This window comes from Vannielia litorea (assembly GCF_018424695.1).
GTDB lineage: Bacteria > Pseudomonadota > Alphaproteobacteria > Rhodobacterales > Rhodobacteraceae > Vannielia > Vannielia litorea_A.
On record NZ_QTNQ01000028.1, the window covers coordinates 1 to 44,491 of the forward strand.

58 protein-coding genes and 2 pseudogenes are annotated in these 44,491 nt (G+C 64.2%); 50 read left to right on the plus strand and 10 right to left on the minus strand.

The features are described 5' to 3' along the window. The first annotated feature begins 275 nt into the window (after window positions 1-275). From rpsL to DYI42_RS11420, 8 genes are all read left to right on the plus strand, one after another. Window positions 276-647: a 30S ribosomal protein S12 gene (rpsL, locus tag DYI42_RS11385; protein ID WP_213546064.1), complete on the plus strand. Its 372-nt coding sequence runs from the start codon at window positions 276-278 to the stop codon at window positions 645-647. Between the two features lie 12 nt (window positions 648-659). Beyond that, window positions 660-1,130 (plus strand): 30S ribosomal protein S7, encoded by a 471-nt coding sequence (rpsG, locus tag DYI42_RS11390; RefSeq protein WP_213546065.1) that lies wholly within the window; start codon window positions 660-662, stop codon window positions 1,128-1,130. Between the two features lie 29 nt (window positions 1,131-1,159). Next, window positions 1,160-3,283, plus strand: coding sequence for an elongation factor G (gene fusA / locus DYI42_RS11395; RefSeq protein WP_213546066.1), 2,124 nt, complete (start codon window positions 1,160-1,162; stop codon window positions 3,281-3,283). Between the two features lie 77 nt (window positions 3,284-3,360). After that, window positions 3,361-4,536, plus strand: coding sequence for an elongation factor Tu (tuf, locus tag DYI42_RS11400; RefSeq protein WP_213546067.1), 1,176 nt, complete (start codon window positions 3,361-3,363; stop codon window positions 4,534-4,536). 116 nt (window positions 4,537-4,652) lie between these two features. Beyond that, entirely contained in the window at window positions 4,653-4,961 is a 309-nt protein-coding gene (rpsJ, locus tag DYI42_RS11405) for a 30S ribosomal protein S10 (RefSeq protein ID WP_140015970.1), read from the plus strand. A gap of 14 nt (window positions 4,962-4,975) precedes the next feature. Further along, a complete protein-coding gene (gene rplC, locus DYI42_RS11410) occupies window positions 4,976-5,845 on the plus strand; it encodes a 50S ribosomal protein L3 (protein ID WP_213546068.1) in 870 nt (289 codons plus the stop codon). Continuing rightward, a complete protein-coding gene (rplD, locus tag DYI42_RS11415) occupies window positions 5,842-6,462 on the plus strand; it encodes a 50S ribosomal protein L4 (protein ID WP_213546069.1) in 621 nt (206 codons plus the stop codon). Before rplC ends, rplD begins: the two co-directional genes overlap by 4 nt. Next, a complete protein-coding gene (locus DYI42_RS11420) occupies window positions 6,459-6,755 on the plus strand; it encodes a 50S ribosomal protein L23 (RefSeq protein ID WP_140012667.1) in 297 nt (98 codons plus the stop codon). Before rplD ends, DYI42_RS11420 begins: the two co-directional genes overlap by 4 nt. Before the next feature lie 50 nt (window positions 6,756-6,805). Here DYI42_RS11420 and DYI42_RS11425 read toward each other — a convergent pair whose 3' ends face one another. Continuing rightward, a complete protein-coding gene (locus DYI42_RS11425) occupies window positions 6,806-7,453 on the minus strand; it encodes a hypothetical protein (RefSeq protein WP_213546070.1) in 648 nt (215 codons plus the stop codon). A gap of 41 nt (window positions 7,454-7,494) precedes the next feature. Continuing rightward, window positions 7,495-8,220, minus strand: coding sequence for a hypothetical protein (locus DYI42_RS11430; RefSeq protein WP_213546071.1), 726 nt, complete (start codon window positions 8,218-8,220; stop codon window positions 7,495-7,497). Window positions 8,221-8,554: 334 nt separating this feature from the next. Between DYI42_RS11430 and rplB the strand changes: the two genes are divergently transcribed. From rplB to DYI42_RS11460, 6 genes are all read left to right on the plus strand, one after another. Then, window positions 8,555-9,397 (plus strand): 50S ribosomal protein L2, encoded by an 843-nt coding sequence (rplB, locus tag DYI42_RS11435; RefSeq protein ID WP_213546072.1) that lies wholly within the window; start codon window positions 8,555-8,557, stop codon window positions 9,395-9,397. 3 nt (window positions 9,398-9,400) lie between these two features. Next, a complete protein-coding gene (gene rpsS / locus DYI42_RS11440; RefSeq protein ID WP_140012671.1) occupies window positions 9,401-9,679 on the plus strand; it encodes a 30S ribosomal protein S19 in 279 nt (92 codons plus the stop codon). A 2-nt stretch (window positions 9,680-9,681) separates the two neighbouring features. Then, complete coding sequence (gene rplV, locus DYI42_RS11445; RefSeq protein ID WP_140012672.1) at window positions 9,682-10,062, plus strand: 50S ribosomal protein L22; 381 nt, start codon at window positions 9,682-9,684, stop codon at window positions 10,060-10,062. After that, window positions 10,062-10,766: a 30S ribosomal protein S3 gene (gene rpsC, locus DYI42_RS11450; RefSeq protein ID WP_213546073.1), complete on the plus strand. Its 705-nt coding sequence runs from the start codon at window positions 10,062-10,064 to the stop codon at window positions 10,764-10,766. The genes rplV and rpsC overlap by 1 nt, the downstream gene beginning before the upstream one ends. Window positions 10,767-10,778: 12 nt before the next feature. Beyond that, window positions 10,779-11,192: a 50S ribosomal protein L16 gene (gene rplP / locus DYI42_RS11455; RefSeq protein WP_213546074.1), complete on the plus strand. Its 414-nt coding sequence runs from the start codon at window positions 10,779-10,781 to the stop codon at window positions 11,190-11,192. Between the two features lie 173 nt (window positions 11,193-11,365). Further along, a complete protein-coding gene (locus tag DYI42_RS11460; protein ID WP_213546075.1) occupies window positions 11,366-11,623 on the plus strand; it encodes a hypothetical protein in 258 nt (85 codons plus the stop codon). 42 nt (window positions 11,624-11,665) lie between these two features. On the opposite strand, the gene DYI42_RS11465 is transcribed toward DYI42_RS11460, so the two are convergent. Then, on the minus strand, window positions 11,666-12,286 hold the full coding sequence (locus tag DYI42_RS11465) for a 2OG-Fe(II) oxygenase family protein (RefSeq protein WP_213546076.1): 621 nt from the start codon (window positions 12,284-12,286) through the stop codon (window positions 11,666-11,668). 130 nt (window positions 12,287-12,416) lie between these two features. Here DYI42_RS11465 and DYI42_RS11470 point away from each other — a divergent pair, with 130 nt between their 5' ends. The 14 genes from DYI42_RS11470 to DYI42_RS11535 all read left to right on the plus strand — a co-directional run bounded on the left by DYI42_RS11470 (window position 12,417) and on the right by DYI42_RS11535 (window position 18,748). Then, entirely contained in the window at window positions 12,417-12,791 is a 375-nt protein-coding gene (locus DYI42_RS11470; protein ID WP_342344645.1) for a DoxX family protein, read from the plus strand. A gap of 127 nt (window positions 12,792-12,918) precedes the next feature. Next, a complete protein-coding gene (rpmC, locus tag DYI42_RS11475) occupies window positions 12,919-13,116 on the plus strand; it encodes a 50S ribosomal protein L29 (RefSeq protein WP_213546077.1) in 198 nt (65 codons plus the stop codon). A gap of 4 nt (window positions 13,117-13,120) precedes the next feature. Next, entirely contained in the window at window positions 13,121-13,351 is a 231-nt protein-coding gene (rpsQ, locus tag DYI42_RS11480; RefSeq protein ID WP_213546078.1) for a 30S ribosomal protein S17, read from the plus strand. A gap of 159 nt (window positions 13,352-13,510) precedes the next feature. Next, window positions 13,511-13,879, plus strand: a complete 369-nt coding sequence (gene rplN, locus DYI42_RS11485) for a 50S ribosomal protein L14 (RefSeq protein ID WP_074257809.1) — start codon at window positions 13,511-13,513, stop codon at window positions 13,877-13,879. A 1-nt stretch (window position 13,880) separates the two neighbouring features. Then, window positions 13,881-14,192 (plus strand): 50S ribosomal protein L24, encoded by a 312-nt coding sequence (gene rplX, locus DYI42_RS11490; protein WP_213546079.1) that lies wholly within the window; start codon window positions 13,881-13,883, stop codon window positions 14,190-14,192. Beyond that, the gene (gene rplE, locus DYI42_RS11495; RefSeq protein ID WP_213546080.1) at window positions 14,185-14,748 is read left to right on the plus strand and encodes a 50S ribosomal protein L5; all 564 of its coding nucleotides are present in this window, start codon (window positions 14,185-14,187) and stop codon (window positions 14,746-14,748) included. The genes rplX and rplE overlap by 8 nt, the downstream gene beginning before the upstream one ends. Window positions 14,749-14,759: 11 nt before the next feature. After that, window positions 14,760-15,065 (plus strand): 30S ribosomal protein S14, encoded by a 306-nt coding sequence (gene rpsN, locus DYI42_RS11500; protein WP_140012683.1) that lies wholly within the window; start codon window positions 14,760-14,762, stop codon window positions 15,063-15,065. Window positions 15,066-15,074: 9 nt separating this feature from the next. Beyond that, window positions 15,075-15,470: a 30S ribosomal protein S8 gene (gene rpsH / locus DYI42_RS11505; RefSeq protein ID WP_213546113.1), complete on the plus strand. Its 396-nt coding sequence runs from the start codon at window positions 15,075-15,077 to the stop codon at window positions 15,468-15,470. A gap of 10 nt (window positions 15,471-15,480) precedes the next feature. Next, the gene (gene rplF / locus DYI42_RS11510; protein WP_213546081.1) at window positions 15,481-16,011 is read left to right on the plus strand and encodes a 50S ribosomal protein L6; all 531 of its coding nucleotides are present in this window, start codon (window positions 15,481-15,483) and stop codon (window positions 16,009-16,011) included. 11 nt (window positions 16,012-16,022) lie between these two features. Then, window positions 16,023-16,382 carry a 50S ribosomal protein L18 gene (gene rplR / locus DYI42_RS11515; RefSeq protein WP_213546082.1) on the plus strand — a complete coding sequence of 120 codons (360 nt, stop codon included), beginning with the start codon at window positions 16,023-16,025 and terminating at the stop codon, window positions 16,380-16,382. Between the two features lie 142 nt (window positions 16,383-16,524). Continuing rightward, window positions 16,525-17,106 (plus strand): 30S ribosomal protein S5, encoded by a 582-nt coding sequence (gene rpsE / locus DYI42_RS11520; RefSeq protein ID WP_213546083.1) that lies wholly within the window; start codon window positions 16,525-16,527, stop codon window positions 17,104-17,106. Window positions 17,107-17,117: 11 nt separating this feature from the next. Continuing rightward, window positions 17,118-17,306: a 50S ribosomal protein L30 gene (gene rpmD, locus DYI42_RS11525; protein ID WP_074257817.1), complete on the plus strand. Its 189-nt coding sequence runs from the start codon at window positions 17,118-17,120 to the stop codon at window positions 17,304-17,306. Between the two features lie 121 nt (window positions 17,307-17,427). After that, complete coding sequence (locus DYI42_RS11530; protein WP_213546084.1) at window positions 17,428-17,652, plus strand: hypothetical protein; 225 nt, start codon at window positions 17,428-17,430, stop codon at window positions 17,650-17,652. Between the two features lie 319 nt (window positions 17,653-17,971). Next, on the plus strand, window positions 17,972-18,748 hold the full coding sequence (locus DYI42_RS11535; protein ID WP_213546085.1) for an MBL fold metallo-hydrolase: 777 nt from the start codon (window positions 17,972-17,974) through the stop codon (window positions 18,746-18,748). A 75-nt stretch (window positions 18,749-18,823) separates the two neighbouring features. Here the strand turns inward: DYI42_RS11535 and DYI42_RS11540 are convergent, their stop codons facing one another. Both DYI42_RS11540 and DYI42_RS11545 read right to left on the minus strand, forming a co-directional pair. Beyond that, the gene (locus DYI42_RS11540) at window positions 18,824-20,134 is read right to left on the minus strand and encodes a DEAD/DEAH box helicase (RefSeq protein ID WP_244867856.1); all 1,311 of its coding nucleotides are present in this window, start codon (window positions 20,132-20,134) and stop codon (window positions 18,824-18,826) included. A gap of 336 nt (window positions 20,135-20,470) precedes the next feature. Further along, on the minus strand, window positions 20,471-21,649 hold the full coding sequence (locus tag DYI42_RS11545) for an ammonium transporter (protein WP_213546086.1): 1,179 nt from the start codon (window positions 21,647-21,649) through the stop codon (window positions 20,471-20,473). Between the two features lie 258 nt (window positions 21,650-21,907). On the opposite strand from DYI42_RS11545, the gene DYI42_RS11550 reads away from it, so the two are divergent. From DYI42_RS11550 to DYI42_RS11565, 4 genes are all read left to right on the plus strand, one after another. Beyond that, window positions 21,908-22,288: a COG4315 family predicted lipoprotein gene (locus tag DYI42_RS11550; RefSeq protein WP_213546087.1), complete on the plus strand. Its 381-nt coding sequence runs from the start codon at window positions 21,908-21,910 to the stop codon at window positions 22,286-22,288. Window positions 22,289-22,459: 171 nt separating this feature from the next. Next, window positions 22,460-22,930 (plus strand): 50S ribosomal protein L15, encoded by a 471-nt coding sequence (gene rplO / locus DYI42_RS11555; protein ID WP_213546088.1) that lies wholly within the window; start codon window positions 22,460-22,462, stop codon window positions 22,928-22,930. A 107-nt stretch (window positions 22,931-23,037) separates the two neighbouring features. Further along, a complete protein-coding gene (secY, locus tag DYI42_RS11560; protein WP_213546089.1) occupies window positions 23,038-24,417 on the plus strand; it encodes a preprotein translocase subunit SecY in 1,380 nt (459 codons plus the stop codon). Next, on the plus strand, window positions 24,414-24,995 hold the full coding sequence (locus tag DYI42_RS11565; RefSeq protein ID WP_213546090.1) for an adenylate kinase: 582 nt from the start codon (window positions 24,414-24,416) through the stop codon (window positions 24,993-24,995). Before secY ends, DYI42_RS11565 begins: the two co-directional genes overlap by 4 nt. 57 nt (window positions 24,996-25,052) lie before the next feature. On the opposite strand, the gene DYI42_RS11570 is transcribed toward DYI42_RS11565, so the two are convergent. Next, window positions 25,053-26,159 (minus strand): flavin-containing monooxygenase, encoded by a 1,107-nt coding sequence (locus DYI42_RS11570; RefSeq protein ID WP_213546091.1) that lies wholly within the window; start codon window positions 26,157-26,159, stop codon window positions 25,053-25,055. Window positions 26,160-26,442: 283 nt separating this feature from the next. Here DYI42_RS11570 and rpsM point away from each other — a divergent pair, with 283 nt between their 5' ends. The 4 genes from rpsM (at window position 26,443) to rplQ (ending at window position 28,897) form a co-directional block, all read left to right on the plus strand. Beyond that, window positions 26,443-26,811, plus strand: coding sequence for a 30S ribosomal protein S13 (rpsM, locus tag DYI42_RS11575; protein WP_213546092.1), 369 nt, complete (start codon window positions 26,443-26,445; stop codon window positions 26,809-26,811). Window positions 26,812-26,826: 15 nt separating this feature from the next. Next, window positions 26,827-27,219, plus strand: coding sequence for a 30S ribosomal protein S11 (gene rpsK, locus DYI42_RS11580; protein ID WP_213546093.1), 393 nt, complete (start codon window positions 26,827-26,829; stop codon window positions 27,217-27,219). A gap of 109 nt (window positions 27,220-27,328) precedes the next feature. Beyond that, window positions 27,329-28,345: a DNA-directed RNA polymerase subunit alpha gene (locus DYI42_RS11585; protein ID WP_213546094.1), complete on the plus strand. Its 1,017-nt coding sequence runs from the start codon at window positions 27,329-27,331 to the stop codon at window positions 28,343-28,345. A gap of 132 nt (window positions 28,346-28,477) precedes the next feature. Continuing rightward, a complete protein-coding gene (gene rplQ, locus DYI42_RS11590) occupies window positions 28,478-28,897 on the plus strand; it encodes a 50S ribosomal protein L17 (RefSeq protein ID WP_213546095.1) in 420 nt (139 codons plus the stop codon). Between the two features lie 115 nt (window positions 28,898-29,012). On the opposite strand, the gene DYI42_RS11595 is transcribed toward rplQ, so the two are convergent. After that, window positions 29,013-29,183: a hypothetical protein gene (locus tag DYI42_RS11595; RefSeq protein ID WP_213546096.1), complete on the minus strand. Its 171-nt coding sequence runs from the start codon at window positions 29,181-29,183 to the stop codon at window positions 29,013-29,015. Between the two features lie 79 nt (window positions 29,184-29,262). Here DYI42_RS11595 and DYI42_RS11600 point away from each other — a divergent pair, with 79 nt between their 5' ends. The 4 genes from DYI42_RS11600 (at window position 29,263) to DYI42_RS11615 (ending at window position 32,271) form a co-directional block, all read left to right on the plus strand. Beyond that, a complete protein-coding gene (locus tag DYI42_RS11600; RefSeq protein WP_213546097.1) occupies window positions 29,263-29,874 on the plus strand; it encodes an autoinducer binding domain-containing protein in 612 nt (203 codons plus the stop codon). Window positions 29,875-29,942: 68 nt separating this feature from the next. After that, the gene (locus DYI42_RS11605; RefSeq protein ID WP_213546098.1) at window positions 29,943-30,530 is read left to right on the plus strand and encodes an acyl-homoserine-lactone synthase; all 588 of its coding nucleotides are present in this window, start codon (window positions 29,943-29,945) and stop codon (window positions 30,528-30,530) included. An 82-nt stretch (window positions 30,531-30,612) separates the two neighbouring features. Further along, window positions 30,613-31,929 carry a replication-associated recombination protein A gene (locus DYI42_RS11610; protein WP_213546099.1) on the plus strand — a complete coding sequence of 439 codons (1,317 nt, stop codon included), beginning with the start codon at window positions 30,613-30,615 and terminating at the stop codon, window positions 31,927-31,929. A gap of 186 nt (window positions 31,930-32,115) precedes the next feature. Next, window positions 32,116-32,271, plus strand: coding sequence for a hypothetical protein (locus DYI42_RS11615; RefSeq protein ID WP_213546100.1), 156 nt, complete (start codon window positions 32,116-32,118; stop codon window positions 32,269-32,271). Between the two features lie 143 nt (window positions 32,272-32,414). On the opposite strand, the gene DYI42_RS11620 is transcribed toward DYI42_RS11615, so the two are convergent. Continuing rightward, window positions 32,415-32,771, minus strand: a complete 357-nt coding sequence (locus DYI42_RS11620; RefSeq protein WP_213546101.1) for a roadblock/LC7 domain-containing protein — start codon at window positions 32,769-32,771, stop codon at window positions 32,415-32,417. Between the two features lie 332 nt (window positions 32,772-33,103). On the opposite strand from DYI42_RS11620, the gene crcB reads away from it, so the two are divergent. The 10 genes and pseudogenes from crcB to DYI42_RS11670 all read left to right on the plus strand — a co-directional run bounded on the left by crcB (window position 33,104) and on the right by DYI42_RS11670 (window position 43,614). Next, window positions 33,104-33,481, plus strand: coding sequence for a fluoride efflux transporter CrcB (gene crcB, locus DYI42_RS11625; RefSeq protein WP_213546102.1), 378 nt, complete (start codon window positions 33,104-33,106; stop codon window positions 33,479-33,481). Beyond that, complete coding sequence (locus DYI42_RS11630) at window positions 33,478-34,515, plus strand: RluA family pseudouridine synthase (protein ID WP_213546103.1); 1,038 nt, start codon at window positions 33,478-33,480, stop codon at window positions 34,513-34,515. The genes crcB and DYI42_RS11630 overlap by 4 nt, the downstream gene beginning before the upstream one ends. Next, the gene (locus DYI42_RS11635; protein ID WP_213546104.1) at window positions 34,512-35,183 is read left to right on the plus strand and encodes an HAD-IA family hydrolase; all 672 of its coding nucleotides are present in this window, start codon (window positions 34,512-34,514) and stop codon (window positions 35,181-35,183) included. Before DYI42_RS11630 ends, DYI42_RS11635 begins: the two co-directional genes overlap by 4 nt. Before the next feature lie 3 nt (window positions 35,184-35,186). Then, entirely contained in the window at window positions 35,187-35,903 is a 717-nt protein-coding gene (locus DYI42_RS11640; protein ID WP_213546105.1) for an ATP12 family chaperone protein, read from the plus strand. Window positions 35,904-36,152: 249 nt separating this feature from the next. Further along, window positions 36,153-37,172, plus strand: a complete 1,020-nt coding sequence (locus tag DYI42_RS11645) for an amino acid ABC transporter substrate-binding protein (protein WP_213546106.1) — start codon at window positions 36,153-36,155, stop codon at window positions 37,170-37,172. 144 nt (window positions 37,173-37,316) lie between these two features. Next, on the plus strand, window positions 37,317-38,585 hold the full coding sequence (locus tag DYI42_RS11650; RefSeq protein ID WP_213546107.1) for an amino acid ABC transporter permease: 1,269 nt from the start codon (window positions 37,317-37,319) through the stop codon (window positions 38,583-38,585). A 1,201-nt stretch (window positions 38,586-39,786) separates the two neighbouring features. Beyond that, a pseudogene (locus DYI42_RS24265) lies at window positions 39,787-40,446 on the plus strand (amino acid ABC transporter permease); the annotation flags it as partial. Between the two features lie 12 nt (window positions 40,447-40,458). Beyond that, entirely contained in the window at window positions 40,459-41,250 is a 792-nt protein-coding gene (locus tag DYI42_RS11660) for an amino acid ABC transporter ATP-binding protein (protein ID WP_274608812.1), read from the plus strand. A 150-nt stretch (window positions 41,251-41,400) separates the two neighbouring features. Further along, window positions 41,401-42,546, plus strand: coding sequence for a sialidase family protein (locus DYI42_RS11665; protein ID WP_213546109.1), 1,146 nt, complete (start codon window positions 41,401-41,403; stop codon window positions 42,544-42,546). Window positions 42,547-42,585: 39 nt separating this feature from the next. After that, window positions 42,586-43,614, plus strand: a complete 1,029-nt coding sequence (locus DYI42_RS11670; protein ID WP_213546110.1) for a trans-3-hydroxy-L-proline dehydratase — start codon at window positions 42,586-42,588, stop codon at window positions 43,612-43,614. A 162-nt stretch (window positions 43,615-43,776) separates the two neighbouring features. Here the strand turns inward: DYI42_RS11670 and DYI42_RS11675 are convergent, their stop codons facing one another. Together DYI42_RS11675 and DYI42_RS11680 are read right to left on the minus strand one after the other, a co-directional pair. Then, window positions 43,777-44,271: a SixA phosphatase family protein gene (locus tag DYI42_RS11675; protein ID WP_244867857.1), complete on the minus strand. Its 495-nt coding sequence runs from the start codon at window positions 44,269-44,271 to the stop codon at window positions 43,777-43,779. An 11-nt stretch (window positions 44,272-44,282) separates the two neighbouring features. Continuing rightward, window positions 44,283-44,491: pseudogene (locus DYI42_RS11680) on the minus strand (ferredoxin); the annotation flags it as partial.

The window sequence follows — 44,491 nt, forward strand, 5'->3', positions numbered from 1 at the left end:
GGTGTTGACAGCCCCCCCGACTCCCCCTATACGCCGCGCTCACGGGACACGTGCGGGCAAACCCCTGCGCGACAACCCGTATCAAAATCGAAGTGGCCACGATCCAGGCAGCGAGTGCCTCGATCCTCTGAGATTCCACCGCGTCGTTTCCGGCAGAGGAAACGGGAGCGGTATTTGCGTTTGGCATTCCGCCACTCGCGCAAGACCTGAACCGGCGCCGGGCGGTGCACAGCCCGCGCCTTAGATGAACGAACGAGCGAGACGGGGAAACCGGAATGCCCACGATCCAACAGCTGATCCGCAAGCCGCGGCAGCCCAAAGTAAAACGATCCAAGTCGATGCACCTTGAAGGGTGCCCGCAGAAGCGTGGTGTCTGCACCCGCGTCTACACCACCACGCCGAAGAAGCCGAACTCGGCCATGCGGAAGGTTGCCAAGGTGCGCCTGACCAACGGCTACGAGGTCATCAGCTACATCCCCGGTGAAAGCCACAACCTTCAGGAGCACTCTGTTGTCCTGATCCGTGGCGGCCGTGTGAAAGACCTTCCCGGCGTTCGTTACCACATCCTGCGCGGGGTGCTCGACACCCAGGGCGTCAAAGACCGCAAGCAGCGCCGCTCGAAGTACGGCGCCAAGCGTCCGAAGTAAGAGGAATACGAAATGTCCCGTCGTCACGCTGCCGAGAAGCGCGAAGTCCTGCCCGACGCCAAGTATGGCGATAAGGTTCTGACGAAATTCATGAACAACCTGATGGTTGACGGCAAGAAATCCGTCGCCGAGCGCATCGTCTACAACGCGCTGGATCGGGTTGAGACCAAGCTGAAGCGCGCGCCCATCGAGGTGTTCGAAGAGGCCCTCGACAACATCAAGCCGTCGGTTGAGGTTCGTTCCCGCCGGGTTGGTGGCGCCACCTACCAGGTGCCCGTCGAAGTGCGCCCCGAGCGCCGCGAAGCGCTTGCGATCCGCTGGCTCATCGTCGCCGCGCGCAACCGCAACGAGAACACCATGGAAGAGCGTCTGGCCGGTGAGCTGATCGACGCTGTCCAGTCTCGTGGCACCGCCGTGAAGAAGCGCGAAGACACCCACAAGATGGCCGACGCCAACAAGGCGTTCAGCCACTACCGCTGGTAACCCAAGCCTACACCTGAGGACTCATTCCAATGGCCCGCGACTATCCCCTTCAGCGCTACCGCAACTTCGGTATCATGGCGCACATCGATGCCGGCAAGACCACTTGCTCCGAGCGCATCCTGTTTTACACCGGCAAATCCCACAACATCGGTGAGGTGCACGACGGTGCGGCCACCATGGACTGGATGGAGCAGGAGCAGGAGCGGGGCATCACGATCACCTCGGCTGCCACCACCACCTTCTGGCAGCGCCAGGAAGAGCCGACCGCCGATGGCACCTCCGACACCAAGTACCGGATGAACATCATCGACACCCCCGGCCACGTTGACTTCACCATCGAAGTCGAGCGTTCGCTGGCCGTGCTCGACGGTGCCGTCTGCGTGCTCGACGCCAACGCCGGTGTGGAGCCCCAGACCGAGACCGTGTGGCGCCAGGCCGACCGCTACAAGGTGCCGCGCATCGTGTTCGTCAACAAGATGGACAAGATCGGCGCCGACTTCTTCAACTGCGTTCACATGATCGAAGACCGCACCGGCGCCCGCGCCGTGCCCGTCGCCCTGCCGATCGGTGCCGAGAACGAGCTGGAAGGCCTTGTCGACCTCGTGACCATGGAAGAGTGGGTCTGGAAGGGTGAAGACCTCGGCGCGTCCTGGGAAAAGGGCCCGATCCGCGACAGCCTCAAGGACGTGGCTGACGAGTGGCGCGGCAAGATGATCGAAGCGGCCGTCGAAGAAGACGACGACGCGATGATGGAATACCTCGAGGGCAACGAGCCCGACGTGGACACCCTGCGCAAGCTGCTCCGCAAGGGCACCCTCGCGCTGCACTTCGTGCCCGTGCTTGGCGGCTCCGCCTTCAAGAACAAGGGTGTTCAGCCGCTGCTCAACGCCGTGATCGACTACCTGCCGAGCCCGCTCGACGTGGTTGATTACATGGGCTTCAAGCCCGGCGACGAGAACGAAGAGCGCAACATCGCCCGCCGCGCGGACGATGACATGCCCTTCGCCGGCCTTGCGTTCAAAATCATGAACGACCCCTTCGTCGGTTCGCTGACCTTCACCCGGATCTACTCCGGCGTGATGAACAAGGGTGACAACATCCTGAACTCGACCAAGGGCAAGAAAGAGCGCATCGGTCGGATGATGATGATGCACTCCAACAACCGCGAAGAGATCGAAGAGGCATTTGCCGGTGACATCATCGCACTGGCCGGTCTGAAAGACACCACCACGGGTGACACGCTCTGTGCCGCCAACGACCCGGTGGTTCTGGAAACCATGACCTTCCCCGATCCGGTGATCGAGATCGCCGTCGAGCCGAAGACCAAGGCCGACCAGGAGAAAATGTCTCAGGGTCTGGCGCGGCTTGCTGCCGAAGATCCCTCCTTCCGCGTGGAAACTGACCTCGAAAGCGGCCAGACCATCATGAAGGGCATGGGCGAACTTCACCTCGACATCCTCGTTGACCGCCTCAAGCGCGAGTTCAAGGTGGAAGCCAACATCGGTGCCCCGCAGGTGGCCTACCGCGAGACCATCGGTCACGAGGTCGAGCACACCTACACCCACAAGAAGCAGTCGGGTGGGTCCGGTCAGTTCGCCGAAGTCAAAATGGTCATCTCCCCGACCGAGCCGGGCGAAGGCTACTCCTTCGAGTCCAAGATCGTTGGCGGTGCTGTTCCGAAGGAATACATCCCCGGCGTCGAAAAGGGTATCAAGTCGGTCATGGACTCCGGTCCGCTGGCAGGTTTCCCGGTGATCGACTTCAAGGTGGCGCTGATCGACGGCAAGTTCCACGACGTTGACTCCAGCGTTCTGGCCTTCGAAATCGCCGCCCGCATGGGCATGCGCGAAGGCATGAAGAAGGCTGGCGCCAAGCTGCTCGAGCCGATCATGAAGGTGGAGGTGATCACCCCGGAAGAATACACCGGCGGTATCATCGGCGACCTCACCAGCCGTCGCGGCCAGGTGCAGGGTCAGGACACCCGCGGCAACGCGATCGCCATCGACGCCTTCGTGCCGCTGGCCAATATGTTCGGCTACATCAACAACCTGCGCTCCATGTCTTCGGGCCGGGCGAACTTCACCATGCAGTTCGACCACTACGAGCCGGTGCCGCAGAACATCAGCGAAGAAATCCAGTCGAAATACGCATAACGGCGGTGGGCAGATTGCCCACCCTACACACCCCGTAGGGTGGGTGCGAACCCACCACCAGAGACAAGGAGGCCATCATGGCTAAGGAAAAGTTTGAACGTAACAAGCCGCACGTGAACATCGGCACGATTGGTCACGTTGACCACGGCAAGACGACGTTGACGGCTGCGATCACGAAGTATTTCGGCGACTTCAAGGCCTACGACCAGATCGACGGCGCGCCGGAAGAGAAGGCCCGCGGGATCACGATCTCGACGGCGCACGTGGAGTACGAGACCGACGCGCGTCACTACGCCCACGTCGACTGCCCCGGCCACGCCGACTACGTGAAGAACATGATCACCGGTGCCGCCCAAATGGACGGCGCGATCCTGGTGGTGAACGCCGCCGACGGCCCCATGCCCCAGACCCGCGAGCACATCCTGCTCGGCCGTCAGGTGGGCATCCCGGCGATGGTCGTGTTCATGAACAAGGTCGACCAGGTGGACGACGAGGAGCTCCTCGAGCTGGTCGAGATGGAAGTGCGCGAGCTGCTCTCCTCCTACGACTTCCCGGGCGACGATATCCCGATCATCGCGGGCTCGGCTCTGGCGGCGATGGAGGGCAACAAGCCCGAGATCGGCGAAGAGAAGATCAAGGAGCTGATGGCGGCTGTCGACGAGTACATCCCGACGCCCGAGCGCGCCGTGGACCAGCCGTTCCTGATGCCGGTCGAGGACGTGTTCTCGATCTCCGGCCGCGGCACGGTTGTGACCGGTCGCGTCGAGCGCGGCGTGATCAACGTGGGCGATGAAATCGAGATCGTCGGCATCAAGGACACCCAGAAGACGACCTGCACGGGCGTGGAAATGTTCCGCAAGCTGCTGGATCGTGGTGAAGCCGGCGACAACATCGGCGCGCTGCTGCGCGGCATCGACCGTGACGCGGTGGAGCGGGGCCAGGTGCTCTGCAAGCCCGGCTCGGTGACGCCGCACACGAAGTTCGAGGCCGAGGCCTACATCCTGACCAAGGAAGAGGGCGGCCGCCACACCCCGTTCTTCGCCAACTACCGCCCGCAGTTCTACTTCCGCACCACGGACGTGACCGGGACGGTGACCCTGAAAGAGGGCACCGAGATGGTGATGCCGGGCGACAACGTGTCGTTCACCGTTGAGCTGATCGCCCCGATCGCCATGGAAGACGGCCTCCGCTTCGCCATCCGCGAAGGCGGCCGCACCGTCGGCGCCGGCGTCGTCTCCAAGATCATCGAGTGATCGCTGACACTATATAAGAGCGCCGGCGGGCCAACCGCCGGCAACACTGAAACCGGTTCGAAGAGGGGCGGGTCTTTCGCCCCTCCTCTCAATCGTAAAGGAACGCAAAAATGGCCATTCAAAGCCAAAACATCCGGATCCGCCTGAAGGCGTTCGATTACCGCGTGCTGGATGCCAGCACCCAGGAAATCGTTGCGACCGCCAAGCGGACCGGCGCGCAGGTGCGCGGGCCCATCCCGCTGCCGAACAAGATCGAGAAGTTCACCGTTCTGCGCGGCCCGCACATCGACAAGAAGAGCCGTGACCAGTGGGAGATCCGCACCCACAAGCGCCTGCTCGACATCATCGACCCCACCCCGCAGACCGTGGACGCGCTCATGAAGCTCGACCTCGCTGCCGGCGTGGACGTTCAGATTTCGGTCTAAGGGAGGGCATTGGTATGTTGCGCTCTGGAGTGATCGCAAAGAAGGTCGGCATGACCCGGCTCTTCATGGAAGATGGCAAACAGATCCCGGTGACGGTTCTGCAACTCGACAACCTGCAGGTGGTGGCCAAGCGCACCGCCGAGACCGACGGCTACTCGGCCGTTCAGCTCGGCGCCGGCACGGCCAAGGCCAAGCGCACCTCCGCGCCGATGCGCGGCGTGTTCGCGGCGGCCAAGGTGGCCCCCAAGCGCAAGCTGGCCGAGTTCCGCGTGGACCCTGCGAACCTGATCGAAGTGGGCGAGGAAATCACCGCCGACCACTACTTTGAAGGTCAGTTCGTGGATGTCTCCGGCACCTCGATCGGTAAGGGCTTTGCCGGTGCGATGAAGCGGCACAACTTCGGGGGCCTGCGCGCCTCCCACGGTGTGTCGATCTCTCACCGTTCGCACGGCTCCACCGGCCAGTGTCAGGACCCGGGCCGCGTGTTCAAGGGCAAGAAGATGGCCGGTCACATGGGCGCCGCCCGCGTGACCACGCAGAACCTTCAGGTTGTCCGCACCGACAGCGACCGTGGGCTGATCATGGTCAAGGGCGCCGTTCCGGGCTCCAAGGGTGGCTGGGTGACGATCAAGGATGCGGTGAAGAAGCCGTTCCCCGAGAACGCCATTCTGCCTGCTGCTCTGAAGTCTGCCGCCGAGGAAGCCGCAAAGGCCGCTGAAGAAGCCGCTGCCGCCGCTGCCGCCGAGGCCGAGGCCGAAGAGAAGCGTCTTGCCGAAGAGCAGGCCGCCCAGGAAGCCGCCGCGCTGAAGGAAGCCGAAGCCGAGATCGAGGCCGAGAAGGGCTCTGACGAAGGCTCCGAAGAGAAGAAGGATGGCGACGAATGAAACTCGACGTGATCAAACTCGACGGCGGCAAGGCCGGGTCGGTCGATCTGGGTGACGAGGTCTTCGGCCTCGAGCCCCGCGCCGACATCCTGCACCGCGTCGTCCGCTGGCAGCGCAACAAGGCGCAGGCCGGCACCCACAAGGTGAAGACCCGTTCGGAAACGAGCTACTCGACCAAGAAGATCTATCGCCAGAAGGGCACCGGCGGCGCACGCCACGGTGACCGGAACGCGCCGATCTTCCGCAAGGGTGGCATCTACAAGGGTCCGACCCCGCGCAGCCACGGCCACGATCTTCCCAAGAAGATCCGTGCGCTCGGCCTGAAGCACGCCCTGAGCGCCAAGGCGCAAGAGGGCAAGCTGGTGATCCTGGAAGACGCCAACATGGCCGAAGCCAAGACCGCGCTGCTCGCCAAGCAGGTGAAGGAACTCGGCTGGAAAAAGGTGCTCATCATCGATGGCGCCGAGCTGAACGAGAACTTCACCAAGGCCGCTGCCAACCTCGCCGGCGTGGACGTGCTCCCCTCGATGGGCGCCAATGTCTACGACATCCTGAAGCGTGACACCCTGGTTCTGACCAAGGCCGGTGTCGAAGCCCTGGAGGCCCGTCTGAAATGAGCGCCAAGGCAGAACATTACGACGTGATCGTGAAGCCCGTCATCACCGAGAAGGCCACCATGGCCTCCGAGGCGAACGGCGTGGTCTTCGAGGTCGCCATCGACGCGAACAAGCCCCAGATCAAGGAGGCCGTCGAAAGCCTCTTTGGTGTGAAGGTGAAGGCCGTCAACACGACCATCACCAAGGGCAAGACCAAGCGCTTCCGCGGCCAGCCCGGCAAGCGCAAGGACGTCAAGAAGGCCTACGTGACCCTCGAAGAGGGCAACACGATCGACGTGTCCACCGGTCTCTGATCCGGGCGGTGGGCAGATTGCTCACCCTACAGATTGACGGAAGGCCTCGCTCAAGCGGGGCCTTTCGCGTTTCTGGCACGGGCCAGGGCGATCAACTCGGCCTTGCTGTTCGAGCGATGGGCCGACCGGGTTGCAGGTACGTAGAAGCTGGTTCCGGTGATCTTCTTGCGCAGGCTCGCCTCTCGCCAGCCGTGCCCTGCGATCATGTAGAACATGTTGGCGCCGTAGCGTTTCTCGGTGCGAACAATCTCGAGCGGGCCGATTTCGCCCACCTCGGCCCCGAGCACGGGGGGGCCGTCCATCCGCAGGAAGGCCGCCGTGCCGCAGGACGGGCAGGGCGGGTCGCAATGCACCAGCGCGTCCGTCGTTTGGGGCCAATCGTCGGGGCGGGTTTCAGGCCAATCGGGAAAGAACTGGTCGTAGGTGCCCACGCGGCGCTCGGGCTCGACCACGAAGTAGCCGCTCGGCAGCGGGTTGAAGCGTAGACCGTGGAAGCCTTCGGCCTCGTACCGAAGGCGGAAGGCCGGGCTGGCGATGTAGTAGTCGTCTCGCGTGAGAGAGAGCTGCTCGCTCTGTGGGGCCTTCTCGTGGGAGAGGGGCACCAGAGCGTCGCGGTTCACGATGGCGTCGCACTCGGGGCATCTCTGAAGGTCAGGATGCCCCTCGAGCAGATCCATCCCGTTTTGAATGGGGGTCACGCAAAACGCACTGGCGCGATCTGGTTGCATGGCAGGTTCCGTCAGGCCGCGGCGGCAAGCTCATCATCGTCGGCGTAGGAAGGCGCCTTACGCTCCGGCGGGTTCAGCGCGTCGAAGATGCGGCGGTAGAGCGGCGAGGTCATGAAGTCGCCGTAGGTGCGGTTGAGCAGGTCGAGCAGGCCTTCTACCTGGGCCTCGCCGGTGTTGCCCGGCGCATGGACGACGCGGGTGAAGAGCAGGTCCTCGGTGGCGGGGGTGACCCCGTGGCGCCGCACGATCTGGTCGATGGTCTCCCGCTGGCGCTGCTCGCGGGACATTTCCCAATGCGTCATGAAGCGGGCGTAGAACGGCACGAAGCGCGCGTTGGTCAGCGCGAGGGTGGAGATGAGCGGCTCGCAGAAGTGGCAGTCTTTGCTTTCGTACATCCCGTCGAAGAGCGAGAAGGCCATCATCTCCTCCACCTCTTCCAGCCAGGCCTCCAGTCGCGCATGCAGATCACGGGTGCGGGCCAGGCGTTTCCACATGGCGATGCTGTGGGGGCTGGCCCAGGGATTGAAGGCGCTTTGCTCGTCGCGCCATGCGCCATCGGTGGGATCGAGGGCGAAGTAGTAGTGATCGGCGGCATCGAGGGCGCGATGAAGAAGCGGAAGCGCGGTTTCGAGATCATCCATCAGGCGAAAGGCCCGGGTGCGTGGCCAGAAGCCGGTTTGGCGAAAACTGACGACGAACTGATGCTTACCCGTGTCCTCAATGATCCGGATCGTCATAAAAGCGGCCTTTCTGCCTATGGTTGTTCTCTTCAAGCAAAAGCTTAGGCCGCAGAGACGGGCCAGAATAAGGCAGGCTGCCGGAAAATGATTGGCAATGCCTGCGGCGGTGGTGGGAATGTGGCGCTGCGGGCCTTGACCCACACAGGCGCGGCCCTTAAAGGGGGGCATCCGCAAGAGCCCCGGATTCGTCCGGGGCTTTGGTTTTGGTCGGTTGGTGGGCAGATCGCCCGGACAGCCGCAAAACCGGCGGAGCACAATCGGGCACCTACGGGGGCCTTCATCATCAGGGCAGCGCAAGCGCCGCCCACACAGAAAACGGAAGACAGTTAACATGGCACTCAAGTCGTATAAGCCGACGACGCCGGGCCAGCGTGGGCTGGTACTGATCGACCGTTCGGAGCTGTGGAAAGGACGTCCGGTCAAGAGCCTCACCGAGGGTCTGACCAAGAAGGGCGGCCGGAACAACACCGGACGGATCACTGCCCGCCGCCGTGGCGGTGGCGCGAAGCGTCTCTATCGTATCGTCGATTTCAAGCGGACCAAGCTGGATGTTCCGGCGACCGTCGAGCGGATCGAATACGATCCCAACCGCACCGCCTTTATCGCCCTCATCAAGTATGAAGACGGCGAGCAGGCCTACATTCTTGCCCCCCAGCGCCTCGCCGTTGGCGACTCTGTGGTGAGCTCGGCCAAGGCCGACGTGAAGCCGGGCAACGCGATGCAGTTCATCGGCATGCCCATCGGCACCATCATTCACAACATCGAGCTGAAGCCCGGCAAGGGTGGCCAGATCGCACGCGCCGCGGGCACCTACGCCCAGTTCGTCGGCCGTGACGGCGGCTACGCCCAGATCCGCCTCAGCTCGGGCGAGCTTCGTCTCGTCCGCCAGGAGTGCATGGCAACGGTTGGCGCGGTGAGCAACCCCGACAACTCGAACCAGAACCTCGGCAAGGCCGGCCGCGTCCGCCACATGGGCAAGCGCCCCTCCGTGCGCGGCGTCGCGATGAACCCGATCGACCACCCCCATGGTGGTGGTGAGGGCCGCACCTCCGGTGGCCGCACCCCGGTTACTCCCTGGGGCAAGGACACCAAGGGCCGCCGCACCCGTGACAAGAACAAGGCGTCGCAGAAGCTGATCATCCGCTCGCGTCACGCCAGGAAGAAGGGTCGCTAACACATGTCGCGTTCTGTTTGGAAAGGCCCCTTTGTCGACAGCTATGTCCTCAAGAAGGCCGAAAAATCCCGCGAGTCGGGCCGCAACGAGGTCATCAAGATCTGGTCGCGCCGCTCCACCATCCTGCCCCAGTTCGTGGGGCTCACCTTCGGCGTCTACAACGGCAAGAAGCATATCCCGGTGAACGTTTCCGAGGACATGATTGGCCAGAAGTTCGGTGAATACTCGCCGACTCGCACCTACTACGGCCACGCCGCAGACAAGAAAGCGAAGAGGAAGTAACCATGGGCAAGGACAAGAATCCCCGCCGCGTGGAAGACAACGAGGCGCTGGCCAAGGCCCGCATGCTTCGCACCTCGCCGCAGAAGCTGAACCTCGTCGCCGCGATGATCCGTGGCAAGAAGGTCGAGAAGGCCCTGGCCGATCTCACCTTCTCCAAGAAGCGGATCGCCGTGGACGTGAAGAAATGCCTTCAGTCCGCCATCGCCAACGCCGAGAACAACCACAACCTGGACGTCGACGAGCTGATCGTCGCAGAGGCCTGGGTCGGCAAGAACCTCACGATGAAGCGCGGTCGCCCGCGTGCCCGTGGCCGCTTTGGCCGTATCGTGAAGCCGTTTGCTGAGCTGACCATCAAGGTCCGCCAGATCGAGGAGCAAGCCTGATGGGTCAGAAAGTCAATCCGATCGGCATGCGGCTTCAGGTCAACCGCACCTGGGACAGCCGCTGGTACGCCGACACCAAAGAGTACGGTAACCTCCTGCTCGAAGACATCGCGATCCGCGAGTTCATCGAGGAAGAGTGCAAGCAGGCCGGCGTCAGCCGCGTGATCATCGAGCGCCCGCACAAGAAGTGCCGGGTGACGGTGCACACCGCGCGCCCCGGCGTGATCATCGGCAAGAAAGGCGCCGATATCGAGGGCCTGCGCCGCAAGCTGGCGAACATGACCGACAGCGAGCTGCACCTCAACATCGTCGAGGTTCGCAAGCCCGAGCTGGACGCCGCCCTGGTGGCCGAAAGCATCGCGCAGCAGCTCGAGCGCCGGGTGTCGTTCCGCCGCGCGATGAAGCGCTCGGTTCAGAACGCCATGCGCATGGGTGCCCTCGGCATCCGGGTCAACGTTGCGGGCCGCCTTGGCGGTGCCGAGATCGCCCGGACTGAGTGGTATCGTGAAGGCCGTGTGCCGCTGCACACCCTGCGTGCCGACATCGACTATGCCCACGCCGAGGGGATGACCCCTTATGGCATCATCGGCATCAAGGTCTGGATCTTCAAAGGCGAGATCATGGAGCACGATCCTTCGGCTCGCGATCGCAAGGCCCAGGAGCTCCAGGAAGGCGGCGGCCCGCGCCCCCGCCGTGACCGGTAAGGAGACGGAAGAATGCTGCAACCAAAACGCACGAAATTCCGCAAGATGCACAAGGGCCGCATCCGCGGCGAGGCGAAGGGCGGGTCTGACCTGAACTTCGGCACCTTCGGCCTGAAAGCGGTGGAGCCCGAGCGCATCACCGCCCGCCAGATCGAGGCTGCACGCCGTGCCATGACGCGCCACATGAAGCGTCAGGGCCGCGTCTGGATCCGGATCTTCCCCGACCTGCCCGTCACCTCCAAGCCGGTGGAAGTCCGGATGGGTAAAGGTAAGGGCTCGGTGGACTTCTGGGCCGCCAAGGTGAAGCCCGGCCGCGTGATGTTCGAGATCGACGGTGTGTCGGAAGAGATCGCCCGCGAGGCGCTCCGCCTGGCCGCCATGAAGCTGCCGATCAAGACCCGGACCATCGTTCGCGAAGATTGGTAAAGGTCGCGCTATGCGCGACCAGTGCGGTGTAGCGATTGGCAAAGCCAATTGCGGGCCGCACACCGGTTGAGAATAGAGATCCCCCGCTGGAGCGATCCGGCGGGGGTTTTCGTTTGAATTGCCCGAGGGGAGTTGTGCATGGTCCCGGTAGCTAGAACGGAAGGGACCACAGCATGAGTTTTACGGGGGCAGCGGGTTGGATTGCAGCCTTGGCAGTTGTGCTTGGCGGACTGCGCTTGGTGACGGCTATATTTGTTCTTTTCACGGAAGATCCGAGTGAAGCCGCTCGCATGGTTTTGGGATCACGAACGACCGGGCAAGCAATTGACCAAGGCCTCTTTATGATCGTCGTCGGGGTTTGCATTGGCGTGCTCACTGAGATCAGCGAACGGCTAGGAGCGATTGTTGAACGGAACGTCGACCACAACTGAGGCAAACGCAAAAAACGACGAGAGCGTGTTTATCGCTGGCCCTCACTCCCACCGATAATTGAAACTCACCGACACCCGCTCCTCCTCGGCCATGTTCATCGGCACCTCGTGGCGCAGCCAGCTTTCCCAGAGCAGCACGTCGCCCACCGCCGGGGCCACCGAGACGAAGCGTTTCAGTTCCTCGCGGCAGTGCTTGCGGCGCATCGGGGCGGCCATCATGCGGGCGGAGCGGGGGTCTTCCAGTTTCAGGGCCGAGGTGCCTTCGGGCATGGAAACATAGGTGGTGCCCGAGATCACCGCGTGGGGGTGGATGTGGGAGCCGTGGGTGCCGCCTTCGGGGAGGATGTTGATCCAGAGGTCTTCCAGCACCAGCGCCCGCCCGTCGAGGTCGAACTGGAGGTCTTCGGTGAAGGCGGCGACATGGGCGTCGAGCGACTTCGCCAGCGCCTTGAAGATCGGGAAGCGCCAGGGGAGGTCGGAGAGGGAGGCGTAGGAGGTGTAGCCCGGGTAGCCGTTTTCCTCGCACCATTCCTGCCCGGCCTCGTCGTCCTCGGCGATGGTGAAGCAGCTCGCTTCAAGCTCCTGCGGATCGACGGCAGGCTTATGCTCCGACAGGGCGGCGCGGTAGAGGCGCGTGACGAAGAGGGAGGAGATTTCGGGCATGGGGGCCTCCTGTTGGGGTTGAGGGTGGGTTAGCACCCGGCCCGCAGCGGGGGAAGGCCGGACCGATTGCAATAAGAGTTGATGTCAACTTAAAGCGATGGTAGCCAAGACCTGAAATTGGAGGCCCTACGTGAAACTCGCTGGCTGGATCATCATCGCCCTCTTCGCGCTCTTCATGCTGGGGGCGTCCGTCGCGCCGAAGCTGCTCAGGCTGGAGGCTGCTCGCGCGCCGCTGGAGCAGATCGGTTATCCGGTCAAATACCTCCTGCTGATCGGAATCATGGAGCTGGTGTTCACGCTGCTGGCCCTCTATCCCCGCACTGCGCTGCTGGGCGGCATCCTGATGACCGGCCTGCTTGGCGGGGCCATCGCCAGCCAGCTGCGGGCCGAGATGCCGGTCTACTCGCACACGCTCTTCGGGGTCTACCTCGGGGCCCTCATGTGGCTCGGCATCTGCCTGCGAAGCCCGGCGCTGCTGGCCATCGCCACGGGGCGGGGACAATAGCGGCCAAAACCCCTTGCCACGCCGCCGATTCCCCCCTATAGGGCGGGCCTTCACCACCGTGAACTCCATCGGATCAGGTGTCACCCCACAAGGGGCACCCCGGTGACTGTTGAAAAAGGAATAGGCGATGAACGCCCAGGAACTGCGTGACAAGACGCCGGACCAGCTCCGCGACCAGCTTGTCGACCTCAAGAAAGAAGCCTTCAACCTGCGTTTCCAGCAGGCCGGCGGCTCCATCGAGAACACCGCCCGCATGCGCACCGTCCGTCGTGACGTGGCCCGTGTGAAGACGATCCTCAACGAAAAAGCCAAGGCGGAGGCGTAAGACGATGCCCAAACGTATCCTCACCGGCGTCGTGACCAGCGACCAGAACGAACAGACCGTGACCGTTCTCGTCGAGCGCCGCTTCAAGCACCCGCTGCTGCACAAGACCGTGCGGAAGTCCAAAAAGTATCGCGCCCATGACGAGGCCAACACCTTCAAGGTGGGCGATCAGGTTCGCATTCAGGAATGCGCGCCGAAATCGAAGACGAAACGCTGGGAGGTGCTGACGGCCTGATCCGGGCAGCTCCTCGGGCCCTTCGGACCCTCATCGCAGCTGCGATGAGGACCGGACGGGCCGAAGAGCAGCCACGGTGACATCCGAAAACACCTTTCGGTTTGAGCGAAACCCTGGGGGAGCTAACAAGAAAAGCCCCCATAGGTCGGGAGAAACCTAATGATCCAGATGCAGACCAATCTGGATGTTGCTGACAACTCCGGCGCGCGCCGGGTTCAGTGCATCAAGGTCCTGGGTGGTTCCAAGCGCAAGTATGCGTCGGTAGGCGACATCATCGTCGTCTCCGTGAAGGAAGCCATCCCGCGCGGCCGCGTGAAGAAGGGCGACGTGCGTAAAGCCGTTGTCGTTCGCACCGCCAAGGAAGTGCGCCGCGAAGACGGCACCGCGATCCGCTTCGATCGCAACGCCGCCGTCATTCTCAACAACAACAACGAGCCTGTCGGGACCCGTATCTTCGGCCCAGTCGTTCGCGAGCTCCGCTCGAAGAACTTCATGAAGATCATCTCGCTCGCCCCGGAGGTGCTGTAAGATGGCCGCGAAACTGAAGAAGGGTGACACGGTTGTCGTGCTCACCGGCAAGGACAAGGGCAAGACCGGCGATATCGTCTCGGTCGACCCGAAGGCCGGCAAGGCCGTGGTGGAAGGACTGAACATGGCCATCCGTCACCAGCGCCAGAGCCAGAACGCCCAGGGCGGCCGCGTGCCGCAGGCGATGCCCATCGACCTCTCCAACCTCGCCTACGTGGATGCCAACGGCAAACCCACCCGCGTCGGCTTCAAGGTTGAAGACGGCAAGAAGGTGCGCGTCGCCAAGACCACGGGAGACGTGATCGATGCTTGATGCAGCCAAATACACCCCCCGTCTGAAGACGCATTTCGACGAGACCGTTCGCGCCGCTCTGAAAGAAGAGTTCGGCTACAAGAGCGACATGCAGATCCCGCGTCTCGACAAGATCGTGCTCAACATCGGCTGTGGTGCCGAAGCCGTGCGCGACAGCAAGAAGGCCAAGTCGGCCCAGGAAGACCTGACCAAGATCGCCGGCCAGCAGGCCATGGTGACCACGGCCAAGAAATCCATCGCCGGCTTCCGGGTGCGTGAAGAGATGCCGCTGGGCGCCAAGGTGACCCTGCGCGGCGAGCGGATGTACGAATTCCTCGACCGTCTCATCACCATCGCCATGCCCCGTATCCGCGACTTCCGCGGCGTCTCGGGCAAAAGCTTCGATGGCCGCGGCAACTACGCCATGGGCCTGAAAGAGCACATCGTCTTCCCCGAGATCGAGTTCGACAAGGTCGACGAAGTCTGGGGCATGGACATCATCATTTGCACCACCGCGGCAACCGACGCGGAAGCAAAGGCACTGTTGACCCAGTTCAACATGCCCTTCACCAGCTGAGGACACCGACCATGGCAAAGAAAGCAATGATCGAACGCGAGAAGAAGCGTCAGAAGCTGGTGGAGCAATATGCCGCCAAGCGCGCTGCGCTGAAAGAGATCGCCAATGACGAGAGCAAGCCGATGGAAGAGCGCTTCAAGGCGCGCCTGAAGCTGGCCAAGCTGCCGCGCAACTCGTCGCCCACCCGCCTTCACAACCGGTGCCAGCTCACCGGTCGTCCGAAGGCGTATTACCGCAAACTCAAGATGTCTCGTATCATGCTGCGCGAACTGGCCTCCAACGGTCAGATCCCCGGCATGGTCAAGTCGTCTTGGTAAGGGAGGTTTATTGAGATGAACGATCCTCTCGGCGATATGCTCACCCGTATCCGCAACGCGCAGATGCGTGGCAAGTCCACCGTCCGCACGCCCGCGTCCAAGCTGCGTGCCTGGGTTCTCGATGTGCTGGCCGACGAAGGCTACATCCGCGGCTACGAGCCGGTGGCTGACAGCAAGCACCCCGAAATCGAGATCAGCCTGAAGTACTACGAAGGCACCCCGGTGATCCGCGACCTCAAGCGCGTCTCGAAGCCCGGCCGCCGTGTTTACATGGGCGTGAACGACATCCCGCAGGTCCGCCAGGGCCTGGGCGTGTCGATCGTGTCCACCTCGCGCGGCGTCATGTCCGATGCAGCAGCCCGCTCCGCCAATGTTGGCGGTGAGGTGCTCTGCACCGTCTTCTAAGGAGGCCAGAATGTCTCGTATTGGTAAACGACCGGTCGAGCTGCCCAGCGGTGTCTCCGCTGCCATCTCCGGCCAGACCATCGAAGTGAAGGGCCCCAAGGGCGCCCGCAGCTTCACCGCCACCGACGACGTCACGCTCGCCGTCGAAGAGAATGCCGTGTCGGTCACCCCGCGCGGCACCTCCAAGCGGGCGCGCCAGCAGTGGGGCATGAGCCGCACCATGGTGTCCAACCTCGTGCAGGGCGTGACCGACGGCTTCAAGAAGGAGCTGGAGATCAACGGCGTGGGTTACCGGGCGCAGATGCAGGGCAACACCCTGAAGCTGTCGCTGGGCTACTCGCACGAAGTCAACTTCGACGTGCCCGAAGGCGTGACCGTCACCTGCCCCAAGCAGACCGAGATCGTCATCGAAGGCGCAGATCAGCAACTCGTCGGCCAGGTCGCGGCAAACATCCGTGAATGGCGCAAGCCGGAGCCCTACAAGGGCAAGGGCATCAAATACAAGGACGAGTACATCTTCCGCAAGGAAGGCAAGAGGTAAGGACCGGACACATGGCAAACACCAAACGCCAACTGTTCCAGAAGCGCCGCATGCGCGTCCGGAGCAAGCTTCGCAAGGTGAACGCGGGCCGCGTGCGGCTCTCCGTCCACCGCAGCAACAAGAACATCAGCGTGCAGCTGATCGACGACGTGCAAGGCAAGACGCTCGCCTCCGCCTCCACGCTGGAGAAGGATCTGGGCGTTGTCGGCAAGAACAACCTCGAGGCCGCCACCAAGGTGGGTGCCGCGATTGCCGAGCGTGCCAAGAAGGCCGGCGTGGAAGAGGCCTACTTCGACCGGGGCGGGTTCCTGTTCCACGGTCGGGTGAAGGCGCTCGCCGATGCTGCCCGCGAGGGTGGCCTGAAGATCTGATCGTGGCGGTGGGCAGATTGCCCACCCTGCGGCGCCTGAGAGGGGCGGCGCGCTCGCCCCTCCGATGACCGGGGCCCGCAACGGGCACTTCGGTTGGACAAACCCGGCGCCCCGCGCGCCACCTGAGAAAAGGACGCCATGAATGGCTGAACGTGACAACAACCGCCGCGGCCCGCGCCGCGACCGCGAGGAAACCCCCGAGTTCGCCGATCGCCTCGTGGCGATCAACCGCGTCTCCAAGACCGTGAAGGGCGGTAAGCGCTTCGGCTTTGCCGCGCTCGTCGTCGTTGGTGACCAGAAAGGCCGCGTGGGCTTCGGCAAGGGCAAGGCCAAGGAAGTGCCCGAGGCCATCCGCAAGGCCACCGAGCAGGCCAAGCGCCAGATGATCCGCGTGCCGCTGCGCGAGGGCCGCACCCTGCACCACGACCAGGAAGGCCGCCACGGCGCTGGCCGCGTGGTGATGCGCACCGCCCCGACCGGCACCGGGATCATCGCAGGTGGCCCGATGCGTGCCGTCTTCGAGATGCTGGGCGTTCAGGACGTCGTCGCCAAGTCGATCGGCTCGCAGAACCCCTACAACATGATCCGCGCCACGCTGGACGGCCTGACGAAGGAAAGCAGCCCCCGGATGGTCGCGCAGCGCCGCGGCAAGAAGGTGGCCGACATCCTCAAGAAGCCGGAAGACGCCGCCGCCCCCGCCGCTGACGAAGCTGCGGAAGCCTGAGGAGACCGAACATGGCAAAAACCATCGTCGTCAAGCAGATCGGCTCCCCGATCCGCCGCCCCGAGATCCAGCGCAAGACGCTGATCGGCCTCGGGCTGAACAAGATGCACCGCACCCGCGAGCTGGAAGACACCCCCTCCATCCGCGGCATGGTCGCCAAGATCCCGCACCTCGTCGAGATCATCGAAGAGCGCGGTTGAGCGATTGGGTGGGCAGATTGCCCACCCTACAGAATGTGGCACCCCGGTTTGAAAGAGCCGGGGTGTTTTCGTTTGCGGCCCGCTGTAGGATGCCGGGAAACCAACAACACCGAGCAGCCCCATGATCCGCGTGACCCTTCCCCTCCTTCTCCTCCTCGCCGCCTGCAAGTATCGCGATGCGGAGGCTGTGATGAACTATCCCGACCAGTATCTCTGCAAGCTTGAGGGCGGATATGAGCAGACCGAGAACGCGGCAGAGCGGCGGGCGGTGGAGGAGGAGGTCGCGCGGCGGGGGCTGGAGTGCTACCAGGGCGTGGTGAAGACGGACTCGCCCTTGTTCCGTTAAGCTTTCCCCAACGTAGCTCTGCGTTTTCTGCATCGCGGCATTGCGGTTTCAACTGTGGTCACTTCATGGGCAACCGGCGTATCTGGGCGCCTGAAACGTGACCATTTTGGAGACTCACATGTCCCGCCTCTTCGCCCTCATCGCCCTGATGACCCGCAACCTCAAAGCCGAACCCTGCCCGCATTGGGCCGACTACCTGCGCCAGACCCGCGGCTGAAACCTGCCTATCCGCACAGAAGGGGCCTTCGGCTTACAAAAATGTCATTTGCCGCAGGGTAACGCGCCCTATCTCCTCTCTCATCAACAGGAGAGGACAGCCATGACACATAGCAGACGCACCTTCCTTGCCACCGCCGCCGCAAGCGCCGGGGCGATTACCATCCTTCCCTACGCCGCCCGCGCCGAGGCCCATGGCGGTGACATGTTCGAGACGGATGGCGGAAGCATCACCATTCACCCAGTCGACCACGCGAGCTTCGTGATGGAAACGCCCGCCGGCACCATCTACGTGGATCCGGTGGGCGATGCGGCAGCCTATGCCGACTTCCCCGCGCCCGACCTCATCCTCGTGACACACGAGCACGGCGACCACTACAATGCCGAGACGCTGGCCGCCCTGCGCGGCGAGGCCCATGTCATCACCAACCCGGCAGTGGGCGAGATGATGGGGGATGCCGCACCCGATGAGGTGCTGGCCAACGGCGAGAGCACCGAGTGGAACGGCGTCGCGATTGATGCGATCCCGGCTTACAACATCACCGAGGAGCGGCTGAACTTTCATCCGCAGGGCCGCGACAACGGCTATGTGCTGACGATCGACGGCTTCCGCACCTATATTTCGGGCGACACCGAGGACATCCCCGAGATGCGCGCGCTGGAAGACATCGACTTGGCCTTCGTTTGCATGAACCTGCCCTTCACCATGACGGCAGAGGCGGCGGCAAGTGCGGTGAAGGAGTTCGCGCCGACATATGTTTACCCCTACCACTACCGGGGCCGGGACGATGGCACGCAGGATCCGGAAGCCTTTGCTGCGATGGTGGCTGACACCTCCGAGGTGAAGTTTGGCAACTGGTACGACGAGATGGAAACCTGAGCCGCACTCAGGCCCTCTGAAACGCGAAACGCCCCGGGGATGACCCGGGGCGTTTTGCTTTGTGTCGCCGGAGCGTCAGGAGGCGGCCTTACCCCTGCGCCGGGGCCTGCGCCGCTTCTGCCCGCCGGGCTTGGGCGCTGCCGCTGCGGGGCGTGCGGCCTTCTGGCCACCGCCACCGCCGCCACCACGACGTCTGCCGCCACCGCCGCCGGGTTTGCCCCGGCCACCGCCGCCGCCACGCGTCGGGCGTTTGACCGGCTCCCAGGCCTCGCCGGAGGCAACGGGGATGCTCTTGCCCATCACCTTCTGCACGTCCTTCAGCTCGCCCATCTCCTCGGCGGAGACATAGGCGATGGCGGTGCCGTCGCGGCCTGCGCGGGCGGTGCGGCCGATGCGGTGCACGTAATTGTCGGGCACGTTGGGCATGTCGTAGTTGTAGACGTAGCGCACCTCGGGGATGTCGATGCCGCGCGCGGCCACGTCGGTCGCCACCAGCACCATCAGATCGCCCTCGCGGAAGCCGCTCAGTGCGCGGTCACGCTGGCCCTGGCTCTTGTTCCCGTGGATCGAGCCTGCAGCAAAACCGGCCTTCTCAAGGTTTTTCTTGATCCGCTCGGCGCCGTGCTTGGTGCGGGCGAAGACCAGCGCCGCGTCGGTTGGGTGCTTGGCGAGATGCTCGATGAGCAGCGATTGCTTGTCGCCCTGCTCCACGAAGTGCAGGCACTGGTCGATCTTGTCGGCGGGCTTGCCGGCCGGCGCGGTTTCAATTTTCACCGGGTCGGTGAGGTAGGAGGCCGAAAGCTCTTCCATCAGCTTGGGCATGGTGGCCGAGAACAGCATGGTCTGCCGGTCTTTCGGCAGCAGTGGCGCGATCTGGCGCAGGGCGTGGATGAAGCCCATGTCGAGCATCTGGTCGGCCTCGTCGAGCACGAGGAAGCGGGCCTTGTCGAGCCGCACGGCCTTGCGCTCCAGCAGGTCGATGAGGCGGCCCGGGGTGGCAACCAGCAGGTCGGTGCCGCGGCCCAGCTTCTGGATCTGCGGATTGATCGAGACGCCGCCGACCACGAGGTTGGTGCGCAGTTGCGTGCCCTTGGCGTAGCCTTGCAGGTTCTCGACGATCTGCTTGGCGAGTTCACGGGTAGGGGCGAGGATGAGGCCGCGCACGGCCTTCGGGTCGGGTTTGCCCTCGATCCGCAGCAGGGCGGAGACGATGGGCAGGCCGAAGGCGGCGGTTTTGCCGGTGCCGGTCTGCGCAAGGCCCATCACGTCGCGCCCGTTCATGGCGTGGGGGATGGCCTTTGTCTGGATCGGCGTCGGCTTGGTGATGTTCATTTCGGCCAGGTTGGCCATGAGTTTGGGCGGAAGGCCCAGCATGTCGAAATCCAAGGTATGTCCTTTTCGGGCGGGCGGCAGGGGCCACCCGCAAAATGAGCGGGCGCGGCCCGTCGCGGGCCGTGCGTCACAGTTGGGTTGCGCCAAGACACCTCGCGCGGGCCGGATTGCCCGTCATGAGTGCTCTGGCGTCTGACCCCCCGCGTGATCTGGGAACCAAGTTGTATGAAAGAGTGCCGTGCGGGCCGTTCTGATTTTATCGTATCGCCACGCTGCCCCGCTCACGCGGCGGGTGCGGCATGAGAGGCATATGAGGGGTAACGTGTTGAAAGTCAATGAACGGCGTCGGCCCCGGTGTCGAAACACCGGGGCGTTGCCGTTCTGCCCGCCTCAGGAGGCGTGGTCGTAGGCGCTTTCGCCGTGCACTGCGAGGTCGAGCCCGTTGAACTCGGTTTCCTCGTCCACCCGCAGCGGGGTGATGAGGCGGCAGAGGTAAATCAGCGCGAAGGTGACAGCGATAGTAAAGACGCCGACGATTGCGAGCGACCCGAGCTGCGCGGCCCAGCTCCCCGCGCCGAAGGCGGCGATCATGATGGTGCCGAAGATGCCGCCCACACCATGCACCGCCATCACATCGAGCGTGTCGTCGATGCGCACCTTGTTGCGGATCAGGCCCACCGCCTCCTGGCAGAGGATGCCCGCCACCGCGCCGATCACCAGTGCCTCGATCGGGCCCACGAAGCCCGAAGCCGGGGTGATCGAGGCGAGGCCTGCGATGGTGCCGGTGACAGCGCCCACGACAGAGGCCTTGCCGTATTTGATCTTCTCCCAGAGCGCCCAGGTCAGGGTGGCGGTGGCCGCGCTGAGGTGGGTGACGGTCAACGCCATTGCTGCGCCGCCATCGGCCGCCAGCTGCGAGCCGCCGTTGAACCCGAACCAGCCGACCCAGAGCAGCGAAGCGCCGATGACCACGTAGCCCGGGTTATGCGGCGGCTTGTTGTCATCCTTCCGGCGGCCCAGTACGGCGGCGAGTATCAGCGCGGCGATGCCCGCCGTCTCGTGCACCACAATGCCCCCGGCAAAGTCCTTCACCCCGGTTTCACCGAAAATGCCGCCATCGGCCAGAAAGCCGCCGCCCCAGATCCAGTGCACCACCGGCGCGTAACAGAGCAGCATCCAGAGGCCGGAGAAGAGCAAGACAAAGCCAAAGCCGATCCGCTCCACATAGGCGCCGACGATGAGCGCCGGGGTGATGATGGCGAAGGTCATCTGGAAGGCGAAGAAGAGCACCTCGGGCAGGGTGCCAGAGAGGCTGTCGGCGGTGACGCCCAGGAGGAACATCTTTTCATAGCCGCCCCACCAGCTCGTGGCCTCGCCGAAGGCGATGGAATAGCCCGCGGCCAGCCAGAGCACGCTCATCAGGCAGGCGATGGCATAGCAGTGCATGAAGACGCTGAGCACGTTCCGCGCGCGCACCAGCCCGCCGTAAAACAATGCCAGCCCCGGCAGCGTCATCAGCAGCACAAGCGCCGTTGCCACGATGATCCAGGCGGTATCGGCTCCAACCATCTCAGTCCCTCCTCGAATTGGTTGCGGTGCAGAGAGCCGCGGGGGAGCGCGAAGAAAAGCGGCAGGCGCGCCGAAAGGTGCCGTTTAATGCGCCGTTTTAAGCATTGCCTGCATATTGCGCAGCAATCCGGCATTACGCCCAAAAAACAGACCAAAAGAAAATCTGCAGCGCGGCCGAATAATCTGCGGAGCCGGGGCGTAGAGGAGGTGTCTGCGCAGTGCAGACGACCCCTTGGTATAGATTACGGAGACATTCACATGACCAAGCTTTCCCTCCTCGCCCTTCTTCTCATCCCCGGCGCAGCGCTGGCCGATGGCCATAGCGGCGCCCCTGTCGGCAGCGCCGAGATCGACGGCCAGGCCGTGCTGGTCGATGCCGCGCAGATGACGCTCTACACCTTCGACAAGGACGACGGCGCGACCTCCAACTGCTACGATGGCTGCGCCGCAAGCTGGCCGCCGGTGCTGGCCGAAGAGGGCGCCGCCCTGCCCGATGGCTTCGCCCTGACCGAGCGCAAGGACGGCAGCCAGCAGATCACCTACAACGGTGCGCCGCTCTACCTCTGGGCCGGTGACGCCGAGCCGGGCGACATGACCGGCGACGGTGTGGGCGGCGTGTGGCACGTGGCCAAGCCGTAAGCGCCCCGGCGGCGGGCGGGTCCTGGCCCGGAACCCCAGCGAGGAAAGGCTTGAACGCCCCGCCCGCCGCCGCTATACGCCCCCGGTGGCCAAACGGCCCGATTCACACAACACGAAACGCCGTGGCCGCCCATCTCGCTTCGGGGGCGCGTCCGGCTCAGGAGAAGCGACATGAAACTGAACGAACTCGCCCCCGCAGAGGGCTCCTCCCCGAAGAAAAAGCGCATCGCCCGTGGTCCCGGCTCCGGCAAGGGTAAAACCGCCGGTCGTGGTATCAAGGGTCAGAAGTCGCGCTCGGGTGTGGCCATCAATGGCTACGAGGGTGGCCAGATGCCGATCTACCAGCGTCTGCCCAAGCGCGGCTTCAACAAGCCGAACCGCAAGAAATTCGCCGTGATCAACCTCGGCCTGATCCAGAAGTTCATCGACGCGGGCAAGCTTGAAGCCGGCTCCATCGACGAAGACGCGCTGGTGGCCTCGGGCCTGGTGCGCCGGAAGCTGGATGGCGTCCGCGTTCTGGCCAAGGGTGAGCTGACCGCGAAAGTCGCGCTCAACGTCACCGGCGCCTCCAAGTCGGCCATCGAGGCCGTCGAAAAGGCTGGCGGCTCGCTTTCGGTCACGACTGCGCAGGCTTCCGAGTAAACGGTTGTTCCTGGCGGCGCAGGCCCCTACATGGCTAACGACACACATGCGCCGCCGGTCCTGACAGGGCCCGGCGGCGCATCGGCATAACGAAAAGAGCACATTCCATGGCATCAGCAGCAGAGCAAATGGCCGCCAACATGAGCTGGGGGGCCATTGGCAAGTCTCCCGAGCTTCGCCAGCGGATCTTCTTCACGATCGGCCTGCTGATCATCTACCGCCTCGGCACCTATATCCCGGTCCCCGGGATCGACGGCAACGCGCTGCGCGCCTTCATGGAGCAGGCAACGCAGGGCCTGGGCGGTGTGCTCAACATGTTCACCGGCGGCGCCATCGGCCGGATGGGTATCTTCGCCCTCGGCATCATGCCCTACATCTCCGCCTCGATCATCGTGCAGCTCCTAACGGCCATGGTGCCGGCGCTGGAGCAGTTGAAGAAAGAGGGCGAGCAGGGCCGCAAGAAGATCAACCAGTACACCCGCTACGGTACTGTGGCGCTGGCCACCTTCCAGGCTTACGGCCTCGCCGTCTCGCTTCAGAACGGCTCTGCCGATGGCGTGCCCTTCGTCAACGATCCGGGCCTGTTCTTCATCGCCTCCTGCGTCATCACGCTGGTCGGTGGCACCATGTTCCTGATGTGGCTGGGGGAGCAGATCACCGCGCGCGGCATCGGTAACGGCATTTCGCTCATCATCTTCGTCGGCATCGTCGCCGAGCTGCCCGGCGCGCTGGCGCAGTTCTTCGTGCAGGGCCAGACCGGCGCGATCTCGGGCGGGGTCGTGGTTGGCGTGATCTTCATGGTTTTCGCCGTGCTCACCTTCGTGGTGTTCATGGAGCGCTCCCTGCGCAAGATCCACATCCAGTATCCGCGGCGCCAGGTTGGCATGAAGGTCTATGACGGCGGCTCCTCGCACCTGCCGATCAAGGTGAACCCGGCGGGCGTGATCCCGGCGATCTTTGCCAGCTCGCTGCTGCTGCTGCCCACTACGATCAGCACCTTCTCCGGCAACCAGACCGGCCCGGTGATGAGCACTATTCTTGCCTACTTCGGCCCCGGCCAGCCGCTCTACCTCGCGTTCTTTGCTGGCATGATCGTGTTCTTCACTTATTTCTACACCCACAACGTCTCGTTCAAGACGGATGACGTGGCCGACAACCTGAAGAACCAGAACGGCTTTGTCCCCGGCATCCGCCCCGGCAAGCGCACCTCCGAATACCTCGAATACGTGGTCAACCGGATCCTCGTACTCGGCTCGGCCTACCTGGCACTGGTCTGCCTGCTGCCCGAGATGGTGCGCGGCGGCCTTGGCATCACCGCCTATTTCGGCGGCACATCAATCCTGATCATCGTGTCGGTCGGCATGGACACCATACAGCAGGTCCAGTCGCACCTGCTGGCACACCAATACGAAAATCTCATTGAGCGGTCACAGCTGCGCGGTAAAAAGCGTGGAGGCCGCAACCGGAGGGGGACAGCACGGCGATGAACATCATACTTCTCGGACCGCCCGGCGCGGGCAAGGGCACGCAGGCCAAGATCCTCGTGGACAGCGAGGGCATGGTGCAGCTCTCGACAGGCGACATGCTGCGTGCCGCACGCACCTCGGGCACCGAGATGGGCAACCGTGTTGCCGAAGTGATGGATCGCGGCGACCTCGTTACCGATGAGATCGTAATCGGGCTGATCCGCGAACAGCTCGAAAAGGCCCCGGAGAAGAGCTACATCTTCGACGGCTTCCCCCGCACCCTGAAGCAGGCCGACGCGCTCGGCGCGCTGCTGGAGGAGATGGGCACCAAGCTCGATCTGGCGCTGGAGCTGCGGGTGAACGACGAGGCGCTGGTGGAACGCATCCTCAACCGCGCGAAGGAGGCCGTGGCCGCAGGTGGCGAAGCCCGCGCCGACGACAACGAGGAAAGCCTCAAGACCCGTCTGCTCGCCTATTACAAGATGACCTCGCCGCTGGTGGGCTACTACTACGCCAAGGGCCTCTATGCCCGCACGGACGGCCTCGCGCCGATCGACGAGGTGTCGAAGGGCGTGCGCGAGAAGCTGGGCCTCGCCTGACCTTCAAAGAGCAAAGCCGTATCTGGCGCAGGATCGCGGTGCATGCTGCGCCGCCTTTCAGTCGTTCGTGACCGCCCTTGCGATGCTCTTTGCCTCGATCCCGATCTGCTTGAGCTGCCCGTTGGGCGACGCCTTGTAGCTGATGAAATAGAGGCCCGGCGCGGCGGTGGGCGCGCCGTTGATCCTGGGCGAACCAGCCGCATCCAGCACGCCTTGAAGGCCGGGCAGCATCGGCCTCAGATCGTGTGTGTAGCCGGTGGCCGCCACGATGGCGTCAAACCGCTCAGGCTGACCCTCGGCAAAGATCACCTTCCTGTCCTCCACCCGGGCCACCGCCCCGCGCACTGCCACCCGGCCCGCCCGGATGGCGCCCAGAATGCCGGGGTCTATCAAGGGCACGCGGCCGTCGCGCACCACCTGCGTCACCGGCCCGTAGGCGGGCGTGGCAAAGCCGTAGTCCGAAGGCCGCCCGATCAGGGCGCGGATTACCGGGCCGGTGACCGCATCTGCGATGCGCGGCCCTAGCGTGCGCTGCACCAGCTGCATCGAGGTGACGGGGATGCCGAAGATCTCCTTGGGCAGGATGCTCACCGGCCCGCGCGCGCTGACAACCACCTCGGCCCCGCCCTCGGCGAGGTCCAGCGCGATGTCGCCGCCGGAGTTGCCGATGCCCGCCACCAGCACGCGCTGGCCCGCGAAGGCCTTGGCGTTGCGATACTCCGATGAATGCGTGATCTGGCCAGGAAACCCGTCCAGCCCCGGCCAATCAGGGAGGCGCGGGGTGCCGTTGAGGCCGGTGGCGAAGACGACGACATCCGCGCTGTCTTCTCCGGCGGAATGGCGCACCTGCCAGAGCGCGCCTTCGCGGCGCACCTCTTCCACCGAACAGCTGGTGCGGACCTCAAGCCCCTCGGCGCGGGCGTAGCTCTCCAGATAGTCGGCCACCTCCGCACGCGACGGGTATCGCCCGCCCTTCGGCATCGGGCGGAAGGGCAGGGCAGAGCGGCCCCGGGCGGTGTGCAGGTGCAACCGGTCGTAATGGGCGTGCCACGCTGGGGCGACCTCTTTGGCGCGCTCCAGCAGGGCCACCTGAACCCCTGCGCGCTTCAGGCAGGCCCCGGCTGCGAGCCCGGCTGGCCCGGCCCCGATCACGATGGCCTTCATGGGCTTCCCTCCCCGAGAGATTTGCGGCATGCTGACACGCGGTGCGATGCCGGGCAAAGCCCCTTTCCGCCACCAGCTACGGCGAAAGACACGTCGGGATTGACAAATCCTGAACGTGGCCTTGACGCGCCGATCAAATCAACTTACTTGGGCGCTTCTCATCCGAGAATCGCCTGTTGCGACTCGGGCGAGCCACCCATCGGCCCGGGGGCGCACACCCTACGGGCCTCTGTTGTGAAAAAAGGTTCTGGCAGCACGGAACCGCAACCGAAGGAAGACCATTTTGGCCCGTATCGCTGGGGTTAACATCCCGACCGCAAAGCGCGTTCCGATCGCGCTGACCTATATCCACGGCATCGGCAACGATTCCGCGCGTCAGATCTGTGAAGCCACCGGCATCGACCTGACCCGCCGCGTGAACGAGCTGTCGGACGCCGAAGTTCTCGCCATCCGCGAGCACATCGACGCCAACTACACCGTCGAAGGCGACCTGCGCCGCGACGTGCAGATGAACGTAAAGCGCCTGATGGACCTCGGCTGCTACCGCGGCCTGCGCCATCGCCGCAACCTCCCGGTGCGCGGTCAGCGGACCCACACCAACGCTCGCACCCGCAAAGGCCCCGCGAAGGCCATTGCCGGCAAGAAGAAATAAGGGAGGGCTCACGACATGGCACGCGATACCCGCCGCACCACCAAGCGCAAGGTTTCCAAGAACATCGCCGCTGGCGTTGCTCACGTGAACTCCTCGTTCAACAACACCAAGATCCTGATCTCCGACGTGCAGGGCAACGCGATCTCCTGGTCGTCTGCCGGCACGATGGGCTTCAAAGGCTCGCGGAAATCGACCCCCTATGCCGCGCAGATGGCCGCTGAAGATGCGGGCCGCAAGGCGCAGGACCACGGGGTGAAAACCCTCGAGGTCGAGGTGCAGGGCCCCGGCTCGGGCCGCGAAAGCGCGCTGCGCGCCCTGGCCGCGGTTGGCTTCAACATCACCTCGATCCGTGATGTGACCCCGATCGCCCACAACGGCTGCCGCCCGCCGAAACGTCGCCGGGTCTGACCGATACGCATTCTCCGGAGGGCTGCCCTGCCCTCCGGTCCGTCATTTTATCCTCGGGCGTTCGCAGGCACGGACATGGGCTGCGAACTGGTATGGAGGCGACATACACATGATCCATAAAAACTGGCAGGAACTCATCAAACCCACGCAGCTTGACGTGAAGCCGGGCAATGATCCCGCGCGTCAGGCCACCGTTGTGGCGGAACCGCTGGAGCGGGGCTTCGGCCTCACCCTCGGCAACGCACTGCGTCGGGTTCTGCTGAGCTCCCTGCAGGGCGCGGCTATCACCAGCGTCCAGATCGACAACGTGCTTCACGAGTTCTCCTCCATCGCCGGCGTCCGCGAAGACGTGACCGACGTGGTCCTGAACCTCAAGGGCGTGGCCATCCGTATGGATGTGGACGGGCCCAAGCGGCTCTCGATCTCGGCCAAGGGGCCGGGCATTGTCACCGCCGCTGACATCTCGGAGTCCGCGGGCATCGAGATCCTGAACAAGGATCACGTGATCTGCCACCTCGACGACGGTGCCGACCTCTACGTTGAGCTGACGGTGAACACCGGCAAGGGCTACGTGGCCGCCGACAAGAACCGCCCCGAAGATGCGCCCATCGGCCTGATCCCGATCGACGCGATCTACTCGCCGGTCAAGAAGGTGTCTTACGATGTGCAGCCCACCCGTGAGGGCCAGGTGCTGGACTATGACAAGCTGACGCTGAAGCTCGAAACCGACGGCTCTGTGACGCCGGATGACGCCGTGGCCTTCGCCGCCCGCATCCTGCAGGACCAGCTCTCGATCTTCGTCAACTTCGACGAGCCCGAGGCCGCTGGCCGCCAGGACGAGGACGATGGCCTCGAGTTCAACCCGCTTCTGCTGAAGAAGGTGGACGAGCTGGAGCTTTCGGTGCGTTCGGCCAACTGCCTGAAGAACGACAACATCGTCTACATCGGCGACCTGATCCAGAAGACCGAAGCCGAGATGCTCCGCACCCCGAACTTCGGCCGCAAGTCGCTGAACGAGATCAAGGAAGTGCTCTCGGGCATGGGCCTGCACCTCGGCATGGATGTCGAGGAATGGCCGCCGGAGAACATCGAGGACCTCGCGAAGAAGTTCGAAGACCAGTTCTGAGAATTCGCGGGGTGCGCTCAGGCGCGCTCCGCACACAACCCGGGCAATCCCGCCCCAAGGAGAGCCGTCGCTACGCACGCCGGCCAGACAAAGCAAAACCGCCCGTAGAGGGCACCTTTTAGGAGAAGAAACATGCGTCACGCCCGCGGATACCGCCGCCTGAATCGCACCCATGAGCACCGCAAGGCGCTCTTCGCCAACATGGCCGGCTCGCTGATCGAGCATGAGCAGATCAAGACGACCCTGCCGAAAGCCAAAGAACTCAAGCGCATCATGGACAAGCTCATCACCCTCGGCAAACGCCAGGGCGATCTGCATGCCCGCCGCCAGGCCGCCTCGCGCCTGAAGCAGGATGCCTATGTGGCCAAGCTCTTCGACGTGCTGGGCCCGCGCTACGCCGAGCGCAACGGCGGCTACACCCGCGTGCTGAAGGCCGGCTTCCGCTACGGTGACATGGCTCCGATGGCCATCATCGAGCTGGTCGACCGTGACGTGGACGCCAAGGGCGCCGCTGACAAGGCCCGCCTCGAGGCTGAGGAAGCCGCCGAGTAAGCGCTGGCTGCCAGAAGACCGGACAAGAAAAGGCCCGCATGGTTCGCATGCGGGCCTTTTTCTGTGTTCCGCGCCATGCGCGGTCAGGCGGGATGATCCGCACCTTGGTTACGCCTCAGGCGGCGCGACCGATTCCAGGTGATTCCCCGGCAGCAAGCTTTTCGATCAGAGACAGAATCTGCCCATCGGCCACGGGCGTCGATCCGATAAATTCGAGCAGATCGGCACGAAGCGTGACCGGCAGCCTCATCAGCTGTGCAAAGGTTTCCGGCTTTATTTGTTGCACGCGACAACACTCCATTCGGTGTGTTCAGTGAGGCTCAATTTAAGGTTGACTGGGTTTCTGGCAACTTGTCTAAAAAGACATGTCTGAAAAGCAAAGGATTGACAGGGAACTCGCGGCCCTCGGCAAGCTGGCCCCTGCGGGGTACCACGCCGGGTTACACATCCGGTTTGCTTCGCCGCTCGTCACCTTTCAAACATACAATCAGGCATGGACCGATCATTACACCGCGCAGGCCTACGCCATGCGGGATCCGATGATCGCCTGGGGGTTTTCCACAGAAGGGGAAACGCGGTGGAGTGAGTTGGAATTGCCGGACCCGTTCGGCATTCTGGACGAAGCCGCGGAGTTTGGCCTGAAGTACGGGGTGCAGGTGTCCTGCGGCCCGATCTCTTCACGCACGATAGCAGGAGCAGCGCGAGCAGACCGCGAATTTGAAGCGGATGAGATCGCCGAGATCGGTGATATCATCCGCAGGCTGCACGACCTGACAGAGCCTCCGGAAAGTTTGACCCAGGCACAGATAGATGCTCTGCGCCTGATAGCTGCAGGGGATCGTCACACTGCTGCAGCTGCCAAACTCAACATCTCCGAAAGCGCGCTCAAGGCGCGCCTCACCGCCGCGCGGGAAAGGCTTCGTGCCCGCACCACGGCGGAGGCGCTCCAGCGGGCCAAGGAATTCAGACTGCTCTAGCGTGCCGATCTCTCCTGCTTGGCGCAGGGCTTGCTTTACCAACCACCCAAGCAAGCAGGAGAAATGCGATGCAAACCACCACCCTCTCTTTCGCCAATCTGCACAACCACGGCGAACTCTTTGCAAACCTTTTCAGGGCCCGAAAACAGAGCTTCATCGTTCAGAACAACTGGGATCTGCCCGAAGCAATGGGGATGGAATACGACCAGTATGACACCCCTGCCTCGCGCTGGGTTGCGGTGCACGATGGCACCGAGATCCTTGCCGGCATCCGCCTGACGCCCACAACCGCGCGCTGCGGCATCTACAGCTACATGATCCGCGACGCACAAAGGCACCTGCTCGATTCGATCCCGGCGGACCTGCTCGACTACGAAGCGCCGATCTCGGACACGATCTGGGAGTCGAGCCGCGTGTTCGTCAGCCACACGACGCCGATGAACATCCGGCGCCGGGTGCATGCCTATCTCATCATGGAGATGACAAATGCCGCTCGTGAGCTGGGCGCCTCCGAGGTGCTGGGGCTCATCCCCGCCAACTGGCCGCGCTGGGCCGGGCGCTGCGGGCTGAAGGCCAAGGCAGCGGGTCGGGTGATGGACTTTGACGGTCATCCGAGCCAGGTCGTCTCGATCGACCTGCGCGACAACATGCACTGAACCTGTGCCTTGCCTGGGGCGGCCCTGCGCCGCCCCGGGCGAAACGCTTCCCCTCGGCGCGCCGAGGCCCTACATCTGCCGCATGGCCGATCTCTTCGACACATCCGCAGCCCAGCCCGCCTCCGACGGCGCACCGCGCCCGCTGGCCGACAGGCTGCGCCCGGCGAAGCTGGCCGATGTGATCGGGCAGGAGCATCTGCTGGCCCCCGATGCGCCGCTTGGGGCCATGCTCGCCTCGGGCGGCCTGTCGTCGCTCATCCTCTGGGGGCCGCCCGGCGTGGGAAAGACCACAATCGCCCGGCTGCTGGCCCATGAGACCGATCTGGCCTTCGTACAGATCAGTGCCATCTTCACCGGCGTCCCCGAGCTGCGGAAGGTCTTCGAGGCGGCCAAGCACCGGCGCAGCAACGGGCAGGGCACGCTGCTCTTCGTCGACGAGATCCACCGGTTTAACAAGGCGCAGCAGGACGGCTTCCTGCCGCATATGGAAGACGGCACCATCGTTCTGGTGGGGGCGACCACCGAGAACCCCTCTTTCGAGCTCAACGCCGCTATCCTGAGCCGTGCGCAAGTGCTCGTGCTCAACCGGCTCGACGGCAAGGCGCTGGAAAAGCTGCTGCTGCGCGCCGAGAAGGAGCTGGGGCATGCCTTGCCGCTCACCGGAGAGGCCCGCGAGAGCCTCCTTGGCATGGCCGACGGTGACGGGCGCGCCTTGCTGAACCTCGTGGAGCAGGTGGCCGGCTGGAAGGCCGAGGCCAAGCTCGACCCGAACGCGCTGTCCGCGCGCCTGCAACGCCGCGCCGCGCAATACGACAAGTCGGGCGACGGGCACTACAATTTGATCTCGGCCCTGCACAAATCGGTGCGCGGCTCCGATCCGGACGCCGCGCTCTACTGGTTTGCCCGGATGCTGGAGGGGGGCGAAGACCCGCGCTTTCTGGCCCGCCGGATCACCCGTATGGCGGTGGAAGACATCGGCCTCGCCGACCCCGCCGCGCAAACCCACTGCCTTCAGGCCTGGGAGGTCTATGAGCGGCTCGGCTCCCCCGAGGGCGAGCTGGCGCTGGCGCAGGCGCTCACCTACATCGCCCTGGCCCCCAAATCCAACGCCACCTACGTCGCCTACAAGGCGGCCCGCGCGGCGGCGAAGAAAACCGGCTCCGAGCCGCCGCCCAAGCACATTCTCAACGCGCCCACCAAGCTGATGAGCGAGCAGGGCTACGGCGATGGCTACCAATATGACCACGACGCCGAAGATGGCTTCTCGGGGCAAAACTACTTCCCCGACGGGATGAAGCGCCCGGTCTGGTATCAGCCGGTCGAGCGGGGCTTCGAGCGCGAGCTGAAGAAGCGGGTGGAGTGGTTTGCAGGCCTGCGCGCCAAGCGAAACAAGGGCTAGCGCCAAAGGCCGTTGGGCTGCGATTCAACCGTGCCTCATTTCGCCGGTCTGCGCCCACAGTCCGGACAGCTTAATGCCGAGACAATTCCTCTTGCCCTTCCAATTCGCGACACATTTTCCGGATCATTTTGCCATAGTGGCGGGCGCCAGAGAGAAGCCTGTAAACATAAGGAAGGGAAGAGATTCATGAGCGAAGCGACCGGAGTTTATCGCACGACGCACAGCAGCGGCATGGAAGTCGCATTTATCGACAAGGGCGTGGGCAATCCGATCGGAATCCCGCGGGAACGCTACGAGAGCAACGGCTACAAGCCCGCCTTCGACGAGCTGCCGCAGAAGTAACAAGACCTGCCTCGCAAGAAGCGAACCGGGCGGTGGGCCTGCTCCAGGAAAAGCGTGCCCAAGGCCCGGTTCGGAACGCCTGCACACACGCAGGAAGTCAGCCGGGTCGGAACTGTCCAGAGAACCGACCTGGCTGAAACTCATCACACCTTGATGGTGCCTTCCGTCGTCTTCACCTGCAGGCGGGCCATGCCGAGGTTGGCCTTGGAACGGTCCAGCGCGACGTAGATGAAGATGTCGGGGTTGGACGCCAGCGGGCGGATCAGGTGGATCTGGCTGCCCAGCGAAATCAGGATGTCTTCGATGTGGTCTTCAAGGCCCAGCGACTTCATCGCGGCGTTCTTGGCGCGCACGACTTCCATGTTGGCGGCACCTGCGGTTTCGAGGTCGAGGCCGCCATTGCCTTCTTCAGCGGTCAGCATCATGCCGGAGTCGCTGTCCACGAGGCAGGCGCCGATGAAGCCGTCAAGTTTGGTGAGAGGTTTAAGGTTGGTGCTCATTTTGGTTCACTCCAGGAAGGTGACAGTAACCAAGATTTGCTCCCCGTCTGTGGCCATAATCGGGCTGGATCATCCGGATAATTGGGTTTTTGCCGAAGGCACTCTCGGGTGTTAACGAGTTGTTAATATTTGGTTAATCGCCATTCCAGCCTGATGGTTCGCGCCATTTTTGCCATCTTTCGGTGTCATTTTCGGTAAGTTTTAGCGATTGAAGAAACAATCCTGTGCGGGCCGCCGAGTCCTTTTTGGCAGCCTTTGGAGGTTCTGCGCCGCCGCGTCATCCCCGCGCCCGCCTGCTTGACTCTCCCCCGCCTCCGCGCAACACCGCGCGCATGTTGCTGACAGTCGCAAAAGTCGCCCTCGGCGGGGCCATCGGGGCCTCGTTGCGCTACCTCACAGGGGTGGCGACGCTGCGGCTGATGGGGCCGGGCTTTCCCTGGGGGACGCTCACGGTCAATGTTGTGGGCTCGCTGGCCATGGGGCTTTTCGCCGCCTTCGTCGCACATCGAGGCGGGCAGGCCTGGGCGCCCTTCGTGATGACGGGCGTGCTGGGCGGCTTCACCACCTTCTCCGCCTTCTCGCTCGATGCCGTCACCCTCTTCGAGCGCGGCCAGTTTGGCACGGCGGCGCTGTATATTACGGCGTCGGTCGTGGTTTCGATCCTGTGCCTCTTCGTGGGCCTCTCGCTTGGCCGGGGTCTCTTCGCATGAGCCGCGTGCAAAACCTTCCGGTCAGCGCCGACGATGCCGGGCAGCGGCTGGATCGCTGGTTCCGCCGCATCTTCCCCCATGTGCCGCAGGGCCGGATCGAGAAGATGTGCCGCAAGGGCGAGATCCGGGTGGATGGCGGAAGGGTGAAGGCCTCGACCCGGCTGGAAGAGGGGCAAGAGGTGCGCATTCCGCCGCTGCCCGAGGGCGCCGCGCCGACGCCGACCAAGCGCAGCACCATCTCGGGCGCCGACGCCAAGATGATCCGCGATGCCGTGATCTGGAAGGACGATTACATCATCGCCCTCAACAAGCCGCCGGGCCTGCCTACGCAGGGCGGCTCAGGGCAGGTGAAGCACGTGGACGGCCTCGCCGAGGCGCTGCAATTCGATGCCGAGGACAAGCCTCGCCTTGTTCACCGGCTCGACAAGGACACTTCCGGCGTGCTGTTGCTCGCCCGCTCCCGCAAGATCGCCGCCGACCTCACAGCTGCGATCCGCCACAAGGAAACCCGCAAGATCTACTGGGCCGTCGTCGCCGGTGTGCCCTCGCCCTACAACGGCGAAATCAAGTTTGGCCTCGTGAAGGCGCCGGGCGGCAAGTGGGCCGGGGAGAAGATGCTCTGCGTTCATCCCCGGGAGGTGGAGAGCACCGAAGGCGCGAAGCGGGCGCACACGCTTTATTCCGCGCTCTACCGCGTGGCGGGCCGCGCGACATGGGTTGCGCTGGAGCCGATTACCGGCCGCACCCACCAGCTGCGCGCCCATATGGCCGAGATCGGCCACCCGATTGCGGGCGACGGCAAGTATGGCGGGTCCGCGCAGGAAAACATGGGCGACGGCTGGGGCGCCAAGATGGGCGGGATCATCTCGGGCAAGCTGCATCTGCACGCCCGCTCGATGACATTTCTTCATCCGGTGACGAAAAAGCCCGTCACCGTCACGGCCCCGCTGCCCGAGCACATGAAAGACACCTTCGACACCTTCGGCTGGACGGAAGACCTGGCCGCCGACGACCCCTTCGAGGATTACCATTGAGCGAGCTGCGCTGCATCATCTTCGATGTCGACGGCACTCTGGTGGACAGCCAGAACGAGATCGTCGCCGCAATGACAGCGGGCTTTGCCGCCACGGGCCGGGTTGCGCCGCCGCGGGCGCAGATCCTGTCCATCGTCGGACTCTCGCTCGACGTGGGCATCGCCCGGCTCTGCCCCGAGGCCGGGGCGGACGAGGTGCAGGCCATGGTCGCGGCCTACAAGGACAGCTTCGTTGAGATCCGCCGCACTTCGGAGGCGGCGGTGTTCTACCCCGGCATGCGCGAGCTGCTGGATGATCTGGCCGCAACGCCCGAGAACCTGCTCTGCGTGGCGACCGGCAAATCCCGCCGGGGGCTGGATGCGCTGTTCAAGTCTTCCGGGCTGGAGGGGCTCTTCATTTCGGAGCAGGTGTCGGACCACCACCCCTCCAAGCCCCACCCTTCGATGCTGGAGGCCGTGTTGCGCGACACCGGCTGCGAGGCCGGGCAGGCGGTGATGATCGGCGACACGAGCTTTGATATGGAAATGGCGCGCAACGCGGGTATCTCCGGTCTGGGCGTGAGCTGGGGCTACCACGCGCCCGGCGCGCTGATCGAGGCGGGCGCGGGAGAGGTGGTGGATGATGCCGCCGCGCTGCCCGGGGCGATCCTGCGGGCGACGGGAGGCTGACGCATGACAGAATGGGCGGCAAAGCGGTTCTGGACGGAGGCGACGGTCGAGCCGGAGGGCACGGGCTTTGCCGTGCACCTCGATGGCCGCCCGGTCAAGACGCCTGCCAAGGCCCCGCTGGTGCTGCCCACCGAGGCGCTGGGCCGCGCGGTGGCGGCGGAGTGGGACGCGCAGGGCGAAAAGATCGACCCGGCGACCATGCCCTTCACCCGCTCCGCCAATTCCGCGATTGATCGCGTGGCCCCGCAGCACGCCGAGGTGGCAGAGATCGTTGCGGCCTATGGTGAAAGCGATCTTGTCTGCTACCGCGCCGACAGCCCCGCCGCACTGGTGGCCCGGCAGGCCGAGGCCTGGGATCCGCTGGTGGACTGGGCGCGAGATGCGCTGAACGCGCCGCTCATCATGACGGTGGGGGTGATGCACGTGCCCCAGCCGGCCACCACCATCGAGACACTGCGGGCGCTGGTGCATCGGCAGGACATCTTCGCGCTGACGGCGCTGCATGATCTTACCATGCTGTCCGGCTCGCTCGTCATCGGGCTGGCCGCGCTTGAAGGGCACGCGGCGCCCGAAGTGCTCTGGGCCCTCAGCCGGGTGGATGAAGACTGGCAGACCGAGCAGTGGGGCGAAGACGACGAGGCCGCCGCCGTGGCTGCCCGCAAGCGCGGCGATTTCCTCCATGCCGCCGCGCTTCACGCCCTGTCTCGCCCGGCGGGGTGATTCCCGCAGGTTCGCCCTTGGGGCGAGTGCGGCAGAGCGATTGCTCAAAATTCGGGCAAAAAACGCTTTTCCGCCAAGGAAGCGCACCTTGGCGCACTTGACCTTCCGTGACGAATTCGGCCAACTTGACCCACTTCTGCGCAGCCGTAACGCTTTGGGCCGCGCACTCACGCACTTCGGCACAGGGTGCCGAACTCCATCTGGGAAAGCCGTAGCAAAACGGCACCGGAAGATCAGGAAGAGGTAAAAATGAAAAAATCGCTATTTCTCGGCGCAGTAACCGTCGCTGGCCTTGCCGCCACCGCCGGCGCTGCGGCGACGCTTGACGACGTGAAGGCACGCGGCACGCTGAACTGCGGCGTGGCCACCGGCGTGCCCGGCTTCGCAGCGCCCAACGCTTCGGGCGAGTGGGAAGGCTTCGATGTGGCCGTGTGTCGTGCGGTTGCCGCCGCCGTGCTCGGCGACCCGACTGCTGTCGAGTTCGTGCCCACCACCGGCAAGACCCGCTTCACCGCGCTTGCCTCGGGTGAAATCGACATGCTGGCCCGTAACACCACCTGGACCTTCTCGCGCGATGTGGACCTGAAGTTCACCTTCGTCGGCGTGAACTACTACGACGGTCAGGGCTTCATGGTGCCCAAGGAGCTGGGCGTGAGCTCGGCCAAGGAACTCGACGGCGCCACCGTCTGCATCCAGACCGGCACCACCACCGAGCTCAACCTCGCGGACTTCTTCCGCGTGAACAACATGAGCTACGAGCCCGTGCCGATCGAAACCAACGCCGAAGCCCAGCAGCAGTATCTGGCCGGTGCCTGTGACGTCTACACCACGGACGCCTCCGGCCTCGCCGCGACCCGCTCGACCTTCGAGAACGCGACCGACCACGTGATTCTGCCCGAGATCATCTCCAAGGAGCCGCTCGGCCCGCTCGTGCGCCACGGCGACAGCGAATGGGGTGACGTGGTGCGCTGGTCGCTCAACGCGATGATCGCCGCCGAAGAATACGGCGTGACCTCGGCCAACGTCGGCGAGATGTCGATGGAAGCCGGTGACAACCCCGAGGTGAACCGCCTGCTCGGCACCGAGGGCAACCTCGGCGAGATGCTGGGCCTCGAAGGCGACTGGGCCAAGAAGATCATCGAAAGCGTCGGCAACTACGGCGAAGTCTTCGCCGGCACCATCGGCGAAAGCACCCCGATCGGTCTGTCGCGCGGGCTGAACGCCCAGTGGACCGAAGGCGGCCTGCTCTACGCACCGCCGTTCCGGTAAGAAAAAGCAGGGGGCGCGGAGAAATCCGCGCCCCTTCGCACTCGGGGACAAGACCAATTCAATAACAGCTACACCCATTGCTCGCGGGCCCGCGCCCGCAGACGGGGAAGGTGTAGCCGCATATAGCTCGGGGGAGCGCCCACAATGGCCACTGTCACGGATCCGCCGAAGGCCGGCTTCAGGCTTTCCATGCTCATCTACGACACCCGCTACCGGTCGATGACGATCCAGGTGGTGGCGCTGATCGGCTTCCTGCTTCTGGCAGGTTTCCTGATCAACAACACAATCCAGAACCTCGCCACCAGCGGCAAGAGTATCGGCTTCGGGTTTCTGGGCGAACCGGCAGGCTATGACATCAACCAGGTTCTGATCGAGTACAACAATCAGAACAGCCACCTCCGAGCGGCCTTCATCGGCCTGCTGAACACTCTGCTCGTTGCCGTGATGGGCTGCATCACCGCCACAATCGTTGGCGTGATCATCGGCGTGCTGCGGCTTTCGCCCAACTGGTTGATCGCCAAGCTCACCGCGATCTACGTGGAGATGTTCCGCAACGTGCCGGTGCTGCTGTGGATCGTCTTTACAATGGCGATCCTGATTGAGACGCTCCCTGCCCCCAGCGCCTTCCGTGGGGATGATCCCGAAGCGACGTTGAAGTTGTTCGAGTCGGTGGCCGTTACCAACCGGGGCGTCTACGTGCCCGAGCCTCTGTTCTCTCGCTCGCTGGGTGATATCCATCTCTTCGGCAACAGCGCGGTAAACTTCGACATCAGCCTAGATCTGATGCTTCTGGTTGCCGTCATCGTTGGGTCGATCTTCGGCGCGCGGGCGCTCAAGCGCCATGCCGATGCCACGCAGGAGAAGACGGGCAAGCGACCGACCACCTGGTATCTCACGCTCGGCATTCTGGTGGTTCCGGCGCTGATCGTGCTCATCGCGCTGGGCTTCCACCTCGGCTACCCCGAACTGCGGGGCTTCAACTTTCAGGGCGGCACCTATCTGCGCAATTCGCTTATCGCCCTCTGGCTGGCCCTGTCGCTCTATACTGCCGCTTTCGTGGCTGAGATCGTGCGTGCAGGCATCCTTGCCATTTCCACTGGCCAGACCGAAGCCGCCGGTGCGCTGGGCTTGCGCCCCAAGCGGATCATGAACCTCGTGATCTTGCCACAGGCGCTGCGGGTCATCATCCCGCCGCTGATCTCGCAGTATCTCAACCTGACCAAGAACAGCTCGCTGGCCATCGCCGTGGGCTACATGGACCTGACCGGCACGCTCATGGGCATCACCATGAACCAGACCGGCAAGGAGCTGGAAGCCGTGTTCCTCGGAATGCTGATCTACCTCGCCATCTCGCTGAGCATTTCGGCGGTGATGAACTGGTACAACAACCGCGTCAGACTGGTGGAGAGGTAAGATGAGCAACCTGCATGCCGATACCGTTGCCTATGTGCGCGACACCATGTTGCCGGAGCGCGAGCCGCCTGCCTCGACCGTAGGCTTCCTGGGCTGGGGCAAGGAAAACCTCTTCACCGGGCCGTTCAACACCATTGTCACGGTGCTCTGTACGCTCTTCGTGGGGTGGGTCCTGTGGTCTATCCTGCCGTGGGTCTTCACCCCAACCTGGAACGCCGCCTCGCTGAAGGAATGTCAGGCCATCATCGCAGAGATGGGCCGCGACGGCGGGCATTTTGCCGGGGCGTGCTGGGGTGTGATCCGCGACCGCTGGGTTCAGCTCCTGTTCGGCTTCTACCCGTCAGATCTTTACTGGCGCCCGCTTCTTGCGCTGGCCCTTCTCGTGCCGGCTCTTTTCCCGGTGCTCTTCACCCAAGCACCGCGCAAATTGCTCTGGTTCTCGGTGCTCTACCCGTTCCTCTTTCCGTGGCTGCTCTGGGGCGGGGCCGTCTGGGCACCGTTGCTGGTGATTGCCAGCTTCGTGCTGGCCTTCGCCGCCTACAAGATCACCGCGAGTGCCAGCTCTTCGCTGCTGGGCATCATTGTCAGCGTGGTTGTCGCGGTGGTTTGCCTCGTCTGGGGCGTCAGCCTCGTCTCCGGGTCGATCGAGCGTGTGCTCGGGGCCGCTCGCTATGAAAGCCGTCTGGCCGAAGCCCGCGAAAACGTGGCCACCCTCACACCCGAAGCCGAGCGGCTCGAAGGCGAGCGCGATGCCCTGGCGGCGCAAATCGCCGAGCGCCTTGCAAGCGTGGATGTTCCCGAAGGGGAGGGAGACGGATCTTACCTCGCGTTGATAAACGATCTTGCCGACGAGCGCGCCATGCTGGCCGATCTTGCTTCGGAGAAGGCCGTTGTCGACCGGCGGCTGAGCACGGCGCGCACCTTCGTTCGGCAGATGGAAAGCCTGCCCGAGTGGGAAGCCGAACTGCCGGAACTTCGCGCCGAGGCCGAAGCTCTGCGGGCCGCCGTGCCCGGCGAGTTGGCCAGTATCCGGAGTGAACAGCAGCTTGAAAGCTATCTGGAAGAAATCGCAGAGGATGACAGCCTTGAGGCACCCGCGCCTGAAGCCGTTACCGCTGTCGAGGATGCCATCGAGGCCGAAGAGTCGGTTGGCGATACCGAGCGTGCGATCCAGTCCACCTACAAGGACATCTCCCGCATCGGCCTGGAAACCGTGGGCTCGCGCGACTTTGGGGGCATGATGGTGTCCGTCACCATCGGCGTCGTCGCCATTGCCTGCTCGCTTCCGCTGGGCATCGTGCTGGCGCTTGGCCGCCAGTCCGACCTCCTTATCGTCAAGTCGCTCTGCGTGGGCTTCATCGAGTTCATCCGGGGTGTGCCGCTGATTACGCTCCTGTTCGTCGCCTCGACCCTGCTCAACATCTTCCTGCCGCCGGGCACCAGCTTCGATATCATCCTAAGGGTGATCATCATGGCCACGCTCTTCGCCTCTGCCTATATGGCCGAGGTGATCCGGGGAGGCCTCGCGGCGCTGCCCAAGGGCCAGTACGAAGGCGCCGACAGCCTTGGCCTCGACTATTGGCAGGCGCAGCGCCTCATTATCATGCCGCAGGCCTTGAAGATCTCGATCCCGGGCATCGTCAGCACCTTCATCGGGCTGTTCAAGGATACCGTGCTGGTCTCGGTCATCGGCATCCTCGATCCGCTGGGTCTCTCCAACTCGATCCGCGCCGACCAGGCGTGGAACGGGGTGGTCTGGGAGCTTTACGGCTTCATCGCCGTGATGTTCTTCATCCCCTGCTTCGCCATGTCCCGCTATTCCATGTATCTGGAGCGCAGGCTTCAGACCGGCCACCGCTAAGGAGCCCAACCCATGTCTGACCTTGCAACAGACCGCCAAATCGACCGTTCCAAGATGGAGGTGAGCGACGAGGTCGCCATCGAAATCAGCAATATGAATAAGTGGTACGGCACCTTCCACGTGCTGCGCGACATCGACCTGACGGTCCATCGCGGCGAGCGGATCGTCATCGCCGGGCCCTCGGGCTCGGGTAAATCCACCCTGATCCGCTGCATCAACCGGCTGGAAGAGCACCAGGAAGGCAAGATCATCGTCGACGGGACCGAGCTGACATCGGACCTGAAGAACATCGACAAGATCCGCTCGGAGGTTGGCATGTGCTTCCAGCACTTCAACCTGTTCCCGCATCTCTCGATCCTAGAGAACTGCACTCTCGCGCCGATCTGGGTGCGCAAGGTGCCGAAGAAGGAAGCCGAGGAAACGGCGATGCACTTCCTCGAAAAGGTGAAGATCCCCGAGCAGGCCAACAAGTACCCCGGCCAGCTTTCTGGCGGTCAGCAGCAGCGCGTGGCGATTGCCCGATCGCTCTGCATGAAGCCCCGGATCATGCTGTTTGACGAGCCGACCTCGGCGCTCGACCCGGAGATGATCAAGGAGGTGCTCGACACCATGATCGAGCTCGCCGAAGAGGGCATGACGATGCTCTGCGTGACCCACGAGATGGGCTTTGCCCGCCAGGTCGCCAACCGGGTGATCTTCATGGACGCGGGCCAGATCGTGGAGCAGAACGAGCCCGAGGAGTTCTTCAACAACCCCAAAAGCGAGCGGACCAAGCTGTTCCTCAGCCAGATCCTCGGGCACTGATCCCGAGCCACCCCGTTCAAAGGCGCGCCCGACCGGCGCGCCTTTTTCGTTGGCGATGGGCATCGTTTTGCCGATATAGAGTTGATATCAACTTTTCTCGCCATACGGCCTTGGCGGTGCTACCCTCGATCCGAAACGGAGGGCGATTCCATGGTCAAGATCCTGCTGGGCACTACCAAGGGCGCCTTCATTCTGGACGGAGGCAGCTCCCGCGAGGGGTGGAAAGTCACCGGGCCACATTGCGATGGCTGGTGCATCAACCACGCCATAGGGGATGCAGAAACCGGCCACATTTGGGCCGGGGGTGGCAGTGATTTTCTGGGCGCGGGCATCTGGCACTCGGAAGATGGCGGCGAGACTTGGGCGCTCACCCGGCTCACGCGCGGCGAAATGGACGACTGGGCCGAGAACGACCCGGACGTGGCAAAGTTCTTCGGCATCACCGGCGCACCGCTCCCGTTTGGCAGCGAGTTTCGTCAGATCTGGTCGCTCGACTACGCCCATGGCACGCTGCACGCCGGGGCAAAGCCGGCCACCCTGCTTGCCAGCCGCGACCACGGCCGGAGCTTCGAGAAGGTAGAAGGCCTCACAAATCACCCCTCCTCCGACTCCTGGAGCCCGGGCGCGGCCGGGCTCACGCTGCACACCCTCGTCAGCCACCCCGACGACCCAAAGAAGGCCTGGGTAGGCATCTCGGCGGCAGGCGTCTTTGCTACCGAGGATGGCGGGGAAACATGGGAGCGGCGCAACAGGCTCTCCAATGCCGAGGCCTGCGAGGGCCACCAGCACCCCGCCGCCCCGCGTGACGGCGACGTGGGCCATTGCGTGCACAACATGATGCGCGCACCGGGGCCGGGCGACGTGCTCTACCAGCAAAACCACCACGGCGTCTGGCGCTCGCCCGATGGCGGGCGCAGCTGGGAGGATATCACCCCCGGCCTGCCCTCCACCTTCGGCTTCCCGATCCGCGTGCACCCGCGCGACGGCCGAACGCTTTGGACCCTGCCGCTGAATGGCGATGCCATCGGACGCTTCCCGCCCGAGGCCGCCTGTGCCGTCTGGCGCTCCCGCGATGGCGGACAAAGCTGGCAGGCAATGCGTGACGGGCTGCCCCAGGAGGGGTGCTTCTTCACGGTGCTGCGGCAGGCGATGGCGGGGGATGCCCATGATCCGGCGGGCATCTACTTCGGCACCAACAGCGGCTCGGTCTTTGCCAGCACCGACGAGGGCGACACATGGCAGGAAATCGCCCGGCACCTGCCCACGATCCTCTCTGTGGAAACGTTCGAAACATGAACCATTGCGCTCCTGCGCTGTTCAACGCAGGCTGCCGCCATGCAGAGCACCCGCGTCATCCACACCGTGTCGGCCCATGCCGAGGGCGAAGTTGGGGATGTTATCGTGGGCGGCGTGGCCCCGCCGCCGGGCGAGACGCTATGGGAACAGTCCCGCTGGATCGCCGCCGATGGCACCCTCCGCAACCTCATGCTCAACGAGCCACGCGGCGGGGTGTTTCGCCACGTCAACCTGCTGGTGCCGCCCAGGCACCCCGAGGCCGACGCCGGCTTCATCATCATGGAGCCGGAAGACACGCCGCCGATGTCGGGGTCCAACTCCATCTGCGTGGCCACGGTGCTGCTCGACACCGGCATCCTGCCGATGGTCGAGCCGGTGACAGACCTCACGCTGGAGGCCCCTGGCGGGCTGGTGCGGGTGCGGGCCGAGTGCGCGGGCGGCAAGGCGCGGCGCATATCGGTGGAAAATCTGCCCAGTTTCGCCGTCCGGCTCGACGCCCAGCTGGAGGTAGAGGGACTTGGCACCATCACCGTCGATACCGCCTTCGGCGGTGACAGCTTCGTGGTCGTCGACGCGCCCTCGCTGGGCTTCGTCCTCACCCCTGACGAGGCCCATGATCTCGCGTGGCTGGGCACCCGCATTTCCGATGCGGCGACAGAGCAACTGGGGTTCAGCCATCCCACGCTGGTGGACTGGCAGCACATCTCCTTCTGCCTCTTCGCCGCGCCGGTGATGCAAGGGGCCGAGGGGCTGACGAGCCGTTCGGCGGTGGCCATCCGCCCCGGCAAGATCGACCGCTCACCGACGGGCACGGCCCTTTCCGCCCGGATGGCGCTGCTCGCGGCGCGTGGAAAGATGCGAGAGGGTGAAACCCTCACCGTCTCCTCGCTGATCGACAGCAGCTTCACCGGCCGCATCCTCGGGCCCGCGCAGGTGGGCGATCTGGCCGCGATCCGCCCGGAAATCTCGGGCCGCGCATGGGTCACGGGCACGCATCAGCACATGGTGGACCCGACAGACCCGTGGCCCGAGGGCTACCGCCTCACCGACACATGGGGCGCCCGCTAGCCGTGCCCGCTCGTCCGCCCTCCGAGGCGTCCTCGCGCGAACCATTCTGCTCGTTCGCCCTTCGAGGCGTCCTCGCGCTATCCACTCTGCTCGTTCGCCCTTCGAGGCGTCCTCGCGGGGGCGAAGAAACGGCAGGGCCGTTGATGAGCCGGCCCGCAGCCCTCAGGCGTGGGGGCTGGCGTTCTCGATGTCGTGCGGGGTGAGAAAGTGCAGCACCCGGCCCTGGCGTGGGGTGAGATCGGCCCAGTCGTCGATGTTGAACTCGGCCACCGTCAGCGCGCAGGTCGGGTAATCGCCAAAGCGCGCATGCACCGGCGCGTTGCGCACCATCATCGCGGCCAGCGCGCCCATGCCCGGATTATGGCCCACCAGCATGACCCGCTGGCCTTTCGCGCTCTGCAGCGCGGTGAGCATCCTGTCAGGCCCGGCATGGTAGAGGCCGGGCGAGTATTTAACCTCCGCCTCGAAGTTCAGCCGCTCCCAGGTTTCCACCGTGCGGGCGGCGGCGGAACAGAGCACGAGATCGGGCGCGAGCCCGTTGGAGCGCATCCAGTCGCCCATCGCCGTCGCGCCGCGCTTGCCGCGCTCGTTCAGCGCACGGTCGAAGTCATCGGCAAGCGGGTCGTCCCAGCTTGATTTGGCGTGGCGGAGAAGCATGAGCTGACGCATCAATTCGTCCCGGATTTGTGAAAATGATCCATGTGAAATGCAGATTGCGCCTCCACCCTAGGGAAGGCGGCGGAGACAGGGCAAGCCCTTCTGACCTTGCAGCCCCGGTTGAGGCAATCGGCCCCCTCTGGGGTGTCGAGATAGGCGTGGCAGGCCCCGGTGTCGTAGCCGCTGGCGCTGAGCGCATTCACCGGGCAGGCGGTGAGGC

Excerpts from the sequence above, each read along its gene's own strand:
- rplX (WP_213546079.1), top strand. The coding sequence starts at position 13,881 with ATGGCCGCGAAACTGAAGAAGGGTGACACGGTTGTCGTGCTCACCGGC.
- DYI42_RS11660 (WP_274608812.1), top strand. The coding sequence starts at position 40,459 with ATGTCTGACCTTGCAACAGACCGCCAAATCGACCGTTCCAAGATGGAG.
- rpsQ (WP_213546078.1), top strand. The coding sequence starts at position 13,121 with ATGCCCAAACGTATCCTCACCGGCGTCGTGACCAGCGACCAGAACGAA.
- DYI42_RS11630 (WP_213546103.1), top strand. The coding sequence starts at position 33,478 with ATGAGCCGCGTGCAAAACCTTCCGGTCAGCGCCGACGATGCCGGGCAG.
- rplR (WP_213546082.1), top strand. The coding sequence starts at position 16,023 with ATGGCAAACACCAAACGCCAACTGTTCCAGAAGCGCCGCATGCGCGTC.
- rpsL (WP_213546064.1), top strand. The coding sequence starts at position 276 with ATGCCCACGATCCAACAGCTGATCCGCAAGCCGCGGCAGCCCAAAGTA.
- DYI42_RS11420 (WP_140012667.1), top strand. The coding sequence starts at position 6,459 with ATGAGCGCCAAGGCAGAACATTACGACGTGATCGTGAAGCCCGTCATC.
- DYI42_RS11670 (WP_213546110.1), top strand. The coding sequence starts at position 42,586 with ATGCAGAGCACCCGCGTCATCCACACCGTGTCGGCCCATGCCGAGGGC.
- rplO (WP_213546088.1), top strand. The coding sequence starts at position 22,460 with ATGAAACTGAACGAACTCGCCCCCGCAGAGGGCTCCTCCCCGAAGAAA.
- rplB (WP_213546072.1), top strand. The coding sequence starts at position 8,555 with ATGGCACTCAAGTCGTATAAGCCGACGACGCCGGGCCAGCGTGGGCTG.
- rplN (WP_074257809.1), top strand. The coding sequence starts at position 13,511 with ATGATCCAGATGCAGACCAATCTGGATGTTGCTGACAACTCCGGCGCG.
- DYI42_RS11570 (WP_213546091.1), bottom strand. The coding sequence starts at position 26,159 with ATGAAGGCCATCGTGATCGGGGCCGGGCCAGCCGGGCTCGCAGCCGGG.
- rplC (WP_213546068.1), top strand. The coding sequence starts at position 4,976 with ATGTTGCGCTCTGGAGTGATCGCAAAGAAGGTCGGCATGACCCGGCTC.
- DYI42_RS11640 (WP_213546105.1), top strand. The coding sequence starts at position 35,187 with ATGACAGAATGGGCGGCAAAGCGGTTCTGGACGGAGGCGACGGTCGAG.
- crcB (WP_213546102.1), top strand. The coding sequence starts at position 33,104 with ATGTTGCTGACAGTCGCAAAAGTCGCCCTCGGCGGGGCCATCGGGGCC.
- rpsK (WP_213546093.1), top strand. The coding sequence starts at position 26,827 with ATGGCACGCGATACCCGCCGCACCACCAAGCGCAAGGTTTCCAAGAAC.
- DYI42_RS11605 (WP_213546098.1), top strand. The coding sequence starts at position 29,943 with ATGCAAACCACCACCCTCTCTTTCGCCAATCTGCACAACCACGGCGAA.
- DYI42_RS11610 (WP_213546099.1), top strand. The coding sequence starts at position 30,613 with ATGGCCGATCTCTTCGACACATCCGCAGCCCAGCCCGCCTCCGACGGC.
- secY (WP_213546089.1), top strand. The coding sequence starts at position 23,038 with ATGGCATCAGCAGCAGAGCAAATGGCCGCCAACATGAGCTGGGGGGCC.
- DYI42_RS11665 (WP_213546109.1), top strand. The coding sequence starts at position 41,401 with ATGGTCAAGATCCTGCTGGGCACTACCAAGGGCGCCTTCATTCTGGAC.
- rplQ (WP_213546095.1), top strand. The coding sequence starts at position 28,478 with ATGCGTCACGCCCGCGGATACCGCCGCCTGAATCGCACCCATGAGCAC.
- rpsS (WP_140012671.1), top strand. The coding sequence starts at position 9,401 with ATGTCGCGTTCTGTTTGGAAAGGCCCCTTTGTCGACAGCTATGTCCTC.
- DYI42_RS11615 (WP_213546100.1), top strand. The coding sequence starts at position 32,116 with ATGAGCGAAGCGACCGGAGTTTATCGCACGACGCACAGCAGCGGCATG.
- DYI42_RS11565 (WP_213546090.1), top strand. The coding sequence starts at position 24,414 with ATGAACATCATACTTCTCGGACCGCCCGGCGCGGGCAAGGGCACGCAG.
- DYI42_RS11650 (WP_213546107.1), top strand. The coding sequence starts at position 37,317 with ATGGCCACTGTCACGGATCCGCCGAAGGCCGGCTTCAGGCTTTCCATG.
- DYI42_RS11600 (WP_213546097.1), top strand. The coding sequence starts at position 29,263 with ATGTCTGAAAAGCAAAGGATTGACAGGGAACTCGCGGCCCTCGGCAAG.
- rplE (WP_213546080.1), top strand. The coding sequence starts at position 14,185 with ATGCTTGATGCAGCCAAATACACCCCCCGTCTGAAGACGCATTTCGAC.
- rpmD (WP_074257817.1), top strand. The coding sequence starts at position 17,118 with ATGGCAAAAACCATCGTCGTCAAGCAGATCGGCTCCCCGATCCGCCGC.
- DYI42_RS11535 (WP_213546085.1), top strand. The coding sequence starts at position 17,972 with ATGACACATAGCAGACGCACCTTCCTTGCCACCGCCGCCGCAAGCGCC.
- tuf (WP_213546067.1), top strand. The coding sequence starts at position 3,361 with ATGGCTAAGGAAAAGTTTGAACGTAACAAGCCGCACGTGAACATCGGC.
- rpsE (WP_213546083.1), top strand. The coding sequence starts at position 16,525 with ATGGCTGAACGTGACAACAACCGCCGCGGCCCGCGCCGCGACCGCGAG.
- rplV (WP_140012672.1), top strand. The coding sequence starts at position 9,682 with ATGGGCAAGGACAAGAATCCCCGCCGCGTGGAAGACAACGAGGCGCTG.
- rplD (WP_213546069.1), top strand. The coding sequence starts at position 5,842 with ATGAAACTCGACGTGATCAAACTCGACGGCGGCAAGGCCGGGTCGGTC.
- DYI42_RS11675 (WP_244867857.1), bottom strand. The coding sequence starts at position 44,271 with ATGCTTCTCCGCCACGCCAAATCAAGCTGGGACGACCCGCTTGCCGAT.
- fusA (WP_213546066.1), top strand. The coding sequence starts at position 1,160 with ATGGCCCGCGACTATCCCCTTCAGCGCTACCGCAACTTCGGTATCATG.
- DYI42_RS11460 (WP_213546075.1), top strand. The coding sequence starts at position 11,366 with ATGAGTTTTACGGGGGCAGCGGGTTGGATTGCAGCCTTGGCAGTTGTG.
- DYI42_RS11545 (WP_213546086.1), bottom strand. The coding sequence starts at position 21,649 with ATGGTTGGAGCCGATACCGCCTGGATCATCGTGGCAACGGCGCTTGTG.
- DYI42_RS11430 (WP_213546071.1), bottom strand. The coding sequence starts at position 8,220 with ATGACGATCCGGATCATTGAGGACACGGGTAAGCATCAGTTCGTCGTC.
- rplF (WP_213546081.1), top strand. The coding sequence starts at position 15,481 with ATGTCTCGTATTGGTAAACGACCGGTCGAGCTGCCCAGCGGTGTCTCC.
- rpsG (WP_213546065.1), top strand. The coding sequence starts at position 660 with ATGTCCCGTCGTCACGCTGCCGAGAAGCGCGAAGTCCTGCCCGACGCC.
- rpsC (WP_213546073.1), top strand. The coding sequence starts at position 10,062 with ATGGGTCAGAAAGTCAATCCGATCGGCATGCGGCTTCAGGTCAACCGC.
- DYI42_RS11585 (WP_213546094.1), top strand. The coding sequence starts at position 27,329 with ATGATCCATAAAAACTGGCAGGAACTCATCAAACCCACGCAGCTTGAC.
- DYI42_RS11465 (WP_213546076.1), bottom strand. The coding sequence starts at position 12,286 with ATGCCCGAAATCTCCTCCCTCTTCGTCACGCGCCTCTACCGCGCCGCC.
- DYI42_RS11620 (WP_213546101.1), bottom strand. The coding sequence starts at position 32,771 with ATGAGCACCAACCTTAAACCTCTCACCAAACTTGACGGCTTCATCGGC.
- DYI42_RS11530 (WP_213546084.1), top strand. The coding sequence starts at position 17,428 with ATGATCCGCGTGACCCTTCCCCTCCTTCTCCTCCTCGCCGCCTGCAAG.
- rplP (WP_213546074.1), top strand. The coding sequence starts at position 10,779 with ATGCTGCAACCAAAACGCACGAAATTCCGCAAGATGCACAAGGGCCGC.
- DYI42_RS11645 (WP_213546106.1), top strand. The coding sequence starts at position 36,153 with ATGAAAAAATCGCTATTTCTCGGCGCAGTAACCGTCGCTGGCCTTGCC.
- rpsN (WP_140012683.1), top strand. The coding sequence starts at position 14,760 with ATGGCAAAGAAAGCAATGATCGAACGCGAGAAGAAGCGTCAGAAGCTG.
- rpmC (WP_213546077.1), top strand. The coding sequence starts at position 12,919 with ATGAACGCCCAGGAACTGCGTGACAAGACGCCGGACCAGCTCCGCGAC.
- DYI42_RS11550 (WP_213546087.1), top strand. The coding sequence starts at position 21,908 with ATGACCAAGCTTTCCCTCCTCGCCCTTCTTCTCATCCCCGGCGCAGCG.